The following is a 55074-nucleotide window of genomic DNA, read 5'->3' on the forward strand; positions in this document are numbered from 1 at the left end:
ATATCCGCAGCGCGCGCCACGTCCGCCGACTGCCACGTTGGGTAACACGCAGCGTGCTGTTGAGCGCGGCAGGCCTTGCATTTGCATTTGCATTGGCACTGGCGCGCGTGCTGCTGCACTGAACCTCGCTGCCCGCACTGGCCCTTCCAACGTCCTCACTCTATCCAGGTCTTTGTCATGTCTGTCCATTTCGTCACTCGTTGCTGCACGCTTGCCGTTGTCGGCATCAGTCTGATCGGCTGCTCCAGCACCCGCCCGTTGCCGTACAGCCAACTGCCGTCGTCCAGTTATTTGCGCCCACACGACGGCAGCCGCGGAGACCGCATGCCGTACGCCTATCACAGCAACGTGGACTGGACGCGTTACCGGGCGGCCATCGTCGAACCGGTGGCCATCTACCGCGGGCCGGATGCGCAGTTCGAAGAGGTGCCCGAACAGGACAGGCGCATGCTCGCCGATGACATGCAGCAGCAATTTAGCTACGCCCTTGCACGGCGTTGGCGCCCGACCACGGTGGCCGGTGGCGATACCGTGCGGGTGCGCCTCACCCTCACCGGCGCCAAGCCCAGCAAGCGCGTACTGGGCACCGTCATGAAGGTGGACCTGGGCGGCGGCTCCTACAACGCGGTGCAGGCCGCACGCGGCAAGGAAGGTGCATTTTCCGGTTCGGTCAGCTATGCGGTGGAGATCTTCGACGCCCAAAGCGACCGCCTGCTCGCCGCCTATGTCGAGAAACAGTATCCCAGCGCCATGAACATCAAGGCCAGCCTGGGCGCCTACGGCGCAGCGAAGGCCGGGATTCGCAAGGGGGCCGAGCAGTTGCTCGAGGGGATCGAATAGTTCGGGATTCGGGATTCGGGATTCGGGATTCGGGAATGGGGAATGGGGAATAGGGAAGCGGGAGGCGGGAGGCGGACGTAGTGCTTGAACGGGGTTGCGCGTGTCCTGTGAGTCTGCAGCGCCTTTCCTTCTCCCACCGGGAGAAGGTGCCCCGAAGGGGCGGATGAGGGTCCGAGCGAAGCCTCGCGCAAAGCGCACATCGCACCTCGCGCCTGCCCTTGCCCAGCCCCTTGCTCCGTCAGCTGGCCACGCGCGACGCGGCGCGGTGCCATCGCAAGCGCATGCGTTTTTGACGTATCAAAAAAGGCCGGCGCTGCAGCCCAGCGCCGGCCTCCTTGCACCTCGCGTGATGCGCGCTTACCTGGCGCGTGCATCACGTGTTGGCGTCCAGCATCAGCGCGTGACGCGCTTTACGGCCTTCTTGCCGACCGCCTTGCGGGCGGCGGTGGTCTTGGCCACTGCGCGCGTTGCCGGGGTCTTGGTCACCTTGGCCGCCTTCTTCAGGGCGGTCTTGGTCACTGCCTTCTTCAGCGGGGCCTTCTTCACGGCGGCCTGGCGTGTGGCGGTCTGCTTGGCGACCGGTGCCTTCTTGGCGATGCTCTTGGCAACCGCCTTCTTGACCGACACCGACTTGGCGGCAGCCTTCTTCGCTGCGGTGCGCGCATTCACCGTTGCCACGGCGGTCTTGCGTGCCGCGCTCTTGGCGGCGGTCTTGGCACTCAGCGCGGCCGCGTCGGCCTTGGCATTGGCCTTGGCGGTTTCCAACTTCTGTCTGGTGTTGGCCTTGGTGTCGGTGATCTTTTTCTTGGCAGCGGCACCGGTACTGCTCAGCTTCTGCCTGGCCGCCTCTTTGGTGGAGGTGATTTTCTGCTTCGCCGCGTCCTTGGTCGCGACGAGCTTCTGCTTGGCGGCGTCCTTGGTTGCAACCAGTTTGTCCTTCGCTGCGTCCCTGGTGGCCGCCAACGAGCGTTTGGTCTTGGCCACGCGGCGCTTGACGGCGCCCGCTGCATCGGCAGCCTTGCTGGCCGCGTCCTGCTCCGCCTTGACCACCTCCTTGCGTGCCTTGGCGACACGTACCTTGACCTCCTGCACCGCCGCGCCGGCCGCTTCCTGCACGTTGGCGACCGCCTCGCTGGTGGTGCTGGCGATGCTGTCGGTCAGTTCGGTGGCAGTGCTCTTTACGCTATCGACGGCGTCGGACAGGGTTGCCGTCACACCATTGCCGTTGCTCATAGACCCTCCTTAAGGGCATCAGTGCGGGAAACGCGGGCGATGCGCGAGAGCAATGCGTCTGCTGAACAGGCATCGGATCAAGCGGACGCTACGCCGGGCTCAACGGGCTGTCAACGCAGCGGCGGCAAGGCCTGCGCGGCGCTTTCACCGGCAGTTAAATTGCTCGCTGGCACTCTCGTTCAGCTTGATTTACGCAGTCAGACGCCCTATTCCTCTTCCACCGCGTAACCCGGACAGACGCTCCATGCGACCGCTTCCCACCTTGCTGACGCTCTCCCTGGCTGCCGCATTCGGCGGCTTCGCCGCCACCGGCATCAATGCTTGGCTGGACAACCGCGCCGAGGCCACGCCGGCCGGCAATGCCACCTTCACCCTGCCAACCGCGGCGGCGTTGCCGGCGTCGGTTGCCGGGCAGCCGGTGCCCTCGCTGGCACCGATGCTGCAACAGGCGATGCCGGCAGTGGTGAGCGTCAACACCAAACAGGTGGTCCGCGTGCGCAACCCGTTCTTCAACGACCCGATCCTGCGCCGGCTGTTCCCGCAGGTGCCACAGGATCGCATCAACGAATCGCTGGGCTCGGGCGTCATCATCGATGCGCAAAAGGGCTATGTGCTAACCAACCACCACGTCATCGAGAATGCCGACGACGTGCAGGTGACGCTTGGCGATGGGCGCACGGTCAAGGCCGACTTCATCGGCTCCGATGCCGACACCGACATCGCGCTGATCCGCATCAAGGCCGACAACCTCACCGATATCAAACTGGCCGACAGCAACGCACTGCGCGTGGGCGATTTTGTGGTGGCCATCGGCAACCCGTTCGGCTTCACCCAGACCGTCACCTCCGGCATCGTCTCGGCGGTGGGCCGCAGCGGAATTCGCGGCCTGGGCTACCAGAACTTCATCCAGACCGATGCCTCGATCAATCCCGGCAACTCGGGCGGTGCGCTGGTCAATCTGCAAGGCCAACTGGTCGGCATCAACACCGCCAGCTTCAATCCGCAGGGCAGCATGGCCGGAAATATCGGCCTGGGCCTGGCGATTCCGTCCAACCTGGCGCGCAACGTGGTCGAGCAACTGGTGACCAAGGGCGTGGTGGTGCGCGGCACCCTGGGCCTGGAAACCCAGAACCTCACCCAGCAGATGTTGCAGGGGCTGGGCGTGGACTCGCTGCGCGGCGCACTGGTGACGCGCGTGCTGCCAGGCTCGGCGGCCGCCGCGGCCGGCGTGCAACCTGGCGATGTGGTGGTGGCAGCAAACGATCAACGCGTGGACAGTGCGGAGGCGCTGCACAACTACGAGGGCCTGCAGGCCGTCGGCAGTGCGGTCACCCTGGAAATCCGCCGCGACGGCAAACCGCTCAAGCTCAAGGCCACCCTGAAGGAGCAGGACCGCGCGGTCACCGGCGACATGCTCGACCCGCGCTTGAGCGGTGCCACCTTCGTGGACCTGCCCGAATCGCTGCGCCAGTCCGGCATCACCGGGGTAATGGTCAGCGAGGTCAAACGCGGTGGCCGTGCTGCGGCCAACGGCCTGGTGTCCGGTGACGTGATCGTGGCCAGCAGCGTCGGCGAGTTCGCCGACCTTGCCAGCTGGCGCGCCAATTTCCAGCGCAAACCACAACAGCTGGTAGTGCGCATCCTGCGTGGCAACGCGCAATACGACGCGCTCATGCGTTGACGCGATGTGCACTGCGGGCTGCGTCCACTAACGCCTCCTACACCCCCCCGATGCTATTGCTACCGCACGACCGCACGTGAGTGACGGCTGCCATCAACGACCGAAGGAGATATCGCATGAGCCCCACCAATACCGATCAGCTGAAGGAAAACCTGAGCGAAGCCGGCACCCACCTGAAGTCGGCCGCCAGCGCTGCCGGCGAAGCCGTCAAGGGCGCTACCAGCGCTGCAGGCGACGAGCTCAAGCTGGGCCGCGCCAATGTCAAGGCCGAACTCTCCGACACCGCGCTGGCCGGCATGGCCGCCGCCGAATTCGGTGGCGCCGCTGCCAAGGAGCAGATGGACGTACTGGTTGCCAAGGGCAACGACCTGCTCGAAAGCGCCACCGACCTGATCCGCGAGCGTCCGCTCGCCGCGTTCGGCGTGGCATTTGCAGCGGGTTGGGTCATCGCCAAGCTGGCACGCAGCAACGATAACTAAGCCGTGAGCGATCAGGCCTCTACAGCTGCCGGCTCCGGCGCGCCAGACGCGCGCCCGGAAACGCCAGGACTGGACGAAAGCGTACGCGCGGTCGGTGCCGCCGGCCGTGCGACGTTGGGCTCGGCCAAGGACACCAGCCGCGCGTTACGCCGGCTGGTGTCGGCCGATCTGCAACTGGCACGCAGTGCGTTCGGGCGTGGCCTGGCATGGGCCTGTGTCGCGGTCGTTTTTGGCGCCTCGTCCTGGCTGTTGCTGGCGGGCGCCATTATTGCGTTGCTGCAACGCGCCGGGTTGTCGTGGTTTCAGGCGATGTTCTTCACCGCGTTGGCCAGTTTGCTGGTCACCGGCATTGCGGCGTGGCGGGTGTTCTTCTACTTCGATCACACCGGCATGAATGCCACGCGGCGGCAGTTGATCAAGCTGGGCATCTTCGATGACTCCAGTGACGACGACACGGCCACAGCCGCCAATGGAGCACGCTCATGAAGTTTGGCGCCTTGCGTCAGCGCGTCGAACGCGCTGAATTCCTGGTGGAAGGGCGGGCGCAGGAAACGCGCTCGCATTGGGCTCAGTTGCGCCAGACCTGGCGCGCCGGCTGGTCGCCGGTGCGCATCCTGGCAGTCGGTTTCGGGCTGGGCTTTGTGACCGGTCGCAATGAACCGCAGGCTGCGCTGGGCAGCATTGCCAGCAAGCTTGGTGGCATCCCCAAGATTCTGCAGATGATCAGCACCATCTCCGCGTTGTTCACTGCGCATCGCGCACAGGAAGCCTCCGAACAGGCCGAACGCGCTGCCGACAATGCCGAAGAAGTGGCAGCCGACCCGCCGGTCACGGTGGTGCAGGTGCCGGCCGACCACGCCGCCTGACCCAGCGTGCGGGCACACGCCGCACGCGTTGCTGCACTTGCGGCTGAGCCCGCTGCATCAACCAGTTTGTAATGACACCGCGCGCACAGACCCTGTGCGCGCCGTTGACGCGTTGTGCCGATAATGGCGCACCGCTGGCGGCACGCCAGTCTGCTGCCAGGGCACGCATGTCTCTTCCTCTCGATCCGCTGGATGCTGCCGTCGCGGCAGATTCGCTCCCGCCACCACCGGCCCCGCGTCCGCGCGCACCCGCCTCGCTGGTGGTGCTGGCCACGCTCGCTGTCGGCTATACGCTGTGGGCAGCGCAGACGATCATCCTGCCGGTCATGTTGGCCGCGTTCTTCGCCCTCATCGGCAACCCCATCCTGCGCGGGTTGCGCAAGCTGTACATCCCGCGGTTTGTCGGTGCCTTGCTGGTGTTGTGCCTGGGCTTGGCCGGCACCGTGGCCCTGGCGGCACAGCTGGCCGGCCCGGCTGCCGAATGGGCGCAGCAGGCACCGCGGCAGATGCGCCAGATTGCGCGCGATGTGCGCGACCTCACCAAGCCGGTGATGCAGGCCAACCAGGCCGCGGAAAATTTTGCACGCGCGGCCGGTGGCGAAGGCCAGCGCGGCGTGCAGATCGTGCGCACGCAGATGGACGACCCCTACAAGGCGCTGGTGCGCACGCCCAAACTGGCCGCGTCGGTGCTGGCCGTGGTGCTGCTGACGTTCTTCTTCATGGTGTATGGCGAGAGCCTGCAGCGGCATGCGATCGCCTTGCTACCGAACCGCCAGCAGCAACGTTTCACCACCGAAATCATGCTGGACATCGAACGCGAAGTCTCGCGTTACGTGCTCACCATCAGCGTGATCAACACGCTGGTCGGGTTGATATTTGCCGGCATCTTGTATGTGCTGCAGATCCCGCTGCCCGAAGCCATCCTGTGGGGCACGGTGGTGGCACTGCTGAATTTCGCGCCCTATGTGGGCCCATTGATCGGCGTGATGCTGATGCTGCTGATGGGCTTTGTGGAATTCCGCACCACGGTGTCCTCGCTGCTGCCGGCAATCCTGTACCTGGCGCTGCACACCATCGAAGGCCAGGTGGTCACCCCCATCGTGCTGGGACGCCGCATGGCGATCTCGCCGCTGATGCTGATCCTGGCGCTGATGCTGTTCGGCTGGCTGTGGGGCATGGTCGGCCTGCTGCTGGCGGTGCCGCTACTGGTCTGCATCAAGATGGTGCTGAGCCGGGTAGAGGGGATGCAGCGCTGGGCCAGGCTGTTGGAATAGCCGGGAATCGGGAATCGCAAGAGCAGTGGCGTTGCTCTACCTATTCGCCACTCCCGATTCCCCATTCCCAATACAAGACCGTAAAATCTCGCGATGAGCTTCCACATCAGCGCCATCACTCTCGACCTCGACGACACGTTGTGGCCTTTCGCGCCGATCGGGGCGCGCATCGATCAGGTGCTGTACGACTGGATGCGTGAACACAGCCCGGTCACTGCCGAGCGGTTTCCGGTGGAAGCGATGCGGGAGCTGCGCGAGCGCAGCTTTGCCGACAACCCGCACCTGCACCACGACCTCAGCGCGTTGCGGCGCTTGACGCTGGAAATGGCGTTGCGCGAAAGCGGTGGCGACCTGGCGTTGGTAGAGCCGGCCTATGAGGTGTTTTACGCCGCGCGTAATCAGGTGGAATGCTATCCGGATGCGCTCGACGCGCTGGCGCGCATTGCCGCGCATGTGCCGGTGGCCGCGCTCAGCAACGGCAATGCCGATCTGCAACGCATCGGGCTGATGCATCACTTCGCGTTTCAGCTGGGCTCGCACGAACACGGCAGTGCCAAGCCCGACGCCAGCATCTTCCACGCCGCATGCGCACGCCTGGAACTGCCGCCGGCACAGGTGCTGCATGTGGGCGACCACGTGCGCATGGACGTGCTGGGCGCGCTGGATGCGGGCCTGCGCGCGTGCTGGATCAATCGCGAAGGCGCAGTGTGGTCGCACCCCACCCAGCAGCCGGATCTGGAATTCGACAGCATGACCGGGCTGGCCGATTGGCTGGATGCGCAGCAGCCGCATCCCAGCCCCACGCGCGCCGGCATCAGCATTCCCGCCTGAGCCCACTCTGCTCGGCGCATGGCGCCGCATTCGAGGATTTCCATGTCGCACCTCACCGGTTTCACCGATTCCAACGCCGCGGCCCTGCCGCTGTATGTGCTCGACCGCGAGGGCTTTGCACGCTGGTGCGCCGAGCAGCCCACGCGCGTGTTGTCGTGGGCACAGGCGCAGCGATTCGATGCCGCGCCCGGTAGCGTGCTGTTGCTGCCCGGCGACCACGGGCTGGCCGGTGCCATCGTCGGCATCGGCGACCGCGCCGACGCGTATGCCTATGCCCACGCGCCGATGGCATTGCCGCCTGCCAGCCGCTGGACGCTGGCCAACGCCTTGAGCGATGCCGAACAGGCGTTGCTGCACCTGGGTTGGGGATTGGGCGCCTACCGCTTCGCGCGGTACCGCAAGGTGCCACGCGCACCGGCCGAACTGGCGGCCACACCGTCGGCGCAGACACGCGCCTTGATCGAGGCCTGCGTGCAGGTACGCGACTGGGTCAACACGCCCACCGAAGACATGGGACCGCAGCATCTGGAAGAGGCCACCCGTGCGGTGGCGCAGGCGCATGGCGCGCAGGTCGATGCGATCGTGGGCGACGCGCTGCTGGCGCAGAACTTCCCCACCATCCACGCGGTGGGACGCGCCTCGCACCGTGCGCCGCGGCTGATCCAGCTGCAGTGGGGCGATGTGGCGCACCCGCATCTGGTACTGGTCGGCAAGGGCGTGTGCTTCGACACCGGCGGGCTGGATCTCAAGCCCGCCGATGGCATGCGCAACATGAAAAAGGACATGGGCGGCGCCGCACATGCGCTGGCGCTGGCCGGGCTGGTGATGGCGCAGCGGTTGCCGGTGCGGCTGACCCTGCTGATTGCCGCGGTGGAAAACGCGGTCGGCCCGGAAGCCTTCCGCCCCGGCGAGGTCATCACCACCCGTGCCGGTGTCAGCGTGGAAGTGGACAACACCGATGCCGAAGGCCGGCTGGTGCTGTGCGATGCCTTGAGTTATGCCACCGAACAGAAGCCGGACCTGATCCTGGATTTCGCCACGCTCACCGGGGCCGCGCGCATCGCGCTGGGCCCGGATCTGCCGGCCCTGTTCGCCAACGACGATGCGCTGGCACAGGCCTGGATCAGCGCTGGCGAACAGACCCGCGACCCGGTCTGGCGCATGCCGCTGTGGCGCCCGTACCTGCGCTATCTCAACAGCCACGTGGCGGACATGGCCAACGCCGGCTCGCGCATGGCCGGCGCCGTCACCGCCGCGCTGTATCTGGAACGCTTCGTGGCCCCAGGCCAACGCTGGGCACATCTGGACGTGTACGCCTGGAACGACAGCGACCGCGCCGGCCGCCCGGCCGGTGGCGAAGCGCTGGCCCTGCGCTCGGCCTTTGCGATGCTGCAGCAGCGTTACGCCGGGTAAGCGCGGCCAGTCACACCACGCGCCGGCGGGTGGGTGCCAGCCGCCTGCAGCTGCGCTGGTCATCCCTGGGGACGCAGCAACGGCGCGATCGTGCGCAGGCGTGTCTGCGTCGCCGGGCCGACCAGCGCAAACGCGGTGTCGCCTTCGGCCCAGTACTGCGCCAACAGACCACCATCGCGACGTTCGCCGGTCGGCATCGGGCCGCTGCGTGGACGCAGATACAGGCCGATGCGCGCGCCGTCGGCATCGCCGTAGATCAGCATGGCGGCCGCGCCCTCCGGCGTGGAAAGTAATTGCCCGCCGCGCAGCGTATAGCCCTGCGCACGCAGATCCGGCACGACACCGGCATTGCCGAAATGCGCGCGCAACCAGGGCTCCAGCTCGGTACGGCGCTGCACCTCCAGCGCAACGCCCTGCTGCGCGCCGGTCTCGGCGAACAGCCGGTACGCGGCCACGGCATCGGCCATCGGAATCCGCTGGCTGGTCATCCGGCTCTCGTGCAGCTGCCAGCCCAGCCCGGTGCCCAGGCCGAGTGCCAACACGCAACTGGCGGCCGTGGCAAACACCGCCCGGCGGCGTTGCTGCAGGCCACGGCGGATCGTCGCAGGCGTCAGCGCACCCGTGCCCGGCTCTGGCGGCAGGCCAGCATGCGCGGCACGCAGCGCTTCGGCATCGCGTTTCCAGCCTGCCACGCGCGCGGCCTGCGCAGGGTGTGCCTGCAGCCACGCCGCAACCGCTGCGTGTTGCTCCGGGGCCAGGCGGCCATCGACGTAGGCGTGCAAGGCATGCTCGTCGGGCGGTGTGGTGGTCATTTGAGGATCCTCAATGCAGGTGTATGGCTCACGTGGCCCTCGTTCACTGCGCGCAAGCGTTCGCGCGCACGCGACAGGCGCGACATCACCGTGCCGATCGGGATGCCGAGGGTGTCGGCCACCTCGCGGTAACTGAAGCCTTCCACGCTGACCAGCAGCAGCAAGGCGCGTTGTTCGGCTGGCAACAACGCCAGACTGGCCAACATGGCACGGCCGTCGTGCACCTGTTCGGCAGAGGCGGACTGGCTGGGCTGTTGTGGCGCGAACAGGCCCACCACCCGCTGCCAGCGCGCGGCACGGCGCTGCCCATCCAGAAACTGCCGGTACAGGATGGCGAACAACCAGGGTTGCACAGCCTCGGCGGTATGCCGGGTGCGCCAACGCCGCAGGGCACGTTCCAGCGTGGCCTGCACCAGGTCGTCGGCGCTGGCGGCCTCGCCGCTCAGCGACCGCGCGAAGCGGCGCAGCGCCGGCAGCACGGCACGTAGTTGGTCATCGTCCAGAGCATCCATTGGCAGGTTTGGTAGTGGCATCACACAGTAGACGCACTGGAGCGTGGACTATTCCCACGATTCGTGCGCGTGCAGCACGTATTTTCGCAATCGCGGAATAACCCGTCTTGCACGGCGTCTCACTGCATCGACCACTCACCGCATCGACCACCGGAGCCAGCCATGACGTTGCCACCTCCCTCGCCCGCGCGCGCGCGCAGCCCTGTGCTGCCGCTGCTGGGCATTGCCGCCATTGCCGGCGGCGTTGCGCTTGCATTCGCCTGGACGGCAGGCTGGATCGGCGGCGACCGGCTCACCGCCGCGCGCATGACCGACACCATCGAATCCAGCGGGCCGCCGCATCCGGGCTTTCGCCGCGCGCATACCAAGGGCGTGTGCGTGAGCGGGCAGTTCCAGTCCAGCGGCAAGGCCACCTGGGTGTCGTCGGCACGCATCTTCAGCCAGGCCAGTACGCCGGTGCTGGGGCGCATGTCCATCGGCGGCGGCGACCCGCACGGCGCCGACGGTGCCGCGCGCGTACGCAGCATGGCGCTGCTGTTGCGCAGCGACGACGGGCAGGAATGGCGTACGGCGATGAACAGCTTTCCGTTCTTCGTGGTGGCCACGCCGGCCGGCTTCCAGGCGCTCAATGTCGCCTCCCGGCCTGACCCGGCCACCGGCAAGCCGGACCCGGAAAAACTGGCGGCGTTCGGCAAGCAGTATCCGGAAGCGGCCAAGTTCCAGCAGTGGGCCAAGACCGCGCCATGGTCGGACAGCTGGGCCAACACGCAGTACAACGGCGTTAACGCCTTCCGTGCGATTGCCGCCGATGGACGCGAACGCTACATCCGCTGGTCGATGCGCCCGCATACGCCGTTCAAGGAATTGAGCGCCGAGCAACGCAAGCAGGCCGATGGCGATTTTCTCGCCACCGATCTGGACACGCGGCTGGCGCAGGGGCCGTTGCGTTGGGACATGGTGCTGACCATCGCCGAACCCGGCGATGCGGTGGACGACCCATCGCAGCCATGGCCGGCCAGCCGCAAGCAGATCGTGGCCGGAACGCTGTCGATCGATCATGCGCAGCCGCAGGCCACTGGCCCCTGCCGCGATCTGAATTACGACCCACTGATCCTGCCCAAGGGCCTTGCTGCGTCCAAGGACCCGATCCTGGCAGCGCGCTCGTCGGTGTATTCGCAGTCGTTCAATCGCCGCGAGCGCGAAATCGCCAACGGCACAGGCAGCGCCGCCACCGGCCAGGGAGCACGTCAATGAGCCGTCCGACGCATTTCAATCTTCCCGCGCGCGTGCTGCATTGGCTGATGGCCGCGATGATCCTGACCATGCTGTTCGTCGGCGTCGGCATGGTCGCCTCGGTGACGCAACGGCCGTGGTTGATCGATCTGCATCGTCCACTGGGTATCGCGATTCTGGTCCTGGCGGTGCTGCGCCTGATCAATCGTCTTCGCCATCGCCCGCCGGCATTGCCTGCGGATTTGCCTGCCTGGCAGAAGGCCGCGGCGATCGCCTCGCATTGGCTGTTGTACGCGTTGATGCTGGGCATGCCGCTGATCGGCTGGGCGATGCTGTCGGCCGGCGGTTATCCGATCGTACTGTGGCCGGGCGCGAACCTGCCGGCGATCGCACCGCATGATCCGGCGCTGTATGCCTGGCTGCGCAGCGCACATGGCTGGCTGGCGTATCTGTTGTTCGCCACCGTGCTGGGGCATCTGAGCGCAGCGCTGTTTCATGCCTGGGTGCGCCGGGACGGCGTGTTTTCCAGCATGGCACGTGGGGAGCGGTCGGCGCGTTGATGGGGTGGAGCTGGGGTGGATAACGTGTTGTGCAGAGTGATTTCGCTGCGCGGATGCACCCTCCACCACGCACCCTTTTCAATAGGAGGGGAGCTTGTCCCTTCTCCCGCCGGGACATTGCCCTTCTTTATGGGAGAAAGTGCCCCGCAGGGGCGGATGAGGGGACGGGCGAAGCCTCGCAATGCTCCCTTCCATGTGGCTGCGCCCCGTACCCTCACCCCGACCCCTCTCCCGCCGCGAGAAGGGCTAGTGCTTAACGCTGGCGTTTTGTTTTGGCCGCTGGCGCAGATGCGTCGATGCCCTTGCCAGTCGCCGCCCAATAGATGCCACCGTACAGGTGATCCAGATAGCGCGGATCGTTATAGGCTTCGGCCAGATGACCCAGCGCAGTGGCGAAGACGCGGCCGCCTTCGAAGTGGTGATACCACGCCACTGGATGCTGTTTGCCCATGCCCCTGGCGACCTGGCCCGGCCAGATCAGGGTGGGGTCGTAGCTGCTTTCGTCGACGGTGAGCAGCGTGACCAGGTCATCGCTGTACGGTGGATCGTATTCGTACCACTCATCGCTCCACACCCAGCGTCTGGGCAGGCCGGCTGTGGCCGGGAAATTGGCATCGACGACATCCACCATCGCCGTTTGCATGTATGGATGGGTGCGGAACGAGCGGCCAATCATGTGGTCGTACCATTCCCAGTCACCGCGCTTGATCGCAAAGGCCTTGTGCACGGCGACCACGCCACCGCCATTGCGCACGTAGTTTTGAAAGTTGGCCCGCTGCGCCGGGTCCAGATCGGTCGCCGGCGTATTGAGCAACACGATGGCCGCGTATTGCGACAGATCGCCTTCGAACGCCTTGGCATTCCATGCCCACACCATCTCGACATAATGCTTGCGCGCCATCGCCTCGAATTGCGGCTTGGCCACAGGGATATAGTCGTGGTGATACTGGTTAGGAATGGCTGCCACCAGTATCTTGAATTGCTCGGCCGATGCGTTGAAAGCGCACATCAACAGCAGGCCCGACAGCCACAGAGATTTCATGCATTGCTCGCCGTGTTTTCCAATGCTGCGCAGTGTACCTGCGTGCAAATCGCATGCCTTCGCACGCGTTTGGAATAGCTGCGGATGGGTGGGGCATGCGAGTGATGCCATGCCTTCGTCGCGCGATCGCGTCGATCAAGCGCTGCTCAAGCGCTGCTCAAGCGCTGCTCAAGCGCATGCAGTCTCACCTATCGCGAACTCCAGCTGACCGCATACGCCAGGCATCGACTGACGGCGTTACAACCAGCCCTTCTGCCGCGCCAACCGGTACGCTTCGATGCGATTGGCCACGCCCAGTTTGCCGATGCATTCGGACAGGTAGTTGCGCACGGTGCCATGCGAGAGCTGCAGCTGCTGCGCGATCTCGCTGGCCGAGCGGCCTTCGCCGGCCAGGCGCAGCACGGTGCGCTCGCGCTCGCTCAGGGGGTCCGCTTCCACCCAGGCATCGATGGCCAGCTGCGGGTCGATCACCCGCCCGCCGCGCTGCACCTGGCGCACGGCACTGACCAGTTGTTCGGCCGGCGCGTCCTTGAGCAGATAACCCGACACGCCGGCATCCAGCGCGCGCCGCAAGAACCCGGGACGCGCAAAGGTGGTGACGATCATGACCCGCACCGGCAGCGCCTGGCGCTGGATGCGCTGGGCCAGTTCCAGGCCGCTGAGCCCGGGCATTTCGATATCGGTGATCAGCACGTCCGGCTGCAGACGTTGCAGCTCGCGCCAGGCGGTTTCGCCATCGCCCGCACTGCCAACCACCTCGATGTCATCCTCCAGCCCGAGCAGGGCCACCAGTGCGCCGCGCAGCAGGGCCTGGTCTTCGGCCAACAACACCCGGATCATCGCTCGCGCTCGCCTCTGTGCAACGGTTGCGCACGATAACAGCGCGGGCCGGCGACGTGCAGCGGTCGGGCCGGTGAGCGCTCAGCGCGGTTGCGGCACCAAGGGCAGCGGCAACGGTGGGTGCGCCGCATCCGGCATGGGGTGCGGCAACGGCACGCTGGCGCGCAGGCGCATGCCGCGTGGCAGCGCATCCACGTCCAACGCGCCACCCAGGGCCTGCAGGCGCGCACGCATGCCATCCAGGCCATTGCCGGGCACGATCACCCCGCCGCGCCCATCATCGGTGATCTCCAGCACCGCCCGGCCGTCCTGCGCGCGCAGGCTGACCCGGACCCGCCTGGCCTGGGCGTGGCGTTGCACATTGGTGGCCGCCTCGCGCACCACCAGCGCCAACGCGGTTTCATGTTCGGGTGGCAGAGGCAACGCGTCCAGCATGTGTTCCAGCACGATGCCGTCCATGTCCAGCAGCACCTTTGCCGAGGCCAGCTCGGCCACCAGCCCGGCGGCGCGGATGCCGGTAACAGCACGGCGCACCTGCGTCAGCGCGTCACGCGAGATCTGCGCCACGGCGTCGATTTCGTTGCGTGCGGCCTGCGGGTCGCGTTCGATCAGGCGCGCGGCCAGATCGGACTTGAGCGCGACAAGCGACAGGGTGTGACCCAGCAGGTCGTGCAGATCGCGGCCGATGCGTTCGCGCTCGGCGGTGGCCGCCAGCCGGCGCACTTCGTCCTGCGACAGGCGCAGCAATGCGTCCTTGCGTTCATTGATGCTGTACACCGCACTGACCGCAGCCATGCCCAGCACCGACACCGGCAACCACACCAGCGACTGCCAGCTCAACCCGAGCCAATGCGCCCAGCCCAGGTACAACGCGTTCATCAGCACCAGGATGGCGAAATGCCGCCACAGCGCATGTCGCGTGGACGGGCGCAGGCTCAGGCAGGCAAACACGAAGTAGCTGATGCCCGAGGCGTACACCGGCAGCAGCGCCGCACTGAGCATGCCCATCGCCCATGCATAGCGGTACAGCGTGCCGCGCGGTGCCAGCAACATGCGCGCGTACAGCAGCAGAAACAATGGATACGACAGCGCCGTGCACAACAGCCAGGTCGCATCGTAACCGCGCGAGGAGAACACCGGCACCACGAACACCCAGGCCGACCACAGCAGGTGCACGCAGTCCATCCATGGCGACTGGCCCTGCGCCAGGCGCGCGGCCACTTGCGAATCTGGAGCCGGCCGCAGCCAGGCCGGGAGCGTCAGAGGCATCGGGATGGATCCGGAGAAGTGAGTGGATTCTGCCATTGCCGCGCTCGCCTGGGCGTGCCGCAATGCATTGCGGAATGGATCAGCAACCTCAAGCATTGCCACCAAGTGCAATGACCGTCGTGATGCGCCGCACCTGGGCAGCACATGCGGTGAGGATGGCACATACGCAGGTACCGGCTTGATCGATAGGCAAGCGTGCGCGCCTGCAGGTAGGCCGCCCAGTCGCACCTGTCATGGCGTGCAGGTGACAGCTGTCACTGGTGAGTGCCGTCGCCAGATTGCATGCTGCAGCGCAATTGCAGCAGCCCGGCAGGTCCTACCGTTTGTCGCCGCCTTGCAGGTGGTGACTTCCGGCAGCTTGCGGCGCGCCTTGCAGGCAGTCACATTCTGCGCAGCCTTCTGTCCTGGTTCTCGATGAACACCTCCGCCGATCTGCTCAAACAACTCCGCATCGACCGCCAGCGTCCTGCCACGCCGCCACCGGCGCGCCGCACCGGCTGGATCATCGCCGCCATCGTCATCGTCATCGCGCTGGCCGCTGCCGCGTGGTGGTTCACCCGCACTCCGGTGGCCAAGGTGCAGACCGCACCAGTGGTGGCGATCAGCGCAGGCAGCAGCAGCGCCTCGGTGCTGGATGCCTCCGGCTACGTGGTGGCGCGGCGCATGGCCACGGTGTCGGCGCAGGTGACCGGCAAGGTGCGCGAGGTAATGATCGAAGAAGGCATGCGGGTGGAACAGGGCCAGGTGATGGCCACGCTGGACCCGCTGGACGCCGACGCGCAGCGTACGCTGTCGGCCTCGCAGCTGTCGGCCGCGCGCAGCCAGGTCGACAACATGCAGGCGCAGCTGGCCGTGGCCAATGCCGATGCCACGCGACTGCAATCGCTGGTCGGCGCGCAGCTGGTATCGCGCTCGCAGTACGAACAGGCCACCGCGCAGCGCGACGCACTGCGTGCACAGTTGCAGAACGCGCAACGCAACGTGCAGGTGGCCTCCGATCAGCTGGCCATTGCCGGCATCCGCTCGGACTTCAATGTGGTGCGCGCTCCCTTCGCCGGCGTGGTCACCGCCAAGGCCGCGCAGCCGGGCGAGATCGTGTCGCCGCTCTCGGCCGGTGGCGGTTTCACCCGCACCGGCATCGGCACCATCGTGGACATGGAATCGCTGGAAATCGAAGTGGAGGTCGGCGAGTCCTACATCGGCCGCGTGCAGCCGAAGATGCCGGTGGAGGCGGTGCTCAACGCGTATCCGGAGTGGAAGATCCCCGGTGAGGTGATCGCCATCATCCCCACGGCCGACCGTGGCAAGGCCACGGTGAAGGTGCGGGTGGCGCTCAAGGTCAAGGATGCGCGCATCGTGCCGGAGATGGGCGTGCGGGTGAGCTTTCTGGAGCAGGCCAAGCCACAGGAGGCGGCCAAGCCGCAAGGCGTGCGCGTGCCCGCTGCGGCGTTGGTCGAACGCGGCACGCGCACCGTGGCCTTCGTGGTGGGCGAGCGCAATACCGTCAGCGAGCGCGCCGTCACGACCGGCATGCGCATGGGCGAAGACCGCCAGGTGCTGTCGGGACTGGCTGCCGGCGACAGCGTGGTGGTGAATCCGCCACAGGCGCTGAAGGATGGCGACACCGTGGCCGAGGCCGAGGCGGACGCTGCGCAGTGATGGCCAAGGCGGTGCAGTGCGCTGCGGTGTCGGGTCGCGCGCTTGCGTGGCAGGCATGTCATCGCTACGCGCTGCATCGGCTGTTCCAAGCGGAAACGAAACATTGTCGTCAGTGCATTTCAAACCGCTGTCTGAAGGAGTCGCTGCGCGCTGTTGAGCGCGACGCCGCCGCGATGGACCACGGAGGTTCCGCGCGACGGTTGCACAGCGGGTTGGTGCATCTGGCTACCCGTCACACGCTGCAACACGCCATTGCTTGATCGCTTCACCGTCGTCGCTGCGGCGCGTGCCTCCGCACCGCCCGCATGCACTCGCCGTCGCCGTCGCCGTGCCGTACCGCTCTCTCATCCATTGCGTCACCAGGAGTCGCCATGACCGCTCTCGTCAGCTTGCGCAACATCACCAAGACCTACCAACGCGGCCCCGAGCAGGTGCAGGTGCTGCACGGCATCGATCTGGAAATTGCCAGCGGCGATTTCGTGGCATTGATGGGTCCGTCTGGCTCGGGCAAGACCACCTTGCTCAACCTGATCGGCGGACTGGATACCCCCAGCGGCGGCGAGATCGAGATCGAAGGCGAGCGCATCGACCGCATGAGCGGCGGCCAGCTCGCCACCTGGCGCAGCCACCACGTCGGGTTCGTGTTCCAGTTCTACAACCTGATGCCGATGCTCACCGCGCAAAAGAACGTGGAGCTGCCATTGCTGCTCACCTCGCTCAATGCGGCGCAACGCAAGCGCAATGCCGAGATCGCATTGACCCTGGTCGGCCTGCAGGAGCGTCGCAACCACAAGCCCAGCGAATTGTCCGGCGGCCAGCAGCAACGCGTGGCCATTGCACGCGCCATCGTGTCCGACCCGACCTTCCTGATCTGCGACGAGCCCACCGGCGACCTGGACCGCCACAACGCCGAAGAGATCCTGCGTTTGTTGCAGGAACTCAATCGCGAACATGGCAAGACCATCGTCATGGTCACCCATGACCCCAAGGCCGCCGAATACGCCACCCACACCATCCATCTGGACAAGGGCGAGCTGGCCGATGCGCCGCTCGTACTCTGAAGGAACGCTGCCATGAAGTATCTGTCATTGGTGTGGGCGCAGTTGTTCCGCAGCAAGACGCGCACCTTGCTGACGTTGTTGTCGGTGGTGGCGGCCTTCCTGCTGTTCGGCATGCTCGATTCGGTACGGGTGGCGTTTACCTCCGGCGGCAGCGTCAGCGGGGTCAACCGGTTGGTGGTGGCCTCGCGCCTGTCCATCACCCAATCGCTGCCGATCCGCCTGGAAGCGCAGGTGCGCAGCGTGCCTGGCGTGCGCGATGTGACCTCGGCGATGTGGTTTGGCGGCATCTACCGCGACCCGAAGAATTTCTTCCCCAATTTTTCGGTGGCGCCCAACTTCTTCGACGTCTATAGCGAATACGCGTTGCCCAAGGACCAGCTCAAGGCATTCCAGACCACACGCACCGGCGCGGTGGTCGGCGAAGCCCTGGCCAAGGAACATGGCTGGAAGATCGGCGACACCATCCCGTTGCAGGCCACCATCTTTCCGCGTAGCGGCAGCAACGACTGGCCGCTGCAGCTGGTCGGCATCTTTCGCATGAAGGACCGCACCGTGGCGGCCAATCAGGAACGCCAGTTGATGATGAACTGGAAATACTTCGACGAATCCAACGACTACATCAAGAACCAGGTGAGCTGGCTGACGGTGACCTTGAGCAACCCCGACCAGGCCTCGCGCGTGGCGCAGGCCATCGATGCGTTGTCGGCCAACTCCGATCACGAAACCAAGTCGCAAACCGAATCGGCGTTTCAGCAGGCCTTCGTCAAGCAGTTCGCCGATATCGGCCTGATCGTCACCTCGATCATGGCCGCGGTGTTCTTCACCTTGCTGCTGCTCACCGGCAACACCATGGCCCAGGCAGTGCGCGAGCGCATCCCGGAGCTGGCCACGCTCAAGACGCTGGGCTTCCAGGACCGCACGGTGCTGAGCCTGGTGATGATCGAGTCGGTGTTGTTGATTGGCCTGGGCGGGCTGATCGGCATGGGCCTGGCGGCACTGGTGATTCCGGCGGTGTCCGCGCGCAGCGGCGGGCTGATGCCCACGCAAAGCGTACCGCTGCAGACCTGGCTGGTTGGCTTGGCCCTGATGGTCGGCATCGGCCTGGTGGTGGGTGTGCTGCCGGCGTTACGCGCGCAGCGCTTGAAGATCGTCGATGCCCTCGCCGGCCGCTGACAGGAGCATGCACATGCAACGCAAATGGAAAGATCGTGGCGTCACTGTGGTGTCCGTGGTGCTGCTGGCGCTCGGCCTGGGGCTGTGGATCGCGCTGCCGTGGATCTGGCTGGCGCCGGTCGCGGTACTGCTGGCGGTGTGGCTGGTCGCCACCCGCAGTGGCCGCCTGTCGCTGGCCGCTGCACGCATCGGCATCGCCAGCCTGCCGCAACGCTGGGGTTCCACCTCGGTGATCGTGGTCGGCATTGCCGGCGTGGTCGGTGTACTGGTGGCAATGCTGGCGATGGGCCAGGGCTTCCAGGCCACGCTCAACAGCACCGGCGACGACACCACCGCCATTGTCCTGCGCGGCGGCTCGCAGGCCGAGACCAACTCGGTGATCACCCGCGACCTGGTGCCGCTGATCGGCAGCCTGCCGGGCATCGCCACCGATGCCAACGGGCGCCCGATGGTTTCGCCGGAGTTGTCGCAGGTGGTCAACGTCGCCTCCCGCTCCGATGGCACCGACGTCAACGCGCAGCTGCGCGGGGTGGGCGAACAGGCCTGGGCGGTGCACCCCAAGGTCAGGATCGTGCAGGGCCGCCGCTTCAACACCGGCCTGCGCGAGATCGTGGTCGGCAAGGGCGCATTGAATCAGTTCCGCGGGCTGGAGCTGGGCAAGACGCTCACCCTGGGCAGCCAGCAATGGACGGTGGTCGGTGTCTTCGCCTCCGGCGATGCGCACGATTCGGAGCTGTGGACCGATGCGCAGACGCTGGCCACCACCTACAACCGCCGTGCGTACCAGTCGATCACCGCGCGCACCAGCGGCAAGGCCGGCTTCGAGCAGTTCAAGACGGCAATGGCCGCCGACCCGCGGCTCAAGCTGGATGTGGAAACCACCCGCGCCTACTACGGCAAACAGGGCGGCGGCTTGAACAGGTTGATCAGCATCCTGGGCACGGTGATCGGCGCGATCATGGCGGTGGGCGCGGTGTTTGGCGCGCTCAACACGATGTATGCGGCGGTGGCCACGCGTGCGCGCGAGATCGCCACCATGCGCGCCATCGGCTTTCGCGGCACGCCGGTGATCATGGCGCTGATGCTGGAGACCATGCTGCTGGCACTGCTGGGCGGGCTGCTGGGCGGGCTGATCGCCTGGGCGGTGTTCAACGGCTATACCGTCTCCACGCTGGGCAACAACTTCAGCCAGGTGGTGTTCCAGTTCAAGGTCTCGCCGGAGCTGCTGTGGAGCGGGCTGAAATGGGCGCTGGGCATCGGGCTGGTGGGTGGGCTGTTCCCGGCACTGCGCGCGGCGCGGTTGCCGATCACCACGGCATTGCGTGAGGTGTAGGCGGGCCGTTGGCCCGCCCGGGAATGGGGAATCGGGAGTGGGGAATGGTGACAGCCAAAGCAGAGCAAGCGCGTCGCTGCAGCTGAATGTATTGCAGGCTGTCATGGTTTTGTCACCGCAGTGCGGTAGATGCGCGGGCCGGCAGGCCGTAGCCTGCCCGGCCGTTGCATCCATCGATCTTCATCATGACGCGCCTGATTCTGCTGGCCTGCGCCTGCCTGTGGCTGGCCGGCTGTTCCTCGTCCTCCACCTCGCTCAGCGAGCGCCTGGTCGCGCCCGGTGGTGTATCGCCGTTGCTGGATGAAGAACGCATCGCCGCCACCATCGCCACGGTACCCAACCGCAGCGGCCATGTGGTGACCCGCGATCAGGTACCGATCTTCTGGCGGGCGATCGATCCCGGCCAGTACGCCATGCAGTACCGCTACCTGGGGCAGCGCACCGACCCGGCGCATGCGCTGGACGTGGACTTCGGCTTCACCGTGCCCACCACGCCGCCGCCGGCGCCGCGTGGCACCGTGGTGCTGCTGCATGGCTGGATGATGGATGGCGATTCGCTGCTGCCCTGGTCGCTGCAGCTGGCCCAGACCGGCTACCGGGTGGTCACCATCGACCTGCGCAACCACGGCCATTCCGGCGGCGGGCCGTCCGGTTACGGCACGCGCGAATCCGATGACGTGATCGATGTGCTCGACGCCCTGCAACCGCGCGGCGAAATTGCCGGGCCGCTGTATCTGTTCGGCATTTCCTATGGCGCGGCCACCGCACTGTTCACGGCCGACAAGCTCGGCCCGCGCGTGGCCGGCGTGGTGGCGATGGAATCGTTCGCCAATGCCGGCCGCGGCATCCGCGACATGGTGCCGCATCTGCTCGCCAGCCAGCCGCACGGGTGGCGCGGGCAGGCGGTGGCTGCCTATGCGCGCTGGCGGTATGCCGACCAGAATATCGACGCGGTGATCGCCGCCGCCGATACGCAACTCAAGCTGGACCTGGACCATGTCGATGTCGCGCACGCCCTGGCCGACACGCGCAGCTGCGTGCTGCTGTTGCATGGCGATGCCGATCAGCACATTCCGGTGGCGCATGGCCGCACATTGGCGTTGGCCAGTGCGCGTGCGCATTACGTCGAGCTTCCCGGCGAAAACCATCTGAGCCTGCCGCTACGGCTGGACCTGCTCGGCGGGCCGATCGATCACTGGCTGGCGCAGGTGCAACGCGACCCCGGCCATTGCCCTGCACCGCCGGCGCTGCCCGCTTCCACGCTGGCAGTGACCAGCCCATTGGCAATGCCGCGCAGTTGATCGCGGCCAGCGCGGCGCGCCGATGCGAGGCCGTCGCGCTGATCAAGGCCACACGCACTGCCTGCAGTGCGGCGCTTGCTCAGCGCGTGACCACCGGCTGCCGCGAACGCACCACGCTGTCGCCGACGAATAGCAGCAAGCCCAGCCAGATCGCCGCAAACCCGATCGCACGCCCCTGGTCGAACGGCTCATGGAAGAACCACACGCCCAGCAACAGCTGCAGGCTCGGCCCGATGTATTGCAGGATGCCCACCAGCGACAGCGGGATCCGCCGCACGCCGTACGCAAACCCGATCAGCGGGACCGCCGTCACCACGCCACCGAAGATCAGCAGCAGGTCGGTTCGCAGGTCCCAGCCGCTGAAGAACGCACCGCCGTGGCCCTGCTCGCCCCATGCGGCAAGCAGCAGTGCCGGCACGAACAGGTACACGCTCTCCACACCCAGCCCGGCCACCGGGTCCACCGACACCAGCTTGCGCAGCAACCCGTAGAGGCCGAACGAGATCGCCAGCCCCAGCGCAATCCACGGCGGTGCACCGGCATCGATGGTCAGCCACAGCACGCCTGCGGCAGCGCACGCCACCGCCAGCCACTGGATGCCACGCAGGCGTTCTTTCAGCACCAGCACGCCCAGCAACACGCTCAGCAATGGATTGATGAAGTAGCCCAGGCTGGCTTCGATCACATGCCCGGCATTGATGGCCCAGATATACAGGCCCCAATTGAAGGCAATCGCCACGCTGCTGGCGGCCAGCATCCATAACGCGCGCGGCTGCGCAGCAATCGTGCGCCACCAATGCAGCCCCGAGGTCGCCACCAGCCACGCAGCGACCAGCACTGCGCTCCACACGATGCGGTGCGCAATGATCTGCAGCGACGGCACCACCTTGAGCAGGTGCCAATACAGTGGCACCAGGCCCCAGATCACGAAGCTCGCGGCAGTCATCAACAGACCGCGCCGCGCCTCCACCGCCGACACCGGCACGGCCGCGCTCATCGGCGCGCCTTGGCCAGGGTGACCACCAGCACGCCGGCCAGGATCACCGCCATCGCGCCGATGTCGTGGGCGGTGAAACGCTCGTGCCCCAGCCACGCGCCCAATGCCACTGCAATCACCGGATTGACGTAGGCATAGCTGCCGGCCAGTGCCGGGCGCACGTGATGCAGCAGCCAGACATAGGCGGTGAATGCCACGATCGAGCCGAACACGCACAGGTACGCCACTGCCATCAGCCCCTGCGGGGTGGGCCAGGCCTGCGGGCGCTCGCCGATCAACAGGCCGGTGCTCACCAGCAACACGCCGCCGCACAGCATCTGCCCGGCGGCGGTCATGAACGGCGATGGCAGGTCGCGGCCCCGCGACCACACCGAGCCGAATGCCCAGCCGATCGGCGCGATCAGCAGCAACACCAGCCCGCCCGGCGTTGCGGTCAGGCTGCTGCCGGCGTTGAGCCACACCACGCCCAGGAATCCGATCACGATGCCCAACCATTCGCCGCCGCTGGCATGCTGCCCGCGCAGGGCGCCGAACAAGGCCATCCACAACGGCACCGAGGCCACTGCAGTGGCGGCCAGGCCGGAGGACACGCTGCGCTCGGCCAGCACCACCATGCCGTTGCCCAACAGCAACAGCGCCGCGCCCATCAAGGCCACGTTCTTCCATTGCGCGCGCGTGGGCGCCGCCACGCCGCGCCAGCGCAGCACGCCGTAGAGCACGCTGCCGGCGATGATGAAGCGCGCGCCGGACACCATCGTCAACGGCTGCGCACCGCCTTCCAGCGCGAAGCGGATCGCCAGATAGGTCGAGCCCCAGACCACATACACCAGCAACAACGCGAGAACGACCAGCCCGCTGCGCGCGGGTGCGGCAGCGTCGTGAGAGGAAGACATCGGACCTGCCAACTGCAGCGGAAGCTTCAATTCTAGATCACCTGCACGCGCCGACACCGCACAGACCGTGCGCAGCGCACGCGGTATGGTGCGCTCGACGCTCATCACGATGGACTGCCCATGCCACATCGCACTCTCTGGTCGGCCCTGGTCGCGCTTGCCTTGTTCTCCACCACCGCAGCCGCCGCACGCGCACCCGAGCCCTGGGAGCTCACCGGCCATGCGCTGATCGATGCCGGGCTGGACGGCTCGCTGGCACCGGAGATCGACGCACCCGGGCAGCCCGAACTCAAGGTCATGGTGTCGGCCAGCCGTGCCGGCGCCTACCTGCTGGGCGTGGCCGGCGCCAGTTACCGCACGCAGTGGTGCATGCCTGCAGGCAAGGCCGGCCCGCCGGATCTGCAAGTGGTGCTGGCCGATCTCAGCGCATTGCCCGATGCGCGCCTGGATGAGCCCGCACCTGGCCTGATCGTCCAGGCGCTGGCCAAACGCTATCCGTGCCGCAAGTAGAACGCTTGCAGGAAAGTCGCCTGAAAAGCGCTGCATGAGGCCATGCTGCGCCGATGCCCTCAGCAGCGGCACCAGCGCAAGGCAGGCATGAAAGCCGCGCTAGCGAAACGCGGCGGACACCGAGGCGTCACGCTCTGCAGCGGCGCACCAGCCGGCGTGCGGCAAGTGTGGAGTGCGGACAGCACGCTCGGAGCCGGAGCGTTTGCGTGGCGCAGTCCGATTCCAGGCAACCGCCGCGGCCGTCTGCTGGCTGCGCAGCCGTTTTCTAGCGGCCCTTACCTGCGCGCCGCATCGCTGCGCGCGCGGATCGCCTTGAACTCCGAGCCATCCTGCCAGCTCGGCCACTGGCGGCCGTTGGCCAGTGCCACGCCCACGTCATAGACCAGGGTGGTATCGGCGGCATGCCCGCTGGCATCCCACTGCGGCGTCCATCGGTCGCAGGGCTGGTGGTAGCAATCGGCGAAGTATTTGTCACGCAGCGCCTTGCCCTTGGCAACGCCGCCTTCGAGCATGTCCAGGCCGGGGCCGGCGGTGATCGCCGGCACGCCCATGCGCGCGAACGCGAAATGGTCGGCGCGGTAGAAGAAGCCCGCCTCCAGATTCGGGTCCGGCGAATACGTGCGGCCACGTGCCTTGGCGGCCGTCTCCAGGTCGCCTTCCAGCGACACCCGTCCACGCCCCCATGAGGCGATGTCGCGGGTGGGGCCATCGGGGCTGAACATCTCCATGTTGAGCACCGCCACGGTCTTGTCCAATGGCGCCAGCGGATGCGCCGCGTAGTAGTTGGCACCGAGCAGGCCCTTTTCCTCTGCGGTCAATGCAATGAAATACAGCGTGCGCTGCGGCTTGGGGCCGGCGGCGAACACGCGCGCCAGTTCCAGCACGCTGGCAACGCCAGTGGCGTTGTCCACCGCGCCACGGCGCACCGTATCGCCGGAGGCATCGGCCTTGCCGATCCCGAACGCATCCCAATGCGCAGAAAAGATCACCGTCTCGTCCGGGTGCTGGCTGCCGGTGAGCTTGGCCACCACGTTATGGGTGACCACCCGTTCGCGCTTGAGCTTGAAATCCACCGACAGCGTGGCATCGCCCAGCGCGACGGGCGCAAAATCGCGCTGCTGCGCGCGTGCCTTGGCCTGTTCGAAATCCAGCCCTGCCTGTTTGAACAGCGTCTGCGCCAGCGTGCGCTGCATCCAGCCACGCACCGGCACGTGCTGCGCCTTTGCATCGGCGTCGCTGCGTTCGATATCGAACAGCGGCGACAGGCCCGAACTCTGCACCGTGGCCCAGCCGTACGCGGCCGGCGCAGTTTCGTGCACGATCAGCACCCCGGCCGCACCGCGCCGCGCGGCTTCTTCGTACTTGTAGGTCCAACGGCCGTAGTAGGTCACCGCCTTGCCATCGAACGCACCCGGCTGCGCGCTCTCGAAGTCGGCATCGTTGATCAGCACCACCGCAATCTTGCCGCGTAGATCCACGCCCTTGTAGTCGTCCCACTGCCGCTCCGGCGCGCTGATGCCGTAGCCCACGAACACCAGCGGCGCATCCTTCAGCGCCACTGCGGCCTGCGGACGCAGGCTCTGCAAGGTCACATCGGTGCCGTTGACCAGCGTCTGCGTCTTGCCGCCCACGCGCAGGCGCGCGCGCACCGGGCCATCGACCTGCGCGCGCACCAGCGGCACTGCCTGGGTCCAGCTGCCCTGCTCGCCGCCCGGTTGCAGCCCGGCCGCCTTGAATTGCTCGACCAGATAATCGACGGTGCGCTGCTCGCCGGCACTGGCCGGCGCGCGGCCCTCGAAGTCGTCCGATGCCAGCAGGCGCACATGCCGCGACAACGCTTCGGCATCGATGCCGCCACCGGGCAGATCGTTGGCGGCCTGTGCCACACCTCCCACAAACAGGCACGCGGACAACAGCAGGATGCGCATCGGATTCACGGTGAGGCCTTGCAACGGACGGATGACAGACAGTTTACAAGCGCGCGGCCCGATCGGGAGCGCGACACCGCGGCCATCGGTTCGCTTCCGCACGCGGCGGCGCTGCAAACCCGGCGTGCGCAGACGCTGACCACTGCGCGTGCGCGCTGAAGCTACCAGGCATCACGGCTCCACGGTGGCATGATCGGCGGCAGCGATCAGGCATCGGCCACCGGTGCGACGCGGCTTGCAGCACATCGCGCAATGCGGCCAGCGCCGCAATCGACACAGATCCCAGGCGCGTCATCGGCAGCGCTGGCCGGCTCCCCGCACACGCAAGACCATCAGCGCCGAGGTCGTCGGCTCAGCGTGCGGCGCGGTCCAGCCAGCACGCAAGCCCCTGCGCGTTGAGTTCGATATCGGTACCCAGCAACTGCTCCACGCCCGCATCGTCCAGCAGGCAGCCGTGCTGCCGTGCGCGCTCCAGATACAGCTCCGTCAGTGCGGCCACCAGGCAACGGTGGCGGTCTGCACGCGAGGCACAGCCCACTGCAATCTCGGTCATCGCATGAATCTGCTGCACCAGCGCCTGCGCCAACGGTGCAGGCGATTCGACCCGCCCGTAGTGGGTGAGATACATCGCCTGCGGCTCGGTATCCATCAACCGTGCGATCGACTGCAGCATCGCCTCCGGTTCGAACTGCACCGGCGAGGAGGTCGGCAGAATGAAGGCGCCCTGCGCGCTGTCGAGCTGGCGATACGACAGCCCGAAGGTGTCGCCGGTGAACCAGCTGCGGCTACGCGCATCCCACACGCACAGATGGTGGCGCGCATGTCCGGGCGTGTCGCGTGTCAACAGCGCGCGCTCGCCCAACTGCACGCAGTGGCCATCGGCCGCTTCCACCACGCGCTCGGCCGGCACCGGCACGATCGCGCCATAACTGCGCGCCATCTCGGCCTGGCCATACACCGCGGTGGCGCCGGCAATCAGCCGCGTGGGGTCGACCAGGTGCGGCGCGCCGCGCGGATGCACCAGCACGCGGGCATTGGGCAGATACTGCAGCAATGCACCGGCGCCGCCGGCGTGATCCAGATGCACATGGGTCAGGATCAACCACTCCACCTGCGCCGGCGTCAGCTCCGCTGCCTGCAGGGCCGCCAGCAGGTGCGGCACCGAGTGCGAGGTCCCGCAATCGACGAACGCCGCGCGATGCGCCTCCACGATCAGATACGCCGCATCGAACTGCACACCACCAAAACCGGTATCGATGGTGTGGATGCTGGAATCGGCCACTGCTGTCATTCCTACCCCGTCGCTCCCTGGACCATCGCAGTGTAGGCGCAGGGAGTGCGCAGATGCTGTGCCGCCGGTTCCAGGCAACGACGAATTAACAGCATCCACCCCAGGGCCGGCGCGCGCTTGGCCAGCACGCAGTGCGTGCGCGATGTGGTCAACAATGCGCGCAAAGCCGCCACCCCTTGCGCGCGTGCGTCGATCATGCCTCTCGCAGTGCCCGCATCGCCGCAAGAATCAGCGCTGCCTCGACCTGCGCATGCACGCCCGGCAACTGCAGATCGCTGACCTGCTCGGCCTGTTTCAACCGTGCGATCAGTTGACCGGCATCGCGCGGCGAGGCAAACCCGTCGCTCTGCAGCAGCAGTGCACCTGCGCCATCGTTCAATTTGAAATAGAACTGGCCATCGGGTTCGCGGTATTGCTTGAACACCGGCAAGGCGAGCTTGTCGCCGCCCTGCGCAACGGCAGGGCCGGCCTGATCGGCCAGGTCGCGCAGACCCACCGCGTGCCGCAGCTCGGCCAGCAGCGGCGTGGCGTAGCGCGCACGCAGGCGTGCGCCCCCGGCGCGCAGGATCGCCTCGATCTTGGCCGGCTCGGCCATCAGCGCCTCGTAGCGCGTCCGCAACGGGCTGATCTCCTGATCGATCCGCTCGAACAGCTGCTGCTTGGCATCGCCCCAGCCGATGCCATCGGCAAAGGCCTGCGCGAAGCCGGCGGTTTCCTGCGGCGTGGCAAATGCCTGATACAGCTGGAACAACGCCGAGCCCTGCGTGTCCTTCGCTTCGCCCGGCGCGCGCGAATCGGTGAGGATGGAAAACACCAGCTTGCGCAGCTCCTCGCGCGAGCCGAACAGCGGGATGGTATTGCCGTAGCTCTTGCTCATCTTGCGGCCGTCCAGGCCCGGCAAGGTGGACACCTGCTCGTCGATCACCGCATCGGGCAAGGTGAAGAAATCACGGCCGTACACATGGTTGAACCGCTGCGCAAAGTCGCGCGCCATCTCGATGTGTTGGATCTGGTCGCGCCCCACCGGCACCTTGTGCGCATTGAAGATGAGGATGTCGGCCGCCATCAGCACCGGGTACATGAACAACCCGGCAGTCACGCCCGCATCGTCGTCCTCGCCGTCGGCGCGGTTCTTGTCCACCGCCGCCTTGTAGGCATGCGCGCGGTTGAGGATGCCCTTGCCGGCCACGCAGGTCAGCAACCACATCAACTCGGTGGTTTCGGGCACATCGGACTGCCGATAGAACCAGACCTTGTCCGGATCCAGGCCGCAGGCCAGCCAGCTGGCCGCGATCTCCAGCGTGGAGCGCTGGGTACGCGCCGGGTCCTGCGCCTTGATCAGGCTATGCAGGTCGGCAAGGAAGTAGAAGCTTTCCGCATCGGCGGCGGCGCTGGCCTGGATGGCCGGGCGGATCGCACCGACGTAATTGCCCAGGTGCGGGGTGCCGGAGGTGGTGATACCGGTGAGGACGCGAGTGGTCATCTGCGTAGTGCCAGGAAGTCAGCGTGCAAGTTTAGCGGTTCCGCGCCGTGCCTATCGGGTGGCTGCCAGCGGTGTGTTGCTGCCACCGGATTCCTGTCACCCGCCCACACACGCAGAAACGGGCCGCAGTGGCGGCCCGTGGTCTGCAACGTCGTTTGCCGCCGGGAGCGGCGCGTTATGGATCAGGTGTCGTCGCGCAAGGATTTTTCGAAGGCGCGGACTTCGGTCTGGGCGCGGTCGCGGTCCCAGCCATACCGTTCCTGCAGCTTGCCCTGCAGGTATTCGGCGTTACCTTCGGCAACCTTGAAATCGTCGTCGGTGAGGTCGCCCCACTTCGCCTGCATCTTGCCTTTGAGCTGGGTCCACTTGCCGGAAATGATGTCAGTGTTCATTGCGTTGACTCCGCTGCGATGCGGCCGCGATTGACCGTGGGATCAGGGTGCCCACGGATGCGTTCGTTGCTCATCAAGAGGTGTCAAGCCGGCGATCACCGCACTGAACCGTTGCCGACGCGCGATACCGTCAACCGATCTGGCAATCGCGCAGCTGCGGTGCGACCGTCGCGCTGGCGCAGGCTGGGCGCAAAAAAAAACGGGCCTTGCGGCCCGTTTTTTTGCATGCGGCGTCAGATCACTTACGCGCTGCGTCTTCCACCTTCTCGCCAGCGCCCTGCACGTCCTTGCCGGCACCTGCGACGGTGTTGCAACCCGACAGCATACCGACCGACAACACCGACAGCACCAGCAGCACAATTGCACGCTTCATAACAGACTCCTTCGTAGGTAAGCGGCCAGTTGCCGCAGATCAATCAAATCGAACACATCACACGCAAGACGTTGGGATCAGCACTTGCCGTCGCTGCATTTTTCGGCCGTTTTCTCGACCTTGTCGCCCGCACCCTGCATATCCTTGCCGGCGCCGGCCATGGTGTTGCAGCCAGTCATTACGCCGGCCGAAAACAGGCCCAGCACCATCAGTGTCAGCAGTCGCTTCATCGGTCTTCCTCGGTCTGCGCCCGGTGCGGTCGCACCTCGCTTGGCGCCAAATCTGACTGCGCGCACGTGGATTTGATGTGAACGGCAGCACGCCACGTTCAGCGCTGGATCAATCTCGCATCAGGGTCGACTTGCCGAACAGGCTCTCCACCAGATCCACTGCCAGTTCGGCGGTCGCGTTGCGGTTGTCCAGCACCGGATTGAGTTCGACGATGTCCAGCGATCCCATGCGGCCGGTGTCGGCAATCATCTCCATCACCAGCTGCGCCTCGCGGTAGTTGGGGCCACCGGGCACCGTGGTGCCCACGCCCGGCGCGATGCTCGGGTCGAGGAAATCCACATCGAAACTGACATGCAGGTGGGTCTCGGCGCTCATGCCCTGCAGCGCAGCTTCCATGGTGCGCTTCATGCCGGCTTCGTCGATGTAGCGCATGTCGTAGACGTCGATGCGGTGCTGCTTGATCAGCCGCTTCTCCTCCGGATCCACCGAGCGGATGCCGATCTGCCGCACCTGCTCGGGCAACAGCGCCGGCGCACTGCCGCCCAGGTGGGTCAGCGCCTGCGGACCCAGCCCGCACAGGCAGGCCACCGGCATGCCGTGCACATTGCCGGACGGGGTCACCTCGCTGGTGTTGAAATCCGAATGCGCGTCCAGCCACAGCACCCGCAACGGGCGCCCCTGCTCGCGGCAGTGCCTGGCCACCGCAGTGATCGAGCCGATGCCCAGGCAATGGTCACCACCGAGCATGATCGGCATCCGCCCGGCCTGCAGTTCGGCATAGCTGGCGTCCATCAGCGCCTGGTTCCAGGCCACCACTTCGTCCAGATGCCGGTAGCCGGCCTGCGGCAGCTGCCAGGGATTGCGCGGGCCATCCAGGTTGCCCAGATCACGCACCTCCACGCCACGGCCGATCAGGGCCTCCTGCAAGCCGGCAATGCGCAGCGCCTCCGGCCCCATCCGTGCGCCGCGGTGGCCGGCACCGATGTCGGTGGGAACGCCTATCAGGGAAACCGGCAGGTACTGCGTTGCCATGCATTGCTCCAGCATCGAGAAAGCCGTGCAGTCTAGTGGCGCGCCCGGGCGCTGACGCGCGGCAGCGCAGCACGGCATGTGCCTGCATCGGCTTGCCGGCCTCACGCAGCTGGCCGAGGCGAGGGGTTTAGATCTGCCTCGCCGCGCCGCTACTGTGACGTGCCACGGCAGTTTGTGGCGCGCTGGACTTTGCAGATTCTGCTTGTCTGACCGCCCAGTGAAACCGCTGTGGCTGGTGTGACTGTGCGCTTATACCTGGATGGTATGGTGCGCCGGCCAGCGCAGGACATGCACCACGCACGCGCTCGGGCCATCAGCAACAGGGGATCTTCATGCCGCACAACGCCGTCAACCAGGTCGTCAAGGCCGCCGTGGGTGAAGTCGCGCGCGCGTCGCATCAGTACGACCTGCAGCGCATCGGGCGCGAATTTGCGCAGACCATCGAACGCGAGCCCGGCATCCGCCTGCTGATGCTGTCCACCGCCGATGGCCGCGCCATCGCCGAACACTCCAGCCTGGACGTGGATGGACGTCGCCTGGCGGCGATGGCCAACTCGTTCCTCACCCTGGGCGAGACCCTGGCGCGCGAATCGCGCCTGAGCGAAGCCGATTACGCCACCGTGAGCACCCGCGGGGGGCAGCTGGTGCTGATCCGCATCCGCGCCGACAAGCCGCTGACGCTGACGGCGGTGGGCGGGCCTGACCTCAATGCCGCCGCGCTGCTGTTCAATGCGCGCGATTGCGCCGGCCGCCTGGCCACCGCCCTGGCGCAGCCGGCCGGCTGAGGCCTGGCACTGTTCGTGCTTGCCTGAGCGCACCGATTTTTCTCACCGTTTGGAAGGGGACCACCGATGTCAAAACTCACTCTGGAACAACTGCATTCGCTCGCCGGTTTCGTGGGCGCCGCGCTGGTCGACAGCGATAGCGGCATGGCGCTGGGCATGACCGGCGGCACCGAGCTCAACCTCGAGCTGGCCGCGGCCGGCAATACCGACGTGGTGCGTGCCAAGCGCCGCATCGCCGAGCAGCTCGGCCTGAACGACACCATCGAAGACATCCTGATCACCCTGTCGCGCCAGTACCACCTGCTGCGCCCGCTGGAGAGCAACCCCACCTTGTTCCTGTACGTCGTGCTGGACCGCGCCAAGGCCAATCTGGCGATGGCCCGCCACGAGCTCAAGGCGTTCGAAAAGACCCTGGATTTCGGTTGATGCCCCTCGGGCGGCGCCTGCGCGTCGCCTGCCCTGCCTGCCGGTACGTCCCGGCAGGCGTTGTCGCTCCATTGCGCCACGACGGCGCCCACTCATGACCACACCCATTCACGCCATGCGGGTCGCCACGGCCGGCCTGGACCTGCTGCACACCACGCGCCTGAAACTGGCGTGTTCGCTGCTGCTTGCCGAGCGCATCGACGTGCAGCTGGGCGAATGGCCGCAGCATGCGGCCGACGTGGTGGTGCTGGGTCTGGAAACCGCCGACGGCCTGGCCGCGTGGCAGGCGCTGCAGGGCCAGCCGGTGCGGGTGCTGGTGGTCTCGCGCACACCGGTTGCCGGCGCCTGGCTCAAGCATGGCGCCACGGTGCGCGAACTCAACGAGCAGATGCGCCTGTTGCTGTCCTCCCCGCACACCACCCAGGTGGCCGAACCGGCACTGCTGCTACGCCATTGCCGCGGTGAATTCGGGCCCGGCACGGTGATGGTGCGGCATGCGAGCCTACAGGTGCGGGTGGACCCGGCCAACGCTTGCGTGCATCTGCCGGCCGGCATCGGCTTGCCCGCGCTGGTGGCCGCCCTGGACCTGCCAGGCTGGCAGCGCGTGGCCGACGACGCCGACGTCGCGCTGCCCCAACGGCTCTCCTTCGAAGCGCTGTACTTCGCCCTGCCCGAGCATCTGCGTCCCGCGCTGCCGGCGGTGGAGCCGGCGCATGCGTTGCAATTGCGTCAGTGGCCCGAGCTGAGTGCCGACACCAGCTCGCCCGCACAACTGCTGGCCATCGCCCACCTGCATGCGCGCCCGTGGCGCCCGCAGGCCCTGGCCAATGCTTGCAAGCTCCCGCTGCAAACGGTGGAATGCCTGTTCGCCGCTGCACTTGCCAGCGGCCTTGCCCAGACTGCGGAGATTCCCGTGCCTTCTACGCCGCGTCGTCCGGACAGCAGCAATTCCCGGTTCTTTTCCTGGGTCGCACGTCGGTTTGGCCTCTCACTCTTTCAGGCGCAGTCATGAGTCTTCCAGCCAACAAACTGGTGTTCGTTGGCGGCATGGGCGCCGGCAAGACCACGGCGGTACGCGCCATCTCCGATGTGGAGCCGGTCAGCACCGAAATGCCGCTCAGCCAGGATGCCTACGGCGACAAGACCTACACCACGGTCGCGCTGGATTACAGCTCGATCGAGCTGGAAGACGGCGAGCTGCTGCACGTCTATGGCGTGCCCGGGCAGAAATATCTGGATTTCATGTGGCCGCTGGTCTGCGACGGTGCGCTGGGCGTGATCGTGCTGACCAATGCGCGCGATCCGCAGATGCTCGAGGCCACCATGGCGCTGCTGCGCGAGTTTTCGCAAATCGCGCCCGAGGCCAGCCTGGCGGTGGGCATCACCATGACCGACGAGGTCGAGGATTTCCTGGTGCCGCCGTTCCGCGAGGCACTGGTGGCCGAAGGCTTCCGCATCCCGGTGATGCGCGTGGATGCGCGCTCGGCCACCCAGATCACCTTCCTGGTGAAATCGCTGCTGTCCTATCGCTATACCTCGGCGACGTGATCGGCCGTTAGGCGAACGCGTGCCGTGCACGTACCGATAAACCGCACCGATAAACAAGGAATCCGGTCACGACGGGCCTGAGAGGGCGTCACGCGGGGGATGCCGCCTCTAGGGTGGCGGCGACGCGTCCTTCTTCCTTGAAGCCAGAAAGGCGACTCAGTCATGACACGAATGAGCGCTACGTCTGACTTGTTCAGTATGCCCAGGGGGCAGCGGCCGGGACATCGGGACGATTCCGACATCGCGCTGGACATATCGGTAATAAGTATTTGGCCATAGGGCTGGGATTTGGGATTGGCGATTGGGGTTGCGTCATGAGCTTGGGGATGGCGCGTGGGATGCCCTCGAAGCCGCCGCACCGCGGCGTCATTGCTCATTGCAGGCATGCGCCCGCGGCAGTGGCCATCGTGTATCGCCGGGTGTTCGCTCGTCCAGTGTCGACAGCGCCGGGTTGGCGTTGCCGCCGCGCTGTGGCTACTGGTCCATCGTCACGATCAGATAAAGTAGCGCGATGACAATCGAACTGAAGCCCGGCGGGCTATTGATCGCCATCGAAGGCATCGACGGCGCCGGCAAGACCACGCTGGCGCGCAGCCTGGCGGCCACCTTGCAGACCGCCGGCGCACGCGTGGTCTCCAGCAAGGAGCCAACCAATGGCCCCTGGGGCACCCAGCTGCGTCAATCCGCAGCCACCGGGCGCCTGAGCGCGGACGACGAGGCCGAGCTGCTGATCCGCGATCGCCACGAACACGTGGACAATCTGATCGCGCCGGCGCTGGCGCGCGGCGACATCGTGATCCTGGACCGCTATTTTCCTTCGATGGTCGCCTACCAGGGCGCCGCCGGCCTGCCACTGGACGCACTGCTGGAACGCAACGCCTTCGCGCCGCGCCCGGATGTGCTGTTGCTGCTGGACCTGCCGCCTCCCACCGGCCTGGCCCGTATCCGCGCACGCGGCGACGCACCCAACCATTTCGAAACCCAGGACAACCTGGAGCGCTGCCGCGCGATTTTTGCCGCACTGGAATTGCCGGGCAAACACGTGCTGGACGCCATCGCCGACGCCGACAGCGTGCTACGCCGCGCCCTCGCCATTGTCGTATCCGCCCTGGCCGAGCGCGTGAGCGGCGACGCCGGCACCGCCGCGCTCCAGCTGCTCTCTGCCGGCCGTCCCGCCTGATCGCTGGGCGCAGCGCGGGGCTGCGCGCTTCAGGCCAGACAGGGCGGCCCAGCCGACCCGGATCACACCTCGCGCAGCCGGGACACGCACCATGTCGTGACCAGGTCCTGTCTTCCGGCAGAAGGGGGGAGACGGGTCGGTGAGAATGAAGCAAGGCGTGCATCGATGCCACGGCGAGCCCGCACCTGGCGGTTGTCGCAGGAGCGCCACAGCCCGGCCTGCCAGAACCGCGCGTTGGAGATCCTGGACCCGGGCGTTTGCCCACTGCCGCCGCCACAGTGGTGCCATAGCGCCGAAATGTCCGGATGTCTGTCCATGCAGCAGGCATCTGTGCGAACACGTTGGCCAGCCGCGCCGGCAACGTCCAACCGACACACCTCACGCCATGAACCACGCCCGCTCCTCGCACGTGCAGGTTGGCCAGGGCAAGGCCGCTCGATCACGTCGATGCCGGCAGGACGCCTGCGATGCAAGGCCCGCCGCATCGCACACGAACCCGCCGCTGCGGCATCCGGCATGGGGCACAGCCCACACGCGTGCACGATCAGCGTGGTCGAACTTTGGGGGATGATCTCTGCAGGATGGTGCCGGCACCCGGATTCGAACTGGGGACCTACCGCTTACAAGGCGGTTGCTCTACCAACTGAGCTATGCCGGCAAAGGCAGGCGCATTGCGCGCCGGTGCGCATTCTAGCGCAGCGCGGCGCAATCTAGCGATCGCTGCCGCGTTGCACCGGCTGCGCCCTGCAACGCGGCGGCCGTGGCCGTGCTGCGGACATCGACCCACCAGCGCGACTGGCCGGTACCGCTGGGCACCAGCTGCGCCGGGAAGCCTGCGCCCACCAGGCTCGCCTGGCGCCGCTCGGCGCGCTCGCGGCTCTGGTATTGCCCCAGGGCCACGGTGTTGTCCTCGCCCTGCGCGATGACGTAATAGTCGCCGATGCCGGCGGCGGCAATGCGCTTGACCAGCGCCTGCGCCGCCGCGCGGTCGCCGACATTGGGCAGCATCACCCGGAACGTGCTGACACCCGCGTCCTTGTCCTCGCGCAGGCTGGCGCGGGCGGCCTGCCCACGCAGGCGCGTCAGCGCCGTGTCGGCATCCCCGCGTGCCGCATAAGGCCCGAAGCTGGCACAGCGTTCGGGATTCGGTGGTGGTGTCGGTGGCGGTGTCGTCGGTGGCATTGCAGCTGCAGTCGCCACCTTGGCAGCTGCAGTCGCCACCTTGGCAGCGGTGGAAGCGCTCTTCGCCGGTACCGCACTGTCGGTGGGCGCAGGCACCGGCCTGGCCGTGGCAGGCGTCGGCGTCGAGGCGGGCGCCACCACCGCAGTCGGCGCGGTTTGCAGCGGGACGGGCGCAGCGGCCGGGGGCACATCCGCAGCCGCGGCAGCGGTCTCCTGTGCTGGCGGCATCGCAACAACCGCACGCGGCGGCAGCACGTCCAACCGGGCCACACCGGCCGGCGGCGGCGGCGCGGCCGGTGGCGCCGGTGGCGGCTGCACCGCCCACCATGACGCCACCCCGGCATTGAGGATGAGCAGGACAACGATCAGCGCGCGGACGTACATGCCCCGATTCTACGGGCTGGCCGACGCGGTCGCCCAGGTTGCCAGCCCGTCCAGCACCAGCGCGGCACGGAAGCTGGCATCGGGCAACAACGGCAGCAACGGCGGCGCGCCGCCGCCGTGCAGCAGCAGCCGCACCGACGTGCCCAGGCTGCGCTGCGCGTGCTGCAGGCTGCGCTCGATCAGCGCCACCGCGGCGCCATCGCAGCCAGAGGTCAGGGCATCGTCGGTGTCGTTGGCCAGCTCGACATACTCGCCGCCACTGGCCGGCAACTGCACCGCACGCGCATGCAAGGCCTGCCGCATGGTGGTGGGCGAGGCCGCAATGCGGCCGCCGTGATGCTGCCCGTCGGCGCCGAGCACGTCGATGGTCAGCGCGGTGCCGACCCCCGCCACCAACACCGGCGCTTCGCCGCGCGCGCCCAGCAGGGCCAAAAAGCGATCCACCCCGAACCGGCCGGGATCGGCATAAGCGATGCGGACGCCGGCGCACTCGGCGCTGGTGCGCACGACGCAGACCTGCGCGAAGCGCTCCTGCAGGCAGCCGAGCATCCGCTGCGCCAGTGCCGGGGCCGCCACGCTCGCCACGTACGCGACGCGCCCGGACGGCAGCGCCGACAATGCGGCGGCGTCCATCGCTTCGGCACCGTGCGCCCAGGCCTGCACGTCGCCGGCACGGTGCCCCTGCAGCGGCGCGTACTTGAACCGCGAATTCCCCAGGTCGAACAACCACGCGCTCATGCAGGTCTCACGCTGACTTCTCCGGAATGGAACAGGCGTTCGGCCTCGCCCAGTTGCACGCGCAACGCCCCGTCGGCGGCCAGACCCAGCGCGACACCGTGATGCCGCGTGCCGGCTTCTTCCACCTGCACGGTGCGGCCGCGCAACACATCCAGCGCCGCGTAGCGGCTCAGAAACGGCGCCAGCCCCTGCGCCTCGAACAGGTCCAGTGCCGGCAGCAGACCCGACAACACCGCCGCCGCCACGGTGTCGCGCGACACCGCGCGGCCGGCCAGCGTCTGCAGATCCACCCATGGCTGGTCGATCGTGGCCGCGGCGGCTGGTGGCATGTGCACGTTCAAGCCCAGGCCGATCACCGCACGTGCGTTGCCGGCCATCTCGCCGCCGCCTTCGATCAGCAGGCCGCCCAGCTTGCGCTCGCGTGCCAGCAGGTCGTTGGGCCATTTCAGGCCGACGTCGGCAAACCCGCAGGCGCGCAAGGCTTCGGCCACCGCCACGCCCACCGCCAGGCTGAGCCCGGCCAGCTGGCCCAATCCGCCGCTGAACCGGCGCGACGCCGACAGATAGATATGCGCAGCCAGCGGCGAGGCCCATTGCCGGCCACGGCGCCCGCGCCCGCCGGTCTGGCGCTCGGCCAGCAACACCTCCACGCCCTGCTCCGGGGCCGGACGCGCCAGCAGCGTGGTGTTGGTGGACTCCAGGGTCCAGGCGACCTCCAACCCGGCCAGGCCGGCAGCAGCGTCGGCGGGCATGGCGGCGCGAATGCGCGCGGCATCCAGCAGGTCCAGCGGCGTGGCCAGCCGGTAGCCGTCACCGGCCCGCCCCTCGATGGCGATACCGGCAGCGCGCAGGTTCTGGATGCGCTTCCACACCGCAGCGCGGGTCAGCCCCGCATCGCGCGCCAGCGCATCGCCGGAGAGCCGGCCGCTTGCAAGTTTGGCCAGCAACGCGCGGTCGTCCACGGCAACGGTTCCCAAATCGATCCGTGAAAGTATGCGCCAAGGCTTCCCGGCCGCCCAGCGCGGCTTGCGTGAGGCAGTGAAAACCGCGTTATGATCGGCGACTCACGCCGCCTGCCCTGGATGTGGACGATGCGCCGACTCACAGTTTGCCTGCTTCTGTTGTTGGCTCCGCTTGCCGCACTGGCATCGGACCAGCTGGTCGACGGCGATCATGAGAGCTGCGTCAGCACCAATTCGGCCGCGCGCGGCAGGACGCCCAACGGCGAGCCGGCCACGCCCGCACGCGCGCCGCAGCACAAGCCCGCACCGGCAACCGGCGGCGGTGGCAACGATGGCGACGGCCTGTTTCCGCGCATGCGCATGATGCCGCGCTGGCACAGCTTCCTGCCGGGCATGTTCCGCTGATCCAGTGGTTGACGCGCTGGCTGCGCCGGCCGCCGCTTCAGATCGACGATGCGTTGTGGCAACCGGTCTGCACCGGATGCGCCTGGATCGCTGCGCTCGATACGGACCGCCAGCACCGCCTGCGTGCGCTGACTGCGCAGTTCCTGCACCAAAAAACCATCTCGCCGGTCGATGGACTGCAGCTGCAGCCGCAGGACCACGTGTTGCTGGCGGCCACCTGCTGCCTGCCGCTGCTGGAAATCGGCGCGGCTGGCTGGCGCGGCTGGTCGCAGCTGATCGTGTACCCGGACGCATTTCGGGTGCAGCGTACCCACGTTGATGCCGCCGGCGTCATGCATGCCTGGGACGACACCTTGATTGGCGAAGCCTGGGAACAGGGTCCGTTGATCGTCAGCTGGGCCGACGTACAGGCGGATCTGGACGACCCGAACGCCGGCTTCAACGTGATCGTGCATGAGATGGCGCACAAGCTCGATGCCCTGGATGGAGCACTCGACGGCACGCCGCCCCTGCCGCGTGCGGTGCAACGCCGCTGGGCGCAGGATTTTCAGCAGGCCTACGATGCGTTCTGCCAACGGGTGGATGCAGGTCGGCACACCGAGATCGACCCGTACGCTGCAGAAGCACCGGAAGAGTTCTTTGCCGTGGTCAGCGAATACCACTTCTCGGCCCCGCATGTCCTGGAGCGCGCAATGCCGGCGGTCGCCGCACATCTGACCAGGGTTTACGGCCCCTCGCCGTTTGCGTCGCCTGCACAGCGATGAGTGCGGCGCGTCCTGTCGGGTGATGGCGCGCGTCGTTTCACATCACTGCCCGTGATGTCACACGCACCACAGGATGTTTTACCCGCTCACACCAGGCCCAGGTCACGCGGTGTCGCACCGGGAAACACACGCTCCAGTTGCGCTGGCGACAAGCCCCACAGACGCTGCAGCACGCCGCCGAACAGGCTGCGGTAGTTGGTCAGCACCGGGTAATCGCGATTCTGCAGCAGGTGCGCCTGCTCTACAGCCACCTGCTCGCCTGCAATGCGGCCGCCGCGCACGCCGCCCCCCAAGACCCAGTACGTGGTGCCATGCCCGTGATCGGTGCCCTTGCTGCCGTTTTCGCGGAAGGTACGCCCGAATTCGGAAATCACCACCACCACGGTGTCGTTCCAGGCTGGACCCAGCGCGTCGGCATAGGCGGCCAGCCCCTCGCCGAGGTTGCGCAGGTTGTTGGCCAGCCCGCCTGCGACGCTGCCCTGGTTGGCATGCGTGTCCCAACCACCGACATCGACGAATCCCAGGCGGTACCGCTCGCGCATCAGGGTGGCCATGCGCCGGGTTTCGTCGGCAAAGGTCCGCGCGCTGGCAGCGCCGCGGCCGGCCTGTTCCATCTCTTCGCGCAGCTGCGCGGTGACCTGCTGACGCAAGGCAAGACCCTCGCGCGCGGCGGCCGCCAGTGGCGTGGCGTCGTACATCTGCGCCAGGATCTGCGCCTGCCGTGCATCCAGCCCGCCCTTGCCGATGCCCTTGAGCGAGACGTTGGGCAGATCCGCGCCGCCCTGAAAGGTCAACGGCAGCGAATCGGTGAAGGCAATGGCCGGCACCCCGCTGAGTACACCCGACAGCCGCGCCATGAACCCCGAGCGGTAATCGCGGTGCGTGCCAGCCTGCCCGGATTCTATATCGTCCTGGGTTTCGAAGTGACTGCGCGAGGTGTCATCGGTGCCGGCAAACGGCACGAATGCCAGCTGATTGCGTTGCCACAGCGGCAGCAAGGCATCGCGCATCACCGGGTTGAGCCCCCACTGCGCATCCAGCGCGATGGCGCTGTCGGGGTTGGACGGGTCCGGCCGCGCGATCGCCAGCGTGGGGCGCGACTGATAGTAGAAATCGCTGCCGTGCGGCACCAGCAGGTTATTGCTGTCGTAGCCGCCGCGCAAAAACACCACCAGCATGCGCGCGCCCTCGCGCGGGGCAGCGAACAGGCGGCCGGTCCACGGCAGACTCGCGGCAGCTGCCGAGGCGAGCAGAAATTGACGTCGTTGCATGGTGCACTCCTGCGGCGATCACCGCATCGCAAACTACAGAATCAGCGGTAGTTGAAGTCCGGCGAGGACAGCAAGAACCCGTTCCATTCCGCCGGCGAACGGGCCTGTTCCAGCGCCTGACGCGTCGCGCCGGAGAGCGAGGGCGCGATCCAGCGATACGCCGTGCGCGTATCGATCTGCGTCAGCGGCGGGACCGGCGTGTCGCTGTCGCCATCGAGCCGGAACACCTGCTTTGGCCCGCTGCCCAGCGAACGCGCCACCTCGAACCGGCGCGCCAGCTGCCCGGAGCTGGTCCAGGCCCGCGACTGCAGCGACCATCCGTCCGGCGTGATGCGCCCGAACAGGGGCTGGCCGAGTTGTTGCACCCAACTGACCATGGGCGCGGCGTTGATCACCGGCTGGTCTTCGTAGGCCAGCCGCATGGCCGACACCACAAACCGGTTGGGGTCCTTGAACTTGCGCGGTTGCGCCTGTGCAAATTCGGCCGAGCTCAGCATGGTCTGCACGACCTTGGCGATGTCGCCGTCGCTGCGCTCGAACGTGCTGGCCATGCGCGCCACCAGCGCCGGCGGCGGCGTATCGCTGACGAAGTACTCGGCCATCCGCTGCGACACGAAGCGCGCGCATGCCGGCTGACGTACCAGCAACTGCACGGCATGTTCGATTTCATCCAGCCCGCCAGCGGCGATGCGCTGCCCCAGCAGGACCTTGTCGCCGGGCTGGTGACGCGCCGGGTTGAACTCGAACAGGCCCTTGCGCACCGCCGGTGGCTGGCCGGGCACGGCCATCGGAACCGGCGGCGCTCCATCGGCCTTGACCGGCACCAAACCGGCGCCGGTGAGGATCAGGGCCAGCTGCTGCACATCCTGCTGGGTGTAGCCGCCGTGCACGCCCAGCGTGTGCAGCTCCATCAACTCGCGTGCGTAGTTCTCGTTGACCTTGCCCTTGGCGTTCTTGGCGTTGTCCAGGTACTCCAGCATCGCCGGGCTCTGCAGCGTGGCCATGACCAGCGTGGCGAACTTGCCGGTGGCGTTGGGGCGGATCGCGTGTTCCATGTAGTCGGCGGCCATCCACTTCACCCGGCCCTTGTCGGCATACACGCTGAAGTGATTGAGCCAGAACCACACCAGCTGCTCGCGCAGCTGGTCCGGCGCATATACCGCACGCAGCAACTGGGCCTGCCGCGCCTGGGTCAGCATCTGTCCGCCGCGCGCCTGCCAGTCCTTGCGCAAGGCTGCCTTCGCATCGCCATCGGGCATGGTCTGCAAGCGGATCTTGTCGGCCTCGTACTGGGTCAGCAAGGTGACCAGCGGCGTGTGCAGCGCATCGAAGCGCTGCAGTTGGGCACGCACCGGTGCCGGCAGCGCCGCATCGTCGCTGGGCTGCAACAGCAGGGCGCCATAGCGCCTGCGGCCAAGGCGTTGCAACTGCGCCGCGCCATCGGCATTCACACCGTAGCTGGCGCGTTGCAGCCAACGCACCTGGGTCGGCGTCAACGCCGCCTCGGCGGCATGGCCAAGCAGCGCAACTGCGCAGCCGGCAGCCAGTAGCGGCAGCCGCCATCGGCGCAGCTGCCGGTTGGCACGTGTTTTCACGCAAGAACGCTGTGCAACGCGCTCGACCATGCGGCTCTCCATCGCAACTGCCTGCAACCGAACCAGTATGGGCAAGCCAACGCGCGAGGCGTTAAACGGTTGTCGGAGCCGCGCGGGCGATTGCCCATGGGTTCATCGGGCCAGACGGCCGCTTACAGCCCCGCCGGCAGGGTGACATCGAAGCGGGCACCGCCCAGTTCCTGCGAGCGCACCACCTGCAGTTCGCCGCGGTAGGCCTTGATCAGATCCTGCACGATCGACATGCCGATGCCATGGCCCTGCACGCGCTCGTCGCCCCGCACGCCGCGCTGCAGGATCTTGGCCACATCCTCCGGCGCGATACCGGGGCCATCGTCTTCCACCGACAGGATCAGGCCGGCACGCCGGCTACCGGTGGTGGGACCAGGCTGGGCCGTGAGCAACACGCGGCTACGTGCCCATTTGAAGCCGTTTTCCAGCAGGTTGCCGAGCAGTTCCTGCAGATCGCCAGGCTCACCGTGGAAGCGCGCCTCCGGTGAAATGTCGAATTCGCACAGCACGCCCTTGACCGAGTACACCTTCTCCAGCCCGCGCACGATTTCTTCGGCGCTGGGCTCGATCGGCAAGGGCGCGGCGAACAGTTTGTGGCCGCTGGAGGCCGCACGCGCGAGCTGGTACGACACCAGGTCGTTCATGCGCCGCAATTGCACGTCCATTTCCGCATGCAGGTCGCGCTCGGAGGCACCGCTGTCCAGTTGCGTGCGCAGCACCGCGATCGGTGTCTTGAGGCTATGCGCCAGGTCGGCCAGCGTGTTGCGTTGACGCTCCAGGTTGTCGCGCTCACTCTCGATGAAGGCATTGATGCTGTCGGTCAGCGGTTCCAGTTCGCGCGGATGCTGCTCGCTCATGCGCTGGATTTCGCCGCGCTGCACCTTGGTCAGTTCGTTGATGACCCGCCGCAGCGGGCGCAAGCTCCACTGCAGGATGAAGGCCTGCAACACCAGTAGCACCACGCCGGCGCTACCGAGGTAGAACCACACCGCACCACGGAACACGCGCAGCTGCGCGCCCATCGAGCGCGCGTCTTCCATCACGTAGATGGTGTACGGAATCTCGCCGCCGTGTTCGCGCTCGACGTAGCTCACACCCAGCCCGTAACGATACAACTGGCCCAGGCTGCCATCGATCTGGGTCATTTCCAGCGGGCCGATGAACTCTTCCTGCCGCGGTTCGAGCATGCGGCCATGCGGAATGTTCGGGCCTTCCGCCGACATCGAGGTCCAGCTCTCGTCCGGGCGCACGACCTCGACATACAGCCCGCCACCGGGAACGTCGAACCGTGGGTCAGGCGGCTGCCCGCCGATGTACAGAGAGCCATCGCGAACAAAATCGATATTGGCCGCGTATGCGGAAGCGTAGTTCTTCAGCCGCTCGCGCAGGTTGCGTTCGGCCGTGTCGGCGAACGCCACATCCAGCGCATACCCGGCCAGCGCCAGGAAGGCCACCAGGCTGAGGCTGGCGGCCAGCAGCTGGCGCGCCTGCAGGGAGCGCGGGCGCCAGCGTTTGTACCATTTGGAGCGCACCGGCACCCGATCGTCCTGCTTGCCGCCGTGCGAACTCAGCCTTCGGTACGCGGAATGGCGAAGCGGTAACCGCGACCACGCACGGTCTCGATCGGCTTGAGCTCGCCGTCGGGGTCGAGCTTCTTGCGCAGCCGACCGATGAACACTTCCAGCACGTTGGAGTCGCGGTCGAAGTCCTGCTGATAGATGTGCTCGGTGAGGTCGGCCTTGGAGACCAGTTCACCGGCATGCATCATCAGGTACTCGAGCACCTTGTACTCGTAGCTGGTCAGATCGACGTTGGCGCCATTGACGCTCACCGTCTGCGCCGCCAGATCCAAGGCCACCGGCCCGCATTCCAGGGTCGGCTTGCTCCAGCCCGCCGCGCGCCGCAGCAGCGCATTGACGCGTGCCAGTAATTCCTCGACGTGGAACGGCTTGACCAGGTAATCGTCGGCACCCTGCTTGAGACCTTCGACCTTGTCCTGCCAGCTCGAACGCGCGGTCAGAATCAGCACCGGAAACTTCTTGCCCTCGTCGCGCAGCGCCTTGATCAGCTCCATGCCCGACATCTTAGGCAAGCCCAGGTCGATGATGCCGACATCGAATGGCACTTCCCGGCCCATGTACAGACCTTCTTCGCCGTCTTGTGCAGCGTCGACAGCAAAGCCTTCACGCTTCAGACGCGCGGCAAGGGTCTCGCGCAGCGGAGCTTCGTCTTCGACCAAAAGAATACGCATGCACTCTCCCTAGTAACGTTATCGGCCCGGGGCCGGGGATTTATGAGACTGAACGCAGAACTATGGGGGTTCAGTGGTTATCGTCGCGTGGTGGGGCATCGGGTGCGACGGAGGTGCGGGGCGGCGCAGCGTGCGCTTGTTCCGGCTCGTACACCGTATGGACGCGGCCATCCTTCATGTACTTGACCCGATTGAGGTTGCCGCCATCGAATGGCACCCGCTCGGCGCCCAGGATCGTCCCACCGGTGGAGCGCTGCACGGAGCGGATGGTGTCGGACAAGCTGCGGCTGTTGCCGCGCGCTGACGGCGGCATCGCCTCACGACTGCTCTGCGCCGTCGGATATCCCTGGCCCCAGGCAGACGGCGCCGCCATGGCGGCCCAGAGGGCAACCAGGACAACAAAACGGGCGCGGCTGAGGGTTTGGGTCACAACGGGATCCTAGCGGGTTGTTCAGAAACATTCAAAATTCGTGAAACCGGCAATGCATCACACTGCGGCCGGGCCCGGGAATCGAGCCAAATTCTTGATTTTTCGGGGTGAATCCGATCTGAACTTTTTAGCTTGGTGTTAACACCGTTCAGTCAAATGAATAGTCTGGATTCCGCATTGGCTCCAAGAAGAGGCCTGCGGCGCGACTGCCTTCGCCACTATCACTCCGGATACCTCCTGCCCATTCAGCATATGCAAGCGCCGGGCCAGTTCAGGCCACGACGCGCCAGGGCCGGGTGTCGGTCCGCTGCAGGGCCTGCTCCACCAGCTCCCAGCCGGCGCCAGGGCGGTGTGCGCCCTCGCTCAACACCTGCCGAAACGCGCGCCCGCCCGGCTGACCATGGAACAGGCCCAGCACGTGACGGGTGATGTGCTTCAAGGCCAGACCCTGCTGCAGCTGAGTGACCACATAGGGCTCGAGCGCTCGCAGCAACGACTCGCGCGACTGCTCGGGGCGCCGGTTCAACGCGGCATCGAGCTGATGCAGCACATACGGGTCGTGATAGGCGGCGCGGCCGAGCATCACGCCGTCGGTGTGCTGCAGGTGGGCCAGCGCCGCGTCGACGGCGGCGATGCCGCCATTGATCACGACCGGCAGGTCGGGGCGCTGCTGCTTGAGCCGGTAGGCCCAGTCGTACCGCAGCGGCGGCACTTCGCGGTTTTCCTTTGGCGACAGGCCCTTGAGCCAGGCGTTGCGGGCATGCACCACCACCATCGCGGCGCCGGCGGTGACCACCTGGTCGACAAAGCTGGCAAACACCGCGTAGTCGTCATCGTCGTCCACGCCCAAACGGCATTTGACGGTGATCGGCAGGTCGGTGGCGGTGCACATCGCCGCCACGCACTCTGCCACCAGCGCCGGCTCGCGCATCAGGCAGGCGCCAAAGCGCCCGGCCTGCACGCGATCGGACGGGCAGCCGCAATTGAGGTTGATTTCGTCATAGCCCCAGTCCTGGGCGATGGCCGCCGCCTGCGCCAGCAGGGCCGGCTCGCTGCCGCCCAGCTGCAGGGCCAGCGGGTGCTCCACCGGGTCGAAACCGATCAATCGCGTGCGATCGCCGTGGATCACCGCATTGGCGTGCACCATCTCGGTATACAGGCGTGCGGACGGCGCGAGCAGGCGGTGGAACACCCGGCAATGGCGGTCGGTCCAGTCCATCATCGGAGCGACGGACAGGCGCAGGGAGGCGGCGTAGCGATCGGCGGAAGCGGTCATGACGGTTGGCCGCAGCGAGCAGCCATTGCAATACGAAGCAGGATCAGCAGCTTACACGGGAGCCGATGAATCTGCGGCAGTGCGCCATGGCATGCTGAAGCTCCCCGCCTGCCGGACCCGCTCCATGATCACCTGTTCGCTGCGCTACGTGATCGACCCCTACCAACTGGCCGAATTCGAGCATTACGCGCGGCTGTGGATTCCGCTGGTGACGCGCTTTGGCGGCCAGCATCACGGCTACTTTCTTCCCTCGGAAGGGGCGAACAACATCGCGCTGGCGCTGTTTTCGTTTCCCTCGCTTGCCGAGTACGAGCGTTATCGCGAGGCATCGCTGCAGGATGCAGCGTGTCTGTCGGCGTTCGCCTATGCCGAGCGAACGCGTTGCATCATCAGTTACGAACGCAGCTTCTTGCGTCCGGTGCTGGCATAGGCGCGGCGCGCACTACACAGGACACAGATGGAATTACGGGTTGCGGAAACCCACACGCTCTTCGGCGCTCAGCGGCTTGCCGAGGGCGTGGTACGAGGCCGCCAGCGTGATCAGGGCCGTGCCCATCACCGCATAGAAGCTCCATGAGGTCGCCAGAACGTGGATCTGGCCAAACACCAGGGCGACGACGGCGGTGGCGGTGCACAGCACCATGGCCAACAGCGACATCAGGAAAGGGAGGGAGGGATCGATCTTCATGGCGGGGGTTCCAAGCTGCGATGGCTGAAGCATCGGCGTTCCCGGCCCGTTCTTGAACTGTTTTCTGCGCTTTTTCCAAGCAAATCCCAAGCGGGTCAGCGCGCGCTCAGTTTTATGTCAAAGCCTTGGCGCGCAAGGCTTTGCGCGTCGGAAATCTCCTGACGCCGCGCCGGTTCAACCACCACATTCGCCAGAGTTCCAACGCAGGTGTGGCGGAAAACCGACAGGGACAAAATCGCGATGCTGCGCTGCACAATCGCGATGCGCACCGACCGTTCGCGTGACGCGGCATGGGACGGCCATCCTGGTGGAGTGGCGTGTGCGGTCTGCCGATGCCCTGCCAGCGCCGCTGGTGCCCACGTGCCTGCCGGGCGCTGGGACGCTGCGGGCTGCGCTGTGCGGGGGCTCGGTGAATCCGTTGGATGCGATGCACGGCTCCACCTCGCCGCGTCTTATTTCCCGCAAACGTCTCTTCAATACGGGCCCCCGTTGCCGTGCGTGCGGCGGTCGCAGCAGTTGCCTGCGCCCTGCCGCGCACCGGATCAGAGGCATGGCGATCGCGTCATGCGGGGCGTCCGTGATGCGGTCATTGCGCAGGTAGGCCCTGCCGGGAGCAAGACGGCTTACGGCGGTCCGCGGCGCGCCTGGCCACTGACCAGGCGGTCCAAGGATGTGCCGGTCGCTTCAGGTCGGAGCGTGGCCACCCGTTCGCGGATGCGAAGTGACGCCGTGCATCGCTGCGCAGCAGAACCCTGCTCAAGGTTGCAGGCACCTGCTGCGCCCAGCCTGAGCGCAGCGCTAGTGGATCGATGCGCGAAGTGTGGCCGACGCCCCGGCGAGCGAGCCACTGACGAGGCACGCAGCGCGTGGTGAGACGCGCGATCGCTGCGCTCAGCGCGCCGGTGCCGTGGCGAACTCGCCGCGTTGCAGCTTGGTCACATCGTTGCCCTGGCCATCCTTGAGGCTGAGGTCGGCGCCCTTGGCGGCCAGGTCCTTGAGCACGTCGGTGCGCTGGAACAATGCTGCGTACATCGCCGCTGTCTGGCCGGCGTTGTTGCGTTGGTCCGGCGCACAATCGGCCTGCATCAGGCGCTTGGCGATGCCCAGTTCACCCTTGAAGATGGCGCCCATCAGCGCGGTGTTGCCACGCTTGTCCTGCGCGCAGGGGTCGGCACCGGCGCTGAGCAACTGTTCCACTGCCGGGCGTTGGCCGTGGTAGGCAGCAAGGATCAGGGCGGTATAGCCCTTTTCGTCGCGGGTGTTGAGGTCGTAATGCGAGCGGATGAACTCGGCCAGCATGTCCTGCCGGCCTTCGCGCGCGGCATCGAAGAAGTACTCGCGCAGCTGCAGCTTGACCTGTTTGGGATTGGCGGCCGCCGAGGTGGACGCGGCGGCAGGCGCCGACGGCGAGGCAGCGAGGGCCGGCGCGCACACCGCGCTCAGCAGAACCAACATCAGAGTGCGCATATCGCTCTCCTGAAAACGGGGACGGCACCGCGGCGTGGCCGCGATGCCGTCGGGGTGGATCAGTCCTGCAGGCTGGAGGCCAGCTGCTTGACGCGGGCCAGGTCGCCTTTGGCAACGCGGGCGACGCCGGTGCCGTACTCGGGGTCTGCCTTGTACAGGAACGACAGGATGATGTGCTTGCTCTCGGTATCGGTGTTGGCCAGCGACTCGCCAAAGCTCTGCACCAGGTCCGCACGGTCCTTCTTGCTGTAGGAGCGATACAACTCGCCGGCCTGCTTGAAGTTCTGTTCGCGGGTGATCTTGGCCTGCTGGGTCGTACCCGACAGCGGCAATTCGCTGTAACGCGCGGCGGTCTCCTGCGGACGCGGCTCCAGACGGCTCGGCTCGTAGTTCACGCCGCTGGTGGTCTGACCGATATTGCCCTGGCCATCCTGGTTGCCGTTGTTGACCGCCACACGCGGACGGTTGACCGGCAGGCTCAGGCCGTTGGCACCGATGCGGTACAGCTGGGTGTCGGCGTAGGAAAAGATACGGCCCTGCAGCAGACGATCTTCAGACGGCTCGATACCGGGCACCAGGTTGGCCGGCGCCATCGCCACCTGCTCGGTCTCCTGGAAGAAGTTGTCGACGTTCTTGTTCAACACCATCTGGCCGACCTTCTGCTCCGGCACGTCCGGCCAGATCTTGGTGGCATCGAGCGGGTCGAAATCGAACTTGGCCAGGTCTTCCGGCTTGAGCACCTGCACGTACAGGTCCCACTTGGGGTAATCGCCCTTCTTGATCGCACCGACCAGATCGTTGGTCAGGTGGCTGTAGTCCTTGGCCTGCACCGCAGCGACCTGCTTGGGATCGAGGTTCTTGATGCCCTGCAGCGTCTTCCAGTGGAACTTGACGTAATGCACTTCGCCCTGCGCGTTGACCAGCTTGTAGGCGTGCACACCATTGCCGTCCATGAAACGGTAGCCGGCCGGCGTCCCTTCATTGGAATACAGCAGGGTCAGGGTGCGGGTGCCTTCGGGCACGTGCGAGAAGAAATCGAAGCGACGCGAATCATCGTCCAGGTTGGTGCGCGGATCCGGCTTGAACGCGTGGACCATGTCGGGGAACTTGATCGCATCGCGGATGAAGAAGGTGGGGAAGTTGTTGCCCACCAGGTCCCAGTTGCCTTCGCTGGTGTAGAACTTGGTGGCGAAGCCATGCGGGTCGCGCAGCGTCTCCGGCGAATGATTGCCGTGCACCACCGAGGAGAAGCGCACGAACACCGGCGTCTTCTCGCCGGCGCTGAACACCTTGGCCTTGGTCAGGTTGGACAGATCGGCGGTGGCGGTGAACTCGCCTTTGACGCCGGTACCGCGCGCATGCACCACGCGCTCGGGGATGCGCTCGCGGTCGAAGCGCTGCAGCTTCTGGATCAGCTGCACGTCCTGCAACAGGATCGGGCCGTTGGCACCGGCGGTCTGCGAGTTCTGGTTGTCGCCAACCTTGGCGCCGTTGTCGCGGGTCAGGACGGATTGGGCGAAGACCGGCGGTGCGATCAGCGTGGGGGCTAGCAGGGCTAGCACCATGAGGGATCCAGGGCGCATGGCGTCAGCTCGTGTTGAGGGAGCTGAATCATGGCCAGCAGACCGAAGCGTGAGAAGTCATTAGTTCTGATCGCTTCGATAGGCGAACATGATGATGACTGCGTTGCGTGATACACATCGCGTTAAAGGGTGACCGTCTGTTGCAGATCGTAGCAATATCTCGCTGAGGCGCCCTAAGCAGCAGCGTCACGCCGAATCTGCTCACACGGCAACAGCAACAAAAATAGTGCAACGCAAAAGAACAGACAATCCGTGGAGCGTTGTGGTGCACGGCGTGCAAGTGCGTCCGCGCTATCTAACATCCAGTGGATCAGAACGCACCTGGTCTCGTTCAATCATCCTGTCGGAACGCTGCCGCACCGTCCCCGCTCCGGCCGTCATGCTGCATGAGCCAAGCAGATACAGCATGCATTGCGCCGACCCGTCGTCTGGCCGATAGCGGGGGTCCACGCACTCACGCAAGGGGACAGGACACAGGCTGCCGATTCCACACGAATGCAGGCGTACTCCCACTGCGCCACCCAGCGACCATGGCAGCGTATTCGGACCAGTGCCCCCCGGTGCCGCTCTACTCGTCAGGCAGACCCGCCTCTGTCCTGCGTTGCCGCAGCTGGGCAGGATCCTCCAACTCGAACAAGCTGCCGTCGGCCTTGCGTTGCGTACCGTAGCGCTGTGGTTTGCCCGACATGACGAGGTTCCGATCCACAAACAACGCAAGGTCGGCAGTGCTGTAGGACCCACGCTCTGATGCGGCCTGCATCTTCTGCAGGAAGGCATCGCGGAACTCGCGATCAGTGGAGTGTTGCGCAACCAAAAACCCCGCATGTGCGCCGTCCTGACCGACCGAGGCAATATCGGGAAAGCCGAATTTGTCCATCAAGGCGGACAGCGCCACCTGGTTTTCCCGTTGCGACGCGACCAGACGCATTGCCACCTCCTTCGCCGCGCCCTGATTGGCCTGCAATTGCTGCGGCGTGACTGCGCCACGAATCTGTTCACGGATCTTCTGATCGGCGTCGGCCAGGGCTAACAGCTGTTCACGGTAGGACGCATTCATGGACTGATGCCCTGATTGCAGCGCTTTGCTATCTGTGGCAACACCCTGCCCCGGTAGTGCCACCTGCCACAACAGCAGCAACGCCATCACCACGGTCTTCATGAGCACGCAACCCCCGATGCTGGAACGCGTTCGATAACTACCTCACCCTGGAGCACCACAGGTCTCTCGGATAAGCGTGGAAATTCGTGATACCTACTGGTCTGACCATAAACCAGAAAGGAACAAAATTTACTCGCGATCTCCATTCCGGAAAACCTGTCGTCCAAGCAAAATGAGTGCTGTAAAGCACACTGGGTCGCATAACGAAATGCCGTCATAGCGACCTATCCGCAGCAGAAACACCTCGTTGCGCTGGCTTAGCCGATCACCCGCTTGAAAGGCGGCAAGGCATCGATGATGCGTTTGCCGTAGCGACGGGTAAGCAGGCGCGAGTCGAGGATGATCACGCGGCCATGGTCGTTGGAGCTACGAATCAAGCGGCCGGCAAACTGCGTGAGCGTGCGTAAGGCATGCGGGATGGCGATCAGGTTGAAGGCGTTATGGCCGCGACTTTCCAGCCATTCGCTCAAGGTGGAGGTTTGCGGGTCGGTGGGCACGGCGAACGGCACCTGGGTGATGACCACCGTGGTGCAGGCTTCGCCGGGCAGATCCAACCCTTCGCCGAACGAGTTCAAGCCGAACAGCACCGAGCCCTCGCCTGCCGCGATGCGGCGCAGGTGTTCGGTGATCAGCTGCGACTTGTTGCCCTCGCCCTGCACCAGCACGCGGTTGCGTTGCGCCAGCGGCATCAGGTCGGCGACCTTTTCCATCTTCCAGCGCGAGGTGAACAACACGATGCTGCCCTTGGCGGTCCAGTCCAGTTCGCGCACCAGATACTTGGCCACTTCCTTGGGGTGGCCTTCGCGGTCGTCGGGCGTGACCGGGAAATTGGGCACGATCAACTCGGCCTGATTGGGCAGGTCGAACGGCGAGGCCAGTGAGGCCATTTCGGCGTGCTCGGGCAGGCCGTTGTCGATGGCGAAGGATTGGAAATCGCCGCCGCCGGTGAGCGTGGCCGAGGTCATCACCACCGAATCCACCTCGTTCCAGATCATCGTGCGCAGCACCTGCGCAGCCGAGACCGGCGAGCAATGGCAGATCAGGTCGCCGTCGCGCGAAAGGGTGATCCAGCGTGCCATCGGTGGCTGGCCTTCCTTGTCTTCGCGTCGCCAGCCGCTCCACAGATTGTGTTGCTGCTCGGCCGTCTCCAGGGCCAGGCCCAGATTGCGCTGCAGCCGCTCGCGCGCCGCATCGTCCTGCTTGCCCTTGGCCACCGCGCTGTGCGCAGCGTGCACCCAGTTGAACAGCGCGCGGGTGTCTTCGCCGAGTTCTTCGATGGCCGGGCCCCATTGCGGCGGCAGCTTGCCGTTGGCCGCGCGCCACAACGGATCGCGCTCGCCGGGCTCGGGCTTCCACACGCGCTCGACTTCGGCATGGAAGGCCTTGAGCAGTTTGGACACGCGCGCAGCCACCTCGATGGCCTCGTTGGGCAGCAGGTTGCCGATCCTGTCCTTGTCCACTGCGCGGTACGCGGCGGCGATGAGAATCTGCATGCGGCCGGTGCGCTTGGCCATCTCGTCCAGCGGCAGATTGGCTGCGCCCTGGTCGATGGCCACACCGGCGATGTGATGGCCTTCGTCGAGCACCAGCAGCATGTCCGACGGTGGCGCGATCAAGGGCTGGCCGTTTTCGGCATCGCCCAGCGACAAGGAGGACAGCAGCAAGGCGTGGTTGGTGACCACGATCTGCGCTTCGCGCACGTCGGTACGCGCCTTGAGCACCGGGCACTGCGCGGCATAACTGCAACGGCGGCCCGCGCAGCCGGAGGCCGGCGTGGTGATGCGCATGCGCAGCGGCACCGAGACCTGCTCGGGCGCGTCGTCCAGGTCGCCGTTCCAGGTGCGCGCGGCATAGGCCTTGGCCAGCCGCTTTGCCAGATCGGCATCGACCGGGCTGAGCGGGCGGTCGTAGAGCGCCTGCTCGTCTTCGAACATGGCGTTCTGGTTGGTATCGCCTTCCAGCTCGGCGGCGTTGCGGGTGCACAGGTAGCGGGTGCGGCCCTTGGCCAGCGCCACGGTGGCCTCCAGCCCGGTGGCCTTGAGGAAGGCCGGGATATCGCGTTCCACCAGCTGCGACTGCAGCGCCACGGTGCCGGTGCTGATGACCAACTTCTTCTTGGTGGCCAGCGCGATCGGCACGCCGGCGGTGAGATAACCCAGGCTCTTGCCCACGCCAGTGGGCGCCTCGGCGATGCCGATGCCGCCGGAGGTGGCCAGTGCCCGCGAGACCAGGCCGATCATCTGGCTCTGCGCACGCCGCGTGGCAAAGCCGGGTGTATTGGCCTGCAGCTTGGCGTAGGCGTCGCGGATGCCGGCCTTAATCGGGTCGGTCAGAACACGCTGGGTGGGAACGGGCGCGGACGGCGCAGCCGGTGGGGCAACTTCAGTCATGGCGCTATTTTCGCACGGACCGGCGCAACGCCTGCGACCGGCCGGTTGGGCAGCTGAACGTGTTTGTCCGGTACACCAGGACAGCGGCGGCGTGGCCGGGCGGCGGCTGGGTGCGGGCAACGCAGCAAAGAACCAGTGCTGCGCCGTGCGAGCGAGATCAGCGGCCGGGCAGGCGACGGCCGAAGACCACGTGTCCGGTCAGCCGCGCGCCCTGCGGCGCGGCCAGGCGTAGCGCGCCCACACGCTACCGATCAGCAAGGTCACCACACCCATCACCAGCATGCCGACGCCCACGCCGGCCGGGCCGAAGCGTTCGTATAGCAGGCCGCCGCGGTTGACGGCGGCCAGTGCCTGCGGGTGCAGCAGTGTCCAACCGCCTTGCCCTGCGCAGAGCAGGCCAATCAGCACGAGCGCCAGCGGCTTGATCGGGATCATGCGCGCGGCCCGGCTGCCGGCGGCAGTCGTTGCAGGCTGCGCGCCAGGGTCCACACCAGCACCCCGACCCCCACGCCCTGCACGGCGGTCAGCACGAAGCGGCCGATGCCCATGACCAGGCTGATCTGGCGCACGTTGCCCTGCTGCAGCAGCAGCATCGGAATTGCCTGCAGGGCGACCTCGGCCAGCACGCAGCCCAGCAGCACCCACAGCGCGGCCAGTGCAGCGCTACGCAGGCGCCCGCGCTGCGCACGCCACAGCAGCACCAGGCCCAGCAACAGCGCGATCAGCATCGGTGCGCGCGACAGCAGGCTGGTGATCAGGCTGAGCAGGATCTCGGTGACGTTCATCGCCGCCGGCTCAGTCGGCGCTGACCAGCACCGCCTCGCGCGCGCGCAGCGCGGCGTAGACCGGGTCGGTCTGCGGGCGCACGCCATGCCACAGCGAGAAACTTTCCGCGGCCTGCTCCACCAGCATGCCCAGGCCATCGATGGCGTAGCGGCATTGCGCCGCGCGCGCCCAGGCCAGGAAGGCGATGGCGGTGGGGCCATAGTTGAGGTCAACCGCCGCGGTGAGGCTGTTGACCAGGCCCAGCGGCAGCGCGAACGCGCCGGCATCACGGTCGCGGCCCGCAGCAGTGGCGTTGACGATCAACTCGAAGTCGCCCAGATCCCGCAGGTCTTCGATGTAACGCGACACCACGCGCCCGGGTTCGCCCAGCGCATCGCACAACGCGTCGGCACGCTCGGGCGAGCGGTTCACCACCACCATTTCAGTGATGCCGGCATCCAGCAGCGCCGGAGCCACACCGCGGGCGGCGCCACCGGCGCCCAGCAGCAGGACGCGGCGACCGCGCAGATCCAGGCCATGGCGATCGGTGAGATCGCGTACCAGGCCGACGCCGTCGGTGTTGTCGCCCTGCCATTGGCCATCGTTCCGCACCAGCGTATTGACCGCTCCGGCCAGGCGCGCGCGATCGCTCAGGCTGCCGGCCAGCGCGCAGGCCGCTTCCTTCAGCGGCAGGGTGACGTTGGCGCCCTTGCCGCCTTCATCGGCAAAGCGCTCCAGCGCGGCGGTGAACTCTTCCGGCGGTGCGTCGATGGCGGTGTAGTCCAGCGCGATGCCGGTCTGCTTCCCGAAGTCGGCATGGATGGCCGGCGACAGCGAATGGGCGACGGGGTGGCCGAACACGGCATAACGGGATACGGGCATGAAACGCTCTCTGGTTGACTAGACTGTGCGCAAGATGAGGCAGGAACACCGCATGCACTATCGATGGACACTGCTCGCGCTGGCGGCGAGTTTACTCTGCGTCCCGTCTGCTTCGGGGCTTGCTGAATTCGGGATCGAAGGCATGGGCGTGGTGTCCACGCCGGCCAACGAGGCGCACGCCACGCTCAGCCCGGACGGGCAGCGCATCGTCTGGGCCAGCGACCGCGCCGGTGGCGCCGGCGGCTGGGACCTGTGGCAGGCACAGCTGCGCGGTGGGCGCTGGCAGGATGCGCAAGCGCTGCCGATCAACAGCGCCCAGGACGATACCTCGCCGCTGTTCAGTGCCGATGGACGCTGGCTGCTGTTTGCCT

Annotated in this window: 58 protein-coding genes, 1 tRNA gene and 1 pseudogene (2 of these 60 cut by a window edge); 26 read left to right on the plus strand and 34 right to left on the minus strand. The window is 66.6% G+C overall.

What is annotated here, in order from left to right; genetic code table 11:
* On the plus strand, positions 1–122 hold the 3' portion of the coding sequence (locus RZV17_RS18525) for a hypothetical protein (protein WP_355609496.1). 88 nt of this gene lie to the left of the window's left edge; 122 of the gene's 210 nt are visible here — the last part of the coding sequence; its start codon lies off the left edge, out of view; the stop codon is at positions 120–122.
* A 55-nt stretch (positions 123–177) separates the two neighbouring features.
* Complete coding sequence (locus tag RZV17_RS18530; RefSeq protein ID WP_179456580.1) at positions 178–840, plus strand: DUF3313 domain-containing protein; 663 nt, start codon at positions 178–180, stop codon at positions 838–840.
* Between the two features lie 393 nt (positions 841–1233).
* On the opposite strand, the gene RZV17_RS18535 is transcribed toward RZV17_RS18530, so the two are convergent.
* Positions 1234–2073: a histidine biosynthesis protein HisIE gene (locus RZV17_RS18535; RefSeq protein WP_355605575.1), complete on the minus strand. Its 840-nt coding sequence runs from the start codon at positions 2071–2073 to the stop codon at positions 1234–1236.
* A gap of 244 nt (positions 2074–2317) precedes the next feature.
* On the opposite strand from RZV17_RS18535, the gene RZV17_RS18540 reads away from it, so the two are divergent.
* The 7 genes from RZV17_RS18540 to RZV17_RS18570 all read left to right on the plus strand — a co-directional run bounded on the left by RZV17_RS18540 (position 2318) and on the right by RZV17_RS18570 (position 8617).
* Positions 2318–3754, plus strand: coding sequence for a Do family serine endopeptidase (locus RZV17_RS18540; RefSeq protein WP_039404527.1), 1437 nt, complete (start codon positions 2318–2320; stop codon positions 3752–3754).
* Between the two features lie 116 nt (positions 3755–3870).
* Positions 3871–4233, plus strand: a complete 363-nt coding sequence (locus tag RZV17_RS18545; RefSeq protein WP_010374821.1) for a hypothetical protein — start codon at positions 3871–3873, stop codon at positions 4231–4233.
* 3 nt (positions 4234–4236) lie between these two features.
* The gene (locus tag RZV17_RS18550) at positions 4237–4719 is read left to right on the plus strand and encodes a hypothetical protein (protein WP_039404543.1); all 483 of its coding nucleotides are present in this window, start codon (positions 4237–4239) and stop codon (positions 4717–4719) included.
* On the plus strand, positions 4716–5099 hold the full coding sequence (locus RZV17_RS18555; protein ID WP_047692800.1) for a hypothetical protein: 384 nt from the start codon (positions 4716–4718) through the stop codon (positions 5097–5099). Before RZV17_RS18550 ends, RZV17_RS18555 begins: the two co-directional genes overlap by 4 nt.
* A gap of 167 nt (positions 5100–5266) precedes the next feature.
* Positions 5267–6373 carry an AI-2E family transporter gene (locus tag RZV17_RS18560; RefSeq protein ID WP_047692935.1) on the plus strand — a complete coding sequence of 369 codons (1107 nt, stop codon included), beginning with the start codon at positions 5267–5269 and terminating at the stop codon, positions 6371–6373.
* 93 nt (positions 6374–6466) lie between these two features.
* Positions 6467–7204 carry an HAD family hydrolase gene (locus tag RZV17_RS18565; protein ID WP_355605580.1) on the plus strand — a complete coding sequence of 246 codons (738 nt, stop codon included), beginning with the start codon at positions 6467–6469 and terminating at the stop codon, positions 7202–7204.
* 42 nt (positions 7205–7246) lie between these two features.
* The gene (locus RZV17_RS18570) at positions 7247–8617 is read left to right on the plus strand and encodes a leucyl aminopeptidase family protein (protein WP_355605583.1); all 1371 of its coding nucleotides are present in this window, start codon (positions 7247–7249) and stop codon (positions 8615–8617) included.
* Positions 8618–8676: 59 nt separating this feature from the next.
* Here RZV17_RS18570 and RZV17_RS18575 read toward each other — a convergent pair whose 3' ends face one another.
* Positions 8677–9429 (minus strand): anti-sigma factor, encoded by a 753-nt coding sequence (locus RZV17_RS18575; RefSeq protein WP_355605586.1) that lies wholly within the window; start codon positions 9427–9429, stop codon positions 8677–8679.
* Positions 9426–9941, minus strand: coding sequence for an RNA polymerase sigma factor (locus RZV17_RS18580; protein ID WP_179456574.1), 516 nt, complete (start codon positions 9939–9941; stop codon positions 9426–9428). The genes RZV17_RS18575 and RZV17_RS18580 overlap by 4 nt, the downstream gene beginning before the upstream one ends.
* Before the next feature lie 162 nt (positions 9942–10103).
* On the opposite strand from RZV17_RS18580, the gene RZV17_RS18585 reads away from it, so the two are divergent.
* Positions 10104–11195, plus strand: coding sequence for a catalase family peroxidase (locus tag RZV17_RS18585; RefSeq protein ID WP_355605590.1), 1092 nt, complete (start codon positions 10104–10106; stop codon positions 11193–11195).
* Entirely contained in the window at positions 11192–11734 is a 543-nt protein-coding gene (locus tag RZV17_RS18590; RefSeq protein WP_166752606.1) for a cytochrome b, read from the plus strand. The genes RZV17_RS18585 and RZV17_RS18590 overlap by 4 nt, the downstream gene beginning before the upstream one ends.
* 253 nt (positions 11735–11987) lie before the next feature.
* Here the strand turns inward: RZV17_RS18590 and RZV17_RS18595 are convergent, their stop codons facing one another.
* The 3 genes from RZV17_RS18595 to RZV17_RS18605 form a co-directional block, all read right to left on the minus strand.
* Positions 11988–12776, minus strand: coding sequence for a ThuA domain-containing protein (locus RZV17_RS18595; protein WP_184557967.1), 789 nt, complete (start codon positions 12774–12776; stop codon positions 11988–11990).
* A gap of 237 nt (positions 12777–13013) precedes the next feature.
* Positions 13014–13616 (minus strand): response regulator transcription factor, encoded by a 603-nt coding sequence (locus RZV17_RS18600; RefSeq protein WP_047692816.1) that lies wholly within the window; start codon positions 13614–13616, stop codon positions 13014–13016.
* A gap of 81 nt (positions 13617–13697) precedes the next feature.
* Complete coding sequence (locus RZV17_RS18605; RefSeq protein ID WP_355605595.1) at positions 13698–14885, minus strand: sensor histidine kinase; 1188 nt, start codon at positions 14883–14885, stop codon at positions 13698–13700.
* Positions 14886–15299: 414 nt separating this feature from the next.
* Between RZV17_RS18605 and RZV17_RS18610 the strand changes: the two genes are divergently transcribed.
* The 5 genes from RZV17_RS18610 to RZV17_RS18630 all read left to right on the plus strand — a co-directional run bounded on the left by RZV17_RS18610 (position 15300) and on the right by RZV17_RS18630 (position 21412).
* Positions 15300–16544 carry an efflux RND transporter periplasmic adaptor subunit gene (locus tag RZV17_RS18610; protein WP_355605598.1) on the plus strand — a complete coding sequence of 415 codons (1245 nt, stop codon included), beginning with the start codon at positions 15300–15302 and terminating at the stop codon, positions 16542–16544.
* Positions 16545–16915: 371 nt separating this feature from the next.
* A complete protein-coding gene (locus tag RZV17_RS18615) occupies positions 16916–17605 on the plus strand; it encodes an ABC transporter ATP-binding protein (protein ID WP_039404566.1) in 690 nt (229 codons plus the stop codon).
* A 12-nt stretch (positions 17606–17617) separates the two neighbouring features.
* The gene (locus RZV17_RS18620) at positions 17618–18778 is read left to right on the plus strand and encodes an ABC transporter permease (RefSeq protein ID WP_047692823.1); all 1161 of its coding nucleotides are present in this window, start codon (positions 17618–17620) and stop codon (positions 18776–18778) included.
* 7 nt (positions 18779–18785) lie between these two features.
* Complete coding sequence (locus RZV17_RS18625) at positions 18786–20111, plus strand: ABC transporter permease (RefSeq protein ID WP_162183169.1); 1326 nt, start codon at positions 18786–18788, stop codon at positions 20109–20111.
* 185 nt (positions 20112–20296) lie between these two features.
* Complete coding sequence (locus RZV17_RS18630) at positions 20297–21412, plus strand: alpha/beta fold hydrolase (protein ID WP_355605602.1); 1116 nt, start codon at positions 20297–20299, stop codon at positions 21410–21412.
* Positions 21413–21491: 79 nt separating this feature from the next.
* On the opposite strand, the gene rarD is transcribed toward RZV17_RS18630, so the two are convergent.
* Positions 21492–22409: an EamA family transporter RarD gene (gene rarD / locus RZV17_RS18635; RefSeq protein ID WP_355605605.1), complete on the minus strand. Its 918-nt coding sequence runs from the start codon at positions 22407–22409 to the stop codon at positions 21492–21494.
* Positions 22406–23302 (minus strand): drug/metabolite exporter YedA, encoded by an 897-nt coding sequence (gene yedA / locus RZV17_RS18640; protein ID WP_039404637.1) that lies wholly within the window; start codon positions 23300–23302, stop codon positions 22406–22408. Before yedA ends, rarD begins: the two co-directional genes overlap by 4 nt.
* A 120-nt stretch (positions 23303–23422) precedes the next feature.
* Here yedA and RZV17_RS18645 point away from each other — a divergent pair, with 120 nt between their 5' ends.
* Positions 23423–23812, plus strand: a complete 390-nt coding sequence (locus tag RZV17_RS18645; protein WP_355605608.1) for a Rap1a/Tai family immunity protein — start codon at positions 23423–23425, stop codon at positions 23810–23812.
* 275 nt (positions 23813–24087) lie between these two features.
* Here the strand turns inward: RZV17_RS18645 and RZV17_RS18650 are convergent, their stop codons facing one another.
* The 7 genes and pseudogenes from RZV17_RS18650 to rocF form a co-directional block, all read right to left on the minus strand.
* Positions 24088–25740 carry a M28 family metallopeptidase gene (locus RZV17_RS18650; protein WP_228335047.1) on the minus strand — a complete coding sequence of 551 codons (1653 nt, stop codon included), beginning with the start codon at positions 25738–25740 and terminating at the stop codon, positions 24088–24090.
* A 352-nt stretch (positions 25741–26092) separates the two neighbouring features.
* Positions 26093–27040: pseudogene (locus RZV17_RS18655) on the minus strand (MBL fold metallo-hydrolase); the annotation flags it as partial.
* A gap of 184 nt (positions 27041–27224) precedes the next feature.
* A complete protein-coding gene (locus RZV17_RS18660) occupies positions 27225–28514 on the minus strand; it encodes a tryptophan--tRNA ligase (RefSeq protein ID WP_355605611.1) in 1290 nt (429 codons plus the stop codon).
* Between the two features lie 182 nt (positions 28515–28696).
* A complete protein-coding gene (locus RZV17_RS18665; protein ID WP_039404591.1) occupies positions 28697–28906 on the minus strand; it encodes a CsbD family protein in 210 nt (69 codons plus the stop codon).
* Positions 28907–29144: 238 nt separating this feature from the next.
* Positions 29145–29279, minus strand: coding sequence for an entericidin A/B family lipoprotein (locus RZV17_RS18670; protein ID WP_016904515.1), 135 nt, complete (start codon positions 29277–29279; stop codon positions 29145–29147).
* Positions 29280–29356: 77 nt separating this feature from the next.
* Positions 29357–29509, minus strand: coding sequence for an entericidin A/B family lipoprotein (locus RZV17_RS18675; RefSeq protein WP_039404598.1), 153 nt, complete (start codon positions 29507–29509; stop codon positions 29357–29359).
* A gap of 109 nt (positions 29510–29618) precedes the next feature.
* On the minus strand, positions 29619–30542 hold the full coding sequence (rocF, locus tag RZV17_RS18680; RefSeq protein ID WP_039404638.1) for an arginase: 924 nt from the start codon (positions 30540–30542) through the stop codon (positions 29619–29621).
* A gap of 332 nt (positions 30543–30874) precedes the next feature.
* Between rocF and RZV17_RS18685 the strand changes: the two genes are divergently transcribed.
* The 5 genes from RZV17_RS18685 to tmk all read left to right on the plus strand — a co-directional run bounded on the left by RZV17_RS18685 (position 30875) and on the right by tmk (position 34481).
* Entirely contained in the window at positions 30875–31327 is a 453-nt protein-coding gene (locus RZV17_RS18685; protein WP_039404601.1) for a roadblock/LC7 domain-containing protein, read from the plus strand.
* Positions 31328–31393: 66 nt separating this feature from the next.
* Entirely contained in the window at positions 31394–31753 is a 360-nt protein-coding gene (locus RZV17_RS18690) for a hypothetical protein (protein WP_047692840.1), read from the plus strand.
* Positions 31754–31847: 94 nt separating this feature from the next.
* Positions 31848–32765: a hypothetical protein gene (locus RZV17_RS18695; protein WP_184375673.1), complete on the plus strand. Its 918-nt coding sequence runs from the start codon at positions 31848–31850 to the stop codon at positions 32763–32765.
* A complete protein-coding gene (locus RZV17_RS18700; protein ID WP_355605616.1) occupies positions 32762–33301 on the plus strand; it encodes a GTPase in 540 nt (179 codons plus the stop codon). The genes RZV17_RS18695 and RZV17_RS18700 overlap by 4 nt, the downstream gene beginning before the upstream one ends.
* A gap of 511 nt (positions 33302–33812) precedes the next feature.
* Complete coding sequence (gene tmk, locus RZV17_RS18705; RefSeq protein ID WP_184441319.1) at positions 33813–34481, plus strand: dTMP kinase; 669 nt, start codon at positions 33813–33815, stop codon at positions 34479–34481.
* A 582-nt stretch (positions 34482–35063) separates the two neighbouring features.
* On the opposite strand, the gene RZV17_RS18710 is transcribed toward tmk, so the two are convergent.
* From RZV17_RS18710 to birA, 4 genes are all read right to left on the minus strand, one after another.
* Positions 35064–35139, minus strand: a tRNA-Thr gene (locus tag RZV17_RS18710).
* A gap of 32 nt (positions 35140–35171) precedes the next feature.
* On the minus strand, positions 35172–36047 hold the full coding sequence (locus tag RZV17_RS18715) for an SPOR domain-containing protein (RefSeq protein ID WP_355605618.1): 876 nt from the start codon (positions 36045–36047) through the stop codon (positions 35172–35174).
* Positions 36048–36056: 9 nt separating this feature from the next.
* Complete coding sequence (locus tag RZV17_RS18720) at positions 36057–36785, minus strand: type III pantothenate kinase (protein ID WP_355605620.1); 729 nt, start codon at positions 36783–36785, stop codon at positions 36057–36059.
* Entirely contained in the window at positions 36782–37762 is a 981-nt protein-coding gene (gene birA, locus RZV17_RS18725; RefSeq protein ID WP_355605623.1) for a bifunctional biotin--[acetyl-CoA-carboxylase] ligase/biotin operon repressor BirA, read from the minus strand. The genes RZV17_RS18720 and birA overlap by 4 nt, the downstream gene beginning before the upstream one ends.
* Positions 37763–37837: 75 nt before the next feature.
* Between birA and RZV17_RS18730 the strand changes: the two genes are divergently transcribed.
* On the plus strand, positions 37838–38152 hold the full coding sequence (locus RZV17_RS18730; RefSeq protein WP_039414699.1) for a hypothetical protein: 315 nt from the start codon (positions 37838–37840) through the stop codon (positions 38150–38152).
* An 8-nt stretch (positions 38153–38160) separates the two neighbouring features.
* Positions 38161–38916, plus strand: coding sequence for a M90 family metallopeptidase (locus tag RZV17_RS18735; RefSeq protein WP_184557825.1), 756 nt, complete (start codon positions 38161–38163; stop codon positions 38914–38916).
* 86 nt (positions 38917–39002) lie between these two features.
* On the opposite strand, the gene RZV17_RS18740 is transcribed toward RZV17_RS18735, so the two are convergent.
* The 6 genes from RZV17_RS18740 to dusA form a co-directional block, all read right to left on the minus strand.
* The gene (locus RZV17_RS18740) at positions 39003–40187 is read right to left on the minus strand and encodes a DUF1501 domain-containing protein (protein ID WP_184371998.1); all 1185 of its coding nucleotides are present in this window, start codon (positions 40185–40187) and stop codon (positions 39003–39005) included.
* A gap of 41 nt (positions 40188–40228) precedes the next feature.
* Positions 40229–41824: a DUF1800 domain-containing protein gene (locus tag RZV17_RS18745; protein ID WP_355605628.1), complete on the minus strand. Its 1596-nt coding sequence runs from the start codon at positions 41822–41824 to the stop codon at positions 40229–40231.
* Positions 41825–41934: 110 nt separating this feature from the next.
* Positions 41935–43305, minus strand: coding sequence for an ATP-binding protein (locus tag RZV17_RS18750; RefSeq protein ID WP_052076952.1), 1371 nt, complete (start codon positions 43303–43305; stop codon positions 41935–41937).
* 74 nt (positions 43306–43379) lie between these two features.
* Complete coding sequence (locus tag RZV17_RS18755; RefSeq protein ID WP_002808458.1) at positions 43380–44063, minus strand: response regulator transcription factor; 684 nt, start codon at positions 44061–44063, stop codon at positions 43380–43382.
* A gap of 70 nt (positions 44064–44133) precedes the next feature.
* Complete coding sequence (locus RZV17_RS18760; RefSeq protein ID WP_355609500.1) at positions 44134–44436, minus strand: hypothetical protein; 303 nt, start codon at positions 44434–44436, stop codon at positions 44134–44136.
* 328 nt (positions 44437–44764) lie between these two features.
* On the minus strand, positions 44765–45769 hold the full coding sequence (gene dusA, locus RZV17_RS18765) for a tRNA dihydrouridine(20/20a) synthase DusA (protein ID WP_355605631.1): 1005 nt from the start codon (positions 45767–45769) through the stop codon (positions 44765–44767).
* On the opposite strand from dusA, the gene RZV17_RS18770 reads away from it, so the two are divergent.
* Positions 45768–46199: an NIPSNAP family protein gene (locus RZV17_RS18770; RefSeq protein WP_355605634.1), complete on the plus strand. Its 432-nt coding sequence runs from the start codon at positions 45768–45770 to the stop codon at positions 46197–46199. The two genes, dusA and RZV17_RS18770, sit on opposite strands and share 2 nt — an antisense overlap.
* A 33-nt stretch (positions 46200–46232) precedes the next feature.
* On the opposite strand, the gene RZV17_RS18775 is transcribed toward RZV17_RS18770, so the two are convergent.
* The 9 genes from RZV17_RS18775 to aroE form a co-directional block, all read right to left on the minus strand.
* Positions 46233–46457, minus strand: a complete 225-nt coding sequence (locus tag RZV17_RS18775; RefSeq protein WP_047692873.1) for a hypothetical protein — start codon at positions 46455–46457, stop codon at positions 46233–46235.
* A 95-nt stretch (positions 46458–46552) separates the two neighbouring features.
* The gene (locus tag RZV17_RS18780) at positions 46553–46726 is read right to left on the minus strand and encodes a hypothetical protein (protein WP_355605637.1); all 174 of its coding nucleotides are present in this window, start codon (positions 46724–46726) and stop codon (positions 46553–46555) included.
* 622 nt (positions 46727–47348) lie between these two features.
* Positions 47349–47924 (minus strand): ankyrin repeat domain-containing protein, encoded by a 576-nt coding sequence (locus tag RZV17_RS18785; protein WP_355605640.1) that lies wholly within the window; start codon positions 47922–47924, stop codon positions 47349–47351.
* Positions 47925–47983: 59 nt separating this feature from the next.
* The gene (gene katB, locus RZV17_RS18790) at positions 47984–49489 is read right to left on the minus strand and encodes a catalase KatB (protein ID WP_355605643.1); all 1506 of its coding nucleotides are present in this window, start codon (positions 49487–49489) and stop codon (positions 47984–47986) included.
* Positions 49490–50075: 586 nt separating this feature from the next.
* A complete protein-coding gene (locus RZV17_RS18795) occupies positions 50076–50666 on the minus strand; it encodes a DUF6624 domain-containing protein (protein ID WP_355605646.1) in 591 nt (196 codons plus the stop codon).
* Between the two features lie 257 nt (positions 50667–50923).
* Positions 50924–53056, minus strand: a complete 2133-nt coding sequence (gene dinG, locus RZV17_RS18800) for an ATP-dependent DNA helicase DinG (protein ID WP_355605649.1) — start codon at positions 53054–53056, stop codon at positions 50924–50926.
* 198 nt (positions 53057–53254) lie between these two features.
* Positions 53255–53491 carry a hypothetical protein gene (locus RZV17_RS18805; protein WP_039406336.1) on the minus strand — a complete coding sequence of 79 codons (237 nt, stop codon included), beginning with the start codon at positions 53489–53491 and terminating at the stop codon, positions 53255–53257.
* Positions 53488–53841: a hypothetical protein gene (locus RZV17_RS18810; RefSeq protein ID WP_355605653.1), complete on the minus strand. Its 354-nt coding sequence runs from the start codon at positions 53839–53841 to the stop codon at positions 53488–53490. Before RZV17_RS18810 ends, RZV17_RS18805 begins: the two co-directional genes overlap by 4 nt.
* A gap of 10 nt (positions 53842–53851) precedes the next feature.
* A complete protein-coding gene (gene aroE, locus RZV17_RS18815) occupies positions 53852–54703 on the minus strand; it encodes a shikimate dehydrogenase (protein WP_039406341.1) in 852 nt (283 codons plus the stop codon).
* A gap of 52 nt (positions 54704–54755) precedes the next feature.
* On the opposite strand from aroE, the gene RZV17_RS18820 reads away from it, so the two are divergent.
* Positions 54756–55074 carry the start of a TolB-like protein gene (locus RZV17_RS18820; protein WP_355605658.1) on the plus strand. Its footprint extends 563 nt past the window's final position, so 319 of the gene's 882 nt are visible here — the first part of the coding sequence; it begins with the start codon at positions 54756–54758; its stop codon lies off the right edge, out of view.

It is taken from the genome of Xanthomonas cannabis, assembly GCF_040616535.1.
GTDB lineage: Bacteria > Pseudomonadota > Gammaproteobacteria > Xanthomonadales > Xanthomonadaceae > Xanthomonas > Xanthomonas cannabis.

Coding starts and splice junctions, on each gene's coding strand:
- rarD (WP_355605605.1), bottom strand. CDS start 22,409: ATGAGCGCGGCCGTGCCGGTGTCGGCGGTGGAGGCGCGGCGCGGTCTG.
- RZV17_RS18615 (WP_039404566.1), top strand. CDS start 16,916: ATGACCGCTCTCGTCAGCTTGCGCAACATCACCAAGACCTACCAACGC.
- RZV17_RS18660 (WP_355605611.1), bottom strand. CDS start 28,514: ATGACCACTCGCGTCCTCACCGGTATCACCACCTCCGGCACCCCGCAC.
- RZV17_RS18650 (WP_228335047.1), bottom strand. CDS start 25,740: ATGCGCATCCTGCTGTTGTCCGCGTGCCTGTTTGTGGGAGGTGTGGCA.
- RZV17_RS18625 (WP_162183169.1), top strand. CDS start 18,786: ATGCACATGCAACGCAAATGGAAAGATCGTGGCGTCACTGTGGTGTCC.
- dusA (WP_355605631.1), bottom strand. CDS start 45,769: ATGACCGCTTCCGCCGATCGCTACGCCGCCTCCCTGCGCCTGTCCGTC.
- RZV17_RS18540 (WP_039404527.1), top strand. CDS start 2,318: ATGCGACCGCTTCCCACCTTGCTGACGCTCTCCCTGGCTGCCGCATTC.
- RZV17_RS18720 (WP_355605620.1), bottom strand. CDS start 36,785: ATGAGCGCGTGGTTGTTCGACCTGGGGAATTCGCGGTTCAAGTACGCG.
- RZV17_RS18770 (WP_355605634.1), top strand. CDS start 45,768: ATGACGGTTGGCCGCAGCGAGCAGCCATTGCAATACGAAGCAGGATCA.
- RZV17_RS18760 (WP_355609500.1), bottom strand. CDS start 44,436: ATGGCGGCGCCGTCTGCCTGGGGCCAGGGATATCCGACGGCGCAGAGC.
- RZV17_RS18580 (WP_179456574.1), bottom strand. CDS start 9,941: ATGGATGCTCTGGACGATGACCAACTACGTGCCGTGCTGCCGGCGCTG.
- RZV17_RS18775 (WP_047692873.1), bottom strand. CDS start 46,457: ATGAAGATCGATCCCTCCCTCCCTTTCCTGATGTCGCTGTTGGCCATG.
- RZV17_RS18585 (WP_355605590.1), top strand. CDS start 10,104: ATGACGTTGCCACCTCCCTCGCCCGCGCGCGCGCGCAGCCCTGTGCTG.
- RZV17_RS18810 (WP_355605653.1), bottom strand. CDS start 53,841: ATGAACGTCACCGAGATCCTGCTCAGCCTGATCACCAGCCTGCTGTCG.
- RZV17_RS18685 (WP_039404601.1), top strand. CDS start 30,875: ATGCCGCACAACGCCGTCAACCAGGTCGTCAAGGCCGCCGTGGGTGAA.
- RZV17_RS18535 (WP_355605575.1), bottom strand. CDS start 2,073: ATGAGCAACGGCAATGGTGTGACGGCAACCCTGTCCGACGCCGTCGAT.
- RZV17_RS18610 (WP_355605598.1), top strand. CDS start 15,300: ATGAACACCTCCGCCGATCTGCTCAAACAACTCCGCATCGACCGCCAG.
- RZV17_RS18740 (WP_184371998.1), bottom strand. CDS start 40,187: ATGCAACGACGTCAATTTCTGCTCGCCTCGGCAGCTGCCGCGAGTCTG.
- RZV17_RS18645 (WP_355605608.1), top strand. CDS start 23,423: ATGCCACATCGCACTCTCTGGTCGGCCCTGGTCGCGCTTGCCTTGTTC.
- RZV17_RS18795 (WP_355605646.1), bottom strand. CDS start 50,666: ATGAAGACCGTGGTGATGGCGTTGCTGCTGTTGTGGCAGGTGGCACTA.
- RZV17_RS18755 (WP_002808458.1), bottom strand. CDS start 44,063: ATGCGTATTCTTTTGGTCGAAGACGAAGCTCCGCTGCGCGAGACCCTT.
- RZV17_RS18745 (WP_355605628.1), bottom strand. CDS start 41,824: ATGGAGAGCCGCATGGTCGAGCGCGTTGCACAGCGTTCTTGCGTGAAA.
- RZV17_RS18695 (WP_184375673.1), top strand. CDS start 31,848: ATGACCACACCCATTCACGCCATGCGGGTCGCCACGGCCGGCCTGGAC.
- rocF (WP_039404638.1), bottom strand. CDS start 30,542: ATGGCAACGCAGTACCTGCCGGTTTCCCTGATAGGCGTTCCCACCGAC.
- RZV17_RS18730 (WP_039414699.1), top strand. CDS start 37,838: ATGATCGGCGACTCACGCCGCCTGCCCTGGATGTGGACGATGCGCCGA.
- RZV17_RS18530 (WP_179456580.1), top strand. CDS start 178: ATGTCTGTCCATTTCGTCACTCGTTGCTGCACGCTTGCCGTTGTCGGC.
- RZV17_RS18565 (WP_355605580.1), top strand. CDS start 6,467: ATGAGCTTCCACATCAGCGCCATCACTCTCGACCTCGACGACACGTTG.
- yedA (WP_039404637.1), bottom strand. CDS start 23,302: ATGTCTTCCTCTCACGACGCTGCCGCACCCGCGCGCAGCGGGCTGGTC.
- RZV17_RS18675 (WP_039404598.1), bottom strand. CDS start 29,509: ATGAAGCGACTGCTGACACTGATGGTGCTGGGCCTGTTTTCGGCCGGC.
- RZV17_RS18715 (WP_355605618.1), bottom strand. CDS start 36,047: ATGTACGTCCGCGCGCTGATCGTTGTCCTGCTCATCCTCAATGCCGGG.
- RZV17_RS18545 (WP_010374821.1), top strand. CDS start 3,871: ATGAGCCCCACCAATACCGATCAGCTGAAGGAAAACCTGAGCGAAGCC.
- RZV17_RS18690 (WP_047692840.1), top strand. CDS start 31,394: ATGTCAAAACTCACTCTGGAACAACTGCATTCGCTCGCCGGTTTCGTG.
- katB (WP_355605643.1), bottom strand. CDS start 49,489: ATGGTGCTAGCCCTGCTAGCCCCCACGCTGATCGCACCGCCGGTCTTC.
- RZV17_RS18600 (WP_047692816.1), bottom strand. CDS start 13,616: ATGATCCGGGTGTTGTTGGCCGAAGACCAGGCCCTGCTGCGCGGCGCA.
- RZV17_RS18590 (WP_166752606.1), top strand. CDS start 11,192: ATGAGCCGTCCGACGCATTTCAATCTTCCCGCGCGCGTGCTGCATTGG.
- RZV17_RS18555 (WP_047692800.1), top strand. CDS start 4,716: ATGAAGTTTGGCGCCTTGCGTCAGCGCGTCGAACGCGCTGAATTCCTG.
- RZV17_RS18665 (WP_039404591.1), bottom strand. CDS start 28,906: ATGAACACTGACATCATTTCCGGCAAGTGGACCCAGCTCAAAGGCAAG.
- RZV17_RS18560 (WP_047692935.1), top strand. CDS start 5,267: ATGTCTCTTCCTCTCGATCCGCTGGATGCTGCCGTCGCGGCAGATTCG.
- RZV17_RS18595 (WP_184557967.1), bottom strand. CDS start 12,776: ATGAAATCTCTGTGGCTGTCGGGCCTGCTGTTGATGTGCGCTTTCAAC.
- aroE (WP_039406341.1), bottom strand. CDS start 54,703: ATGCCCGTATCCCGTTATGCCGTGTTCGGCCACCCCGTCGCCCATTCG.
- tmk (WP_184441319.1), top strand. CDS start 33,813: ATGACAATCGAACTGAAGCCCGGCGGGCTATTGATCGCCATCGAAGGC.
- RZV17_RS18630 (WP_355605602.1), top strand. CDS start 20,297: ATGACGCGCCTGATTCTGCTGGCCTGCGCCTGCCTGTGGCTGGCCGGC.
- RZV17_RS18570 (WP_355605583.1), top strand. CDS start 7,247: ATGTCGCACCTCACCGGTTTCACCGATTCCAACGCCGCGGCCCTGCCG.
- RZV17_RS18620 (WP_047692823.1), top strand. CDS start 17,618: ATGAAGTATCTGTCATTGGTGTGGGCGCAGTTGTTCCGCAGCAAGACG.
- RZV17_RS18785 (WP_355605640.1), bottom strand. CDS start 47,924: ATGCGCACTCTGATGTTGGTTCTGCTGAGCGCGGTGTGCGCGCCGGCC.
- RZV17_RS18805 (WP_039406336.1), bottom strand. CDS start 53,491: ATGATCCCGATCAAGCCGCTGGCGCTCGTGCTGATTGGCCTGCTCTGC.
- RZV17_RS18605 (WP_355605595.1), bottom strand. CDS start 14,885: ATGCCTCTGACGCTCCCGGCCTGGCTGCGGCCGGCTCCAGATTCGCAA.
- dinG (WP_355605649.1), bottom strand. CDS start 53,056: ATGACTGAAGTTGCCCCACCGGCTGCGCCGTCCGCGCCCGTTCCCACC.
- RZV17_RS18700 (WP_355605616.1), top strand. CDS start 32,762: ATGAGTCTTCCAGCCAACAAACTGGTGTTCGTTGGCGGCATGGGCGCC.
- RZV17_RS18575 (WP_355605586.1), bottom strand. CDS start 9,429: ATGACCACCACACCGCCCGACGAGCATGCCTTGCACGCCTACGTCGAT.
- RZV17_RS18670 (WP_016904515.1), bottom strand. CDS start 29,279: ATGAAGCGTGCAATTGTGCTGCTGGTGCTGTCGGTGTTGTCGGTCGGT.